Consider the following 56,335-nt stretch of genomic DNA (forward strand, 5'->3'; position numbering starts at 1 on the left):
AATTATTGATTGACTGACACTCACTCTTCGCGAGCAAGCCCGCTCCCACATTTTTGAGTTGGGTGAGGCCTTAAGGTCTGGGTTGTTGCGCAAACTGCTGGCCTTGCTGAACCGCCCACGCAACAACCTTCGCGGTGAGCCGGTCACTGGCCTGTCCAAACCCGGCCACCACCGCCGGCACCTGCACATCGCTCAGCGGCTGGCGCTCTTCAAAGCGGTGGCTGGCGAGAATCTTCTGGTCATAGCCGCGCACCAGCAACGCATCGACCCGCACCACGACGCTGGCCTGATTGCCCTGGTACTCGGTCTGAAACGCCTGCAAGCTGCCGCCCAGCTCCAGATCCGCAGCAAAGTTGCTGTCATCGGTACTGAGCAACGTCACCCGGCCATCACGCGTAAAACCATCGAGCAGCCGGTTGCGCACCAGCACCGGCGCCGGGTCGCTCCAGCGCGAAGCCTTGTAGCTGCTGATCACGTCCCCCTGAGGAATCACTGCGATGCCTGGACGATTCAGCGCCTCGCTGGCCTGCAATTTGTTCAGACGCAGCGACCAGTGCTGAGTCGCCAGCGAACTGAGCGAGGCGGGCGCCTGCGAGGCCGGCAAGCGGTAGACGTCCAGCGGCTCGGACTTGGGCAGGATCGAGCAGGCGCTGATCAGGGAAAGGCCAGCGAGGAGGAGGGCGAGGCGAGTCAGCTTCATGGCGTGAACTCCTTGTTCTTTTCACTGCCCAGCAGGTAACCGCTGGGGTTGGCCTCCAGACGTTGGGAAATGGCCCGCAGCGAGGTCAGGGTTTCACGCAGTTCGCGCACCGCCGGCGCCAGCCCGTTGAGGCCCTGCATGCCGCTGTCGAGGGAGTTCTGATTCTTGCTGAGCAAGCCGTTGATGGTGGCGCTGCTCTGTTCCAGCGACTTCATCGCCTGCTCGGCGCTGCCCAGAGCCTGTTTACCCTGATCGTTGAGCAGGCCGTTGGCGTTGCGCATCAGCAGCGATGTCTGTTCCAGCATGTTGCTGGCCTGTTTGCCGACGGTCGCCAGTTGCTGCATGGCCTGGCGCAGATCGGCGCGCTGATCGTTGATCGAACCGGTGGTCTGCTCCAGATGCGCCAGAGTCTGGCTCACCCGCTCGATGTTGTCGCTGGAGAACATCTGGTTGGCATTGTTGAGCAAAGTGCTGACCCCGCTCATCAGGTCGTTGCTGTCATTGAGCAGCCGCGAGATGGGCGAGGGCGAGGCGACGATGGTCGGCAGGTTGCCGTCCTTGCCGCGCAGTTTCGGACTCTCTGGCGTGCCACCGCTGAGCTGGATGATCGAAGTCCCGGTGATCCCTGCCAGGGCCAGTTTGGCCAAGGTGTCTTCCTTGACCGGCGTGTCGCCACCCAGGCGTATCCGCGCCAGCACCCGGCGCGGATCCTCGGGATCGAGCCGCAGGCTGACCACATCGCCAACCTTGATCCCGCTGTACTGCACCGGGCTGCCCCGGGACAGACCGCTGACCGCCTCGTTGAAGACGATTTCGTAGTCCTTGAACTCGGTGTCGACGCTGGACTTGGCCAGCCACAGACCGAAGAGCAGGGCGCCGGCCACCACAATCACCGTGAACAGGCCGATCAACACATGATGGGCTCGGGTTTCCATGTCAGACCTCGTTGAGCAGTTTGGCGGCGTCCAGCGCCGAGCGGCCGCGAGGGCCGTGGAAATATTCGTGAATCCACGCGTCATCGGTTTCCGAGACCACATCGATGGGACCCGCCACCAGCACTTTTTTCTGCGCCAGCACTGCCACCCGGTCGGTGATGGTGTAGAGCGTGTCGAGATCGTGGGTCACCAGAAACACGCTCAGGCCCAGCGCGTCGCGCAAGGTCAGGATCAATTGGTCGAACTGCGCCGCGCCAATCGGATCGAGGCCGGCGGTGGGTTCGTCGAGAAACAGGATGTCAGGGTCCAGCGCCAACGCCCGGGCCAGTGCCGCACGTTTGATCATGCCGCCGGACAGCGACGACGGGTATTTGTCCGCCGCCGACAGCGGCAGACCGGCCAGTGCCAGTTTTACCGCTGCCAGATGCTCAGCGTCTTCGCGGCTCAGGCCGGCGTGTTCGATCAGGGGCAGGGCGACGTTCTCGGTGACCGTCAGCGACGAAAACAGCGCGCCTTTCTGGAACAGCACACCGAAGCGCCGCTCGATCAGCGAACGCTCATGCTCTGGCAGGCTCGGCAGGTTCTGGCCGAACACTTTGACCATGCCTTCGCTGGGCCGGCGCAAGCCAACGATGCTGCGCAGCAGCACCGACTTGCCGCTACCGGAACCACCGACCACGGCCAGAATCTCGCCTTTGTACAAGTCCAGGTCGAGGTTCTCGTGCACGCTCTGGCTGCCGAAGCGATTGCACAAGCCACGGACTTCGATCACCGCCTCGGACGGCATGCGGGGTAGACGACTCACCAGCCCATCTCCATGAAGAACAGCGCGGCGACCGCATCGAGCACGATCACCACGAAGATCGATTGCACCACACTCGAGGTGGTGTGGGCGCCGACCGATTCGGCGCTGCCGCTGACCTTGAAACCTTCCAGACAGCCGATCGCGGCGATCAGGAACGCGAAGATCGGGGCTTTGACCAGGCCAACCAGGAAATGTTGAATCCCTATGTCGCTTTGCAGCAGCGACAGGAACATCGCCGGCGAGATATCCAGCGACACCGCGCAGACCACAGCACCACCGATGATCCCGCAGATCATCGCCAGAAAGGTCAGCATCGGCAGCGCCACGAGCAATGCCAGCACGCGAGGCACTACCAGCAACTCCATGGGGTCGAGGCCGAGGGTGCGGATGGCGTCGATTTCCTCGTTGGCCTTCATCGAGCCGATCTGCGCGGTAAAGGCACTGGCGGTGCGGCCGGCCATCAGGATCGCCGTGAGCAACACGCCGAATTCGCGCAGGAAGGCGAAGCCCACCAGATCCACGGTAAACACGCTGGCGCCGAAACTGGCCAGCACCGTCGCCCCGAGGAACGCCACCACCGCGCCCACCAGAAAGGTCAGCAACGCCACGATGGGCGCGGCGTCGAGGCCGGTCTGTTCGATGTGCGCGATCATCGGTGTGATCCGCCAGCGCTTGGGCCGGAACAGGCTTCGGGCGATGGTTTCGAGGATCAGGCCAACGAAGCCGAGCAATTGCAGGGTGTCTTGCCAGACCGTGTCGACGGCGCGACCGATGCGCGTCAGCAACTGCACGCTGACGCTGATTTCCGGCTCCTTGATCGGCACGCAAAAGTCGGTCAGCGAGCGATACACCGTTTGCAGCAACGCGCGGTCGGCGACAGAAATCGTGCAATCGGGGTGTTCGGCGGACTTGCCCAGACGCTCGGAGCCAAGCAGTTCCACCAGCAGCGACGCGCCAGCGGTGTCGAGGGCGCCGAGGCCGTTGAGGTCGATGGGGGTGCTGGCGTCGTACTGACCGCGGAGCGTTTCGCTCAGGTGCTTGAGCTCGGCGTAATGAGCAAGCGTCCAGTCCCCGGTAACCCGCAGACGGGCAGGGGTGATCGAAGTGTCCAGTCGGGCATTACCGGTCATCGAGCTGCTGGTCATAAGCTCCGTGCTTGTTCGGCTAAATTCGCGAACCTACGTAATAGCACGAACCGGATTACTTTTCTTTGGTCGGTGTGCTGTCCGTGACTTCGAAACGCAGAACGCCGATCACCTGGCCGTCTTCGGTCAGCACTCGCACCTGCCAGTCACCGACCGGGTTGCCAGGGAAAACCTGCTTGTGGGTCCACGCCCGGTAGCCTTCCTTGCGCCCGCCGTGGATGTCGAGGGCGATGCGGTCGACCTCTTTGCCGTTGAACTGCCACACGTGATAAATCCGCTCATCGAGCCCGCGCGGTGCGTTGATCGCGGTGTAGGCGTAGAGCCCGCCGCCACGGATCTGCTCGGCGCTGACTTGTTCGAGGCTCGCACCGGGGGTGCGGTCCTGCAGCTGGGTGCTGATCGCAACGTCAGTCATCCACAGCGTCGCCGGCGGCACCCATGAACGCAGGACCCAGCCTACGCCGCCGATACCGATGGTGATGCTGAGGATCGCCAGCGCGTTGCGCACGGTGCGGATCGGGAAGATCGACGCCAGGCTCGGGAACGACAGCACCACGGCCGTCCCCAGCGCCCATTTGAAGCTCTGCGACGTGGTCAGGTGCATGATCACCGGCAATGCGGTGAGCAGGGCGGCGAACAGGGTCAGGGTGTGCAGCGCGAGGAATGCCCAACGCCGGGGGGCCAGCCATTTGTAGTAGAGCGGATCGATGATCGAGATAAGCGCGGCGATGCACAGCAGACCGGTGAACACCAGTTGGCCGCTGTTCCAGGTGGTGGTGATGAAGAAGAACGGCAGGACGAAAAACAGGCTTTCCTGGTGGATCATCTGCGTCGCGTAACGCAGCAGCGGCTGGGGGATTTCCCGTTTGAAGACTCGCGTGAACAGCTCGGTCAGGCTGTTTTCCAGCATCAGCCAGATCCAGCTCAGCAGCATGATCGTGGTGATCCAGCTCGCCAGCCCCTGTTGCCGGTCGACCAGGATGAAACTGCCGACCCCGGAGATGAAACCACCGAGCGCAATGACCCCGGGGTAGCGCTTCATCAGTTCGAGAATGCGCTGGATCAGGAGGGTCAATTTGAGCATTTGGGCGGTTCACGACAGTCGAGGAAAAAAACCTCGACAGAGTACCGCCCGCCGGGGCCCGTGGCGAGGCTGTCGATCAGTCTGAATGCACGGATTGGCGTCTGTGCAGGCGCCAGCCGAGCAGGATCAGTAACACTGCGCCCAATCCACCGCCTACTAGCCACACCACTTGATCGTCACTGAGCAACGGCTTCTCGATCCGCAGGTATCCCGGTTGCATCAGCAACTCGCGCATGGCCTTGTTCGCCGCTTCCAGCGTCACCCCTTGCAGCTCAAGGGCGGGATCGGCGAAACGGCCATCCTCGTAGTCGCCCAGTGCGCTCCAGTAATAGTCGGCCATGCCGCTGTTACCCTGCACGGCCCAGGCCTGGTGGGCGATGGCCGCCTGTTTGATGCGGTTGAACGTGTCGGCGTCGAGGCCGTTTTTCAGCAGGTCGGCCTTGAGGTCTTCCAGGACTTGCTCGGCCTCGGCGATATCACCGCGATCCAGGTCAGCGTTCAGGCTCATGAAACCGACACCGCCGAACACTTCACGCTCGGCCCACGGCCCATAGGACAGACCATGGTTGAGGCGCAACTGGCGATAGAGCGCCCACTCCAGGTATTCCTTGAGCAGATCGAAGGTTTCATCGTATTGGTCGTCCAGCACGGGCTCCGGCACCAGCCAGTGCAACTTGGCACTGTTGCCGATGAAGCCGCGGGTCAGCGTGCGTTCATGGGCGGCGCTGGCGCGGATGTCCGGCAATGGCCGGTGTTCGCTTGGGTCGACCGCTTCCAGTGCGCCCCACGCCCGTTCCAGATAGGCAGGCAGCAGCTTGTCGAGGTCACCGACGACGATCAGGGTCATATTGTTCGGCGCGTACCAGGCCTTGCGTACCTTCTCCAGTTGTTCACGGGTCAGGCCATCGACCTCGGCCCGCTGCGGGCATTTCAGACCCAGTTCGACCGCCAGTTGATTGCTCGCGGAATGCCCCAGGTCCTGACGGTCGAGAAAGCGCCGCAGACGTGTGTAATGGCCGCCATCTTCGCGCTCGACCACCCGTTTGGCGGCATTGATCGCGTTGTCGTCGATGCGGGTCTGGGTCAGCAAGTCCAGCAGCAGGTCGAGGACCTTGCGCTGGTTTTTCGCCGGGGCTTCGATGACGAACGTGGTGTCGGCGTTGCTGGTGAACGCGTTCCAGTCGCCGCCAAGGGCCTGCATGCGCTCTTCGAGGCCACCCTCGCCGGTGGCGTCGATGCCGCTGAACAACAGGTGTTCGAGCAGGTGCGGCAGCTCTTTTTCATTGCAGTCGAAATCGTCGAGACCGACGCCCACCACCAGCCGGATCGCCACATGCCCGCGTTCGGTGCCGGGCTTGAGCAGCAATTGCAGGCCATTGGGCAGGGCATAGCCTTCGACCTGAAAGCGGTCCAGGGCGAGGGCGGGCAGGGAACCGAGCAACAGACAAGCGAACAACAGGCAACGCATAACGAGCTTCCATACAGCTGAATTGGAGATCCGTGTCGTCAGCCCGGCCGCGAGGCCGAACCTTGAGTTACTGACTGACCACAGCCCCAGACGTTCAAGGCGAATGCGTGATGTCCGCCATATCGTCGGTCTCGAGCGCGCCGGTATCGGAAGTTTCCAGCACCACATAGGCGCTGCTGCAAAACAGCGAGTTCAAGCGTTTCATGTCGGCAATCAACTCCAGGTGCAGCGAACTGGTCTCGATACTTTGCACGATCTTGCGTTGCAAACGGCTGACATGGGCATGGGCCAGGCGCCGCTCCTGCGCACGGAAGCGCCGTTTCTCGCGCAGCAACTGGCGCGCACTTTCCTTGTCACCGCTAAGGAACACCGACAGCCCCAGCCGCAGATTGGAGATCAATTGGCTGTGCAGCCCGGCCAGTTCTTCCAGCCCGTCCTCGGAAAACGAACGGCGCTGCGAGGTCTTTTGCTGCTGCACCTTGCGCAGCATGCGTTCGATCAGGTCGCTGGCGAGCTTGAGGTTGATCGCAAGCTCGATGATTTCCGCCCAGCGACGACTGTCCTGCTCGCCAAGATCCTCACGGGGCATTTGCGCCAGATACAGCTTGATCGCGCTGTACAGCGCTTCGACGTCGTCGGTCAGCTTGCGCATTTCCTGGGTGACGGCGGTCTGTTTGCCGCGCAGCACGTCGAGGGTTGCGTCGAGCATGTTGTCGATCAGGTCGCCCATGCGCAGGGTTTCCCGGGCGGCATTGGCCAGCGCCAGGCTCGGCGTGACCAGTGCTGTCAGATCGAGATGACGAGGTTTGGCAGTGCCGTTGATCTCCGGCCGCTCCGGCAACAGCCAGGCGCACAGCCGCGCCATCGGCGCGACGGTGGGAACCAGGATCAGACAGCGGGCAGTGTTGTAGAGCAGGTGGAAGCCGATGACCATTTCCTGCGGGCTGAAATCCAGGCTGTCGATCCAGTGCACCAGCGGGTCGAGCACCGGAATGATCAGCAGCAGGCCGATCAGCTTGTACAACAGGCTGCCCAGCGCCACTTGCCGGCCGGCGGCGTTCTGCATGCTGGTGCTCATGAACGCCAGCACGCCACTGCCGATGTTGGCGCCGATCACCAGTCCGATCGCCACCGGCAGACTGATCACATTGGCGCCGGCCAGCGTCGCGGTCAGCAGCACAGCGGCGAGGCTTGAGTAGGAAATCATCGCGAACAACGCGCCGACCAGGGCATCCAGGAGGAGGTCGCCGGTCAGCGAGGCGAAGATCACCTTCACGCCTTTGGCGTGAGTGATCGGTCCGGCGGCCTCGACGATCAATTGCAGCGCCAGAATGATCAGCCCCAACCCGATGGCCACACGGCCCATCTGCCCGAGCCGCGTCTGTTTGCGCGACAGGAAGAAAATCACCCCGAGGAAAATCAGCAGCGGCGACAGCCACGACAGATCGAATGTCAGTACCCGCGCCATCAGCGCGGTACCGACGTCGGCCCCGAGCATGGTCACCAGGGCCGGGGTCAGCGCCATCAGGCCTTGGCCGACGAAGGAGGTCACGAGCATGGCGGTGGCGTTGCTGCTTTGTACCATCGCGGTCACGAGGATGCCGGCGATGAAGGCCAGCCAGCGTCTGGACATGTTCTGGCCGATCACATGGCGCAGGTTGGTGCCGTACACCCGCAGGATGCCGGTTCGGACGATGTGCGTGCCCCAGATCAGCAGGGCCACGGCAGAAAGCAGATTGAGCAGGGTGAGCATGCAGACCCCCTGTAGTTGCAGCGCCCCAAAGGGGCAAGTTGACGATACCGCGCGATTTCTACGTGTTGTTCTTAAGCTGTAGTTGGCTAACGGTCCGGGCGCCAGCATTGCACAGCTAAAGTGCGGATTGAAACAAAAGTGTCATGAAAACAGCTTCATGCGGCCATGAAAAAAGGGCCCGGAGGCCCTTCGATCATCAGCGCAGCGTCCGGGTTACTGTCCCGGAATATCCTTGCGCAGTTTCACCGGATCCTGCTGTTGTTTCTTCTTGGCCATCGCGCCACGCAGCTTGATGTTGATCGCTTCGACTGCCAGCGAGAACGCCATGGCGAAGTAGACGTAGCCTTTCGGTACATGCACGTCGAACGCTTCGGCGATCAGCACGGTGCCGACCACCAGCAGGAACGACAGCGCGAGCATTTTCAGCGACGGGTGCTTGTCGATGAACTCGCTGATCTTGCCCGAGGCCGCCATCATCACCAGTACCGCCACGATGATCGCCGCGACCATCACAGGGACGTGGGAGACCATGCCGACGGCGGTGATCACCGAGTCCAGCGAGAACACGATGTCGATGATCGCGATCTGGATGATGGTGTAGAGGAAGTTGCCGCCCTTGCCGCCAGGCGTGTCGTCGCTTTCGTCTTCACCTTCCAGCGCGTGGTACATCTCCTGGGAGCTTTTCCACAGCAGGAACAGGCCACCGAAGAACAGGATCAGGTCACGCCCGGAAATGCCCTGGCCGAACACCACGAAAAGGTCGGCGGTCAGGCGCATGACCCAGGTGATCGACAGCAGCAACAGGATCCGCGTGATCATGGCCAGGCCAAGACCGAAGATCCGGGTGCGCTGCTGCATGTGTTTGGGCATGCGGCTGACCAGGATCGAAATCATGATGATGTTATCGATGCCCAGAACGATTTCCAGGGCGGTCAGGGTAAAGAAGGCAACCCAGATCTCAGGGTTGGTCAGCCATTCCATGTGTATTCCTTTGAGCGTGTGTTAAACCAGGACGCCAGCAAGCAGCTGGCGTTCTGGTGAGTTGATGCCGTTACAAAGTGCTGAACAGCGGGAAAGTCCCCAACAGCAAGGCTGCGACCAGTATGCACAGGCAGACCAGCACTGCCCACTTCAGGGTGAAACGCTGGTGATCGCCGAACTCGATCCCGGCCAGTGCCACCAGCAGATACGTCGACGGTACCAACGGGCTCAGCAGGTGGACCGGCTGGCCAACGATCGAAGCACGGGCCATTTCCACCGCGGTGATGCCGTAATGGCTGGCGGCTTCGGACAACACCGGCAACACGCCGTAGTAGAACGCGTCGTTCGACATGAAGAACGTGAACGGCATGCTCACCAGCGCCGTGATCACCGCCAGGTACGGGCCGAGGAAATCAGGGATTACTGCCAGCAGGCTTTTCGACATGGCATCGACCATGCCGGTGCCCGACAGGATACCGGTGAAGATGCCCGCCGCGAAGATCAGACTGACCACCGACAGCACGCTGCCGGCGTGGGCCGCGACGCGGTCCTTCTGCTGTTGCAGGCAAGGGTAGTTGACGATCATTGCAATACTGAACGCCACCATGAACAGCACCGGCAGCGGCAACAGGCCGGCGATCAGGGTGCACATCAGCGCCAGGGTCAGCAGGCCGTTGAACCAGATCAGCTTCGGACGACGGGCATCCGGGAACTGCGACACGCTGATTTCGCTGTGATCGATTTCGTCGCCGATCAGGTGCAGCTCACCCAGACGCGCACGTTCACGTTTGCCGTAGAAGTAGGCAATGATCAGGATCGCCACCACACCGGCAGCCATGGCCGGGATCATCGGTACAAAGATGTCCGACGGGTCCACGTGCAGCGCACTGGCGGCACGAGCGGTCGGGCCGCCCCATGGGGTCATGTTCATCACGCCACCGGCGAGGATGATCAGACCGGCCATGATCCGCGGGCTCATGCCGATACGGCTGTAGAGCGGCAGCATGGCGGCCACGCAGATCATGTAAGTGGTCGCGCCGTCACCATCGAGGGAAACGACGAGCGCCAGTACGGCGGTACCGACCGAAACTTTCAACGGGTCGCCCTTGACCAGTTTGAGGATCTTGCGCACGGCCGGGTCGAACAGGCCGGAGTCGATCATCAGGGCGAAATACAGAATGGCGAACATCAGCATCACGCCGGTCGGCGCAAGCTTGGTAATACCTTCGAGCATCATCGGGCCGATCTTCGGGGCGAAACCACCGAACAGGGCAAACAGGATCGGGATGATGATCAGAGCGATCAGCGCGGACAGGCGCTTGGTCATGATCAGGAACATGAACGTGATGACCATGGCGAAGCCAAGGAAAGTCAGCATGGGAATACTCCAGGCGTAGCGCGGCTAGGTAAGTGAGCGGATCGGGCAGGATCAGCGCAGAACGGGAAGCACGAGACGTACGGGCGGAGTTGCAGCGAGGAGGCGGGTTACAGAGGACATCAGAATCACCATTGTTGTTGTTAATTGGGCCTGACGTGCGAGCAATCACACGCGTTGGCCAACCGGTCTGTTGCCGGTAGTGGCGGCGATCCTAATCGGGGAACCTTTCAGCTACCTTTCGCCGCTGAAAGCTTCGGGCGAATGACCAACCGGCCGTCGGATGCGGCTAGAGTCAATGAACACGGGAACGGGAGGGCAGGGAGATGAATGAATTGCACGGCGGCGGCTGCCATTGCGGACATATCCGCTATCAGTTCAGCGGAGCGTTGCAGGACATCGCCCACTGTCATTGCTCGATTTGCCGGCGGGTCAGCGGTGGCATCGTCACCACCTGGATCACGGTGCCGGCGGTGAACTTCCAGTGGCTGGCCGGGACGCCTTCGCGCTATGACTCGTCGACCAGTTGTGCACGGTTCTTCTGTCCGAACTGCGGCGCACAACTGGCGCTGGTGACGGTGCTCAGCCCCGAGAGCATCGATCTGACCGTCGCCACCCTGGATCATCCGGAGCAGGCCGCCGCCGAGCGGCACATCTGGACCGACAGCCAGTTGCCGTGGCTGCATCTGGATGAACATTTGCCGGGCGAACCCGAAGAGACTCTTTAGGTTAAAAAATAGACAGATCCAGCGGCCGCATCGCGCCCATCCAGATCGCATGCTCGGTGTGATCCAGCAAGTCATCGCCCGTATCCGGATGCAGGAACACCACCAGCCCCTTGCGATTGAGCGCCAGCCACGGCAACACGTCGCCGATCAGTTCCGGGCCGAAGGCCAGTTGGCAGCTCCAGTCCGGGTGCGGGCCGACCGGGCGTTCATGCACGCGGCCCATTTTCAACGGGAACAGCACCGCTGCCTGCTCACACAGCGCACGCGCCTGTTCGATCGTGCTGGCGTCGTAATAAACGTGGGCGTGATAACCCTTGATCGTCTGCATCGCAAACCCTCTGAATCGGTTCGAACCCTCGGCGTTGGCCGTATGTCACACGCCATACAAGGGAAAACAAAAGGGATCTCAGCCATGAAAAATGCCGAAACCCCGGCGGTAAAAGTGGTGCTCTATGGTGCCATTAGTAGCCTGGGCAGTGCGTTGATGGCTGAATTGCTGCGCCGTCAGTATGAAGTCATCGCCATCCTCGACGACCTGACCGCCCTCGCGCCACGCCCGGGCCTGCGCACCAAGAGCGGCGACCTCTTCGATGCCGAACGGGTCAACCAGAGTGTGGCCGGCAGCTCGGCGGTCATTTGTCTGCTCGATGCACCGGGCCTGCCGTTCAGCAGTGAACATGTGGAAAAGTCCGTGGTGCTCGGGCCGGTAGAGCAGGTGCTGGCGGTGGATGCGCTGATCGAAGGCCTGCAAGCGGCGAACGTGTCGCGACTGTTTGTCGTGGGGGATTTCGCGCTGCTGGACGAGCCGGATCTGGATGATCGCCTGCAACGCCACGCCGCCGAGGAAATCCGCGAAGCCCTGCAAGGCAGCCCGTTGAGCTGGACGCTGGTCAACTCGCCGCGTGGAGTGGCGGGGCTGACCATCGAGCATTTCAGTCAGGTCAGCAGCAGTCTTGAGCCGGGGCTGGCCGAACCGCTGGAACGCCTGAGCCGGGTGGCCGTCGGGATGGCCGATGAGCTGCGGTTGAATCTGCATGTGGGCGAGCACGTAAGTTTTGTCGCGGCGTCGGACGCCTGATCACACCGCGATAGAAGGCAAATCCATTCCCGTCAGCGACTGAGCGCTGCTGGCCTGCTCGGCCATCAACCAATCGACAAACTGCTGAATCAACGCCCCTCGGCGTTTGCGCTGCGGCAGCACCACGTAATAACCGAGGCGGGAGAGGGTGGTTTCGGCAATTGGCCGGCACAACAAACCCTGGGCCAGCAAGTTATCCACAAGGTGACGCCAGCCAATCGCCACGCCCTGACCGCCAATCGCCGCTTGAATCAGCAAGGTGTAGTTATCGAAACGCAGCTGTCCCGGCGCGGGCGGCGTGTTGATACCAAGTTCGCGGAACAGGCCGCTCCAGTCGAACCAGTTGCTGCTGTTTTCCCCGCGCAGATGCAGCAGCGGAAACTCCAGCAAAGCCTGGGCAGGCAAGGGCAGAGAGCGATCCTTGAGCAACTGCGGGCTGCACACCGGGAACACTTCTTCGCTGAACAACCAGTGACTTTCGCCTTGTTTGAAGCGACCGTCGCCGAACAGTACGGCAACGTCGATATCCGGGCGCAGCATGTTGTGATTGCGCTCGCTGGTGACCAGGCTGACATCCACCTGCGGATTGGCTTCGTGAAAACGGTGCAGGCGCGGCATCAGCCAGTACGCCGCGAAAGCGAAATCGGTGGCGACCTGCAGTACTTCATGTTGCTGCTGCGCGCTGATCGCACTCAATCCTGCGTCGATATTCTGCAAACCTAAGGTAACTTGCTCGAAAAGGATCGAGCCGACCTCCGTCAGCTCAATGCCTCGGTAGATCCGGTCGAACAGCCGCGTCCCGAGCTGTTCCTCCAGCCGTTTGATCTGCTGGCTGATGGCCGGTTGAGTGGTGCCGAGTTCCACCGCCGCCGCAGTAAAACTGCGATGACGGGCCGCCGCTTCGAAGGCGCGCAGCAGATCCAGCGACAAATCACCGAGGGCTTCATACATAAGCTGTGCTTATCCTAGTCATTGTCCGGCGCGGGCTTTACCGGATATTGCGGGGAATCCATGCTCGATCGCAGCAATGTCGCATAAATATTCACTATGGAATGCCGCGATCACATGAAGCGCAAGAACATTCTCTTCATCATGGCCGATCAAATGGCCGCGCCAATGTTGCCGTTCTACGGCCCGTCGCCGATCAAACTGCCGAATCTCAGCCGCCTCGCCGAACAAGGCGTGGTGTTCGATGCCGCGTACTGCAACAGCCCGTTGTGCGCGCCTTCGCGTTTCACCCTGGTCAGCGGCCAGTTGCCGAGCAAGATCGGCGCCTATGACAACGCCGCCGATTTCCCCGCCGACATTCCCACCTACGCTCATTACCTGCGCCGCCTCGGTTACCGCACCGCGCTGTCGGGCAAGATGCATTTCTGCGGTCCCGATCAACTGCACGGTTACGAAGAGCGCCTGACCAGCGACATCTATCCGGCGGACTACGGCTGGGCAGTGAACTGGGATGAGCCCGATGTACGGCCGAGCTGGTATCACAACATGTCCTCGGTGTTGCAGGCCGGACCATGTGTGCGCACCAACCAGCTCGACTTCGACGAAGAGGTGGTGTTCAAGGCACAGCAATACCTGTTCGATCATATTCGCGAGGACGGCGACCAGCCGTTTTGCCTGACCGTGTCGATGACTCACCCTCACGACCCGTACACGATTCCCAAGGCGTTCTGGGATTTGTACGACGATGCGGATATCCCGCTTCCGACAACGCCGGATCAGCACTCACTCGATCCGCATTCCCAGCGGTTGCTCAAGGTCTACGACCTGTGGGACAAGCCGCTGCCTGTGGATAAGATTCGCGACGCGCGCCGGGCGTACTTCGGTGCGTGCAGCTACATCGACGCCAACGTCGGCAAACTCCTGCAAACCCTCGAAGATACCGGGCTGATCGATGACACCATCATCGTGTTCTCCGGCGACCACGGCGACATGCTTGGGGAAAAAGGCCTCTGGTACAAAATGCACTGGTTCGAGATGGCCGCGCGGGTGCCCCTGTTGATAAGTGCCCCCGGTCAGTTCAATGCAGGCCGTGTCAGCGCCGCCGTGTCCACCGCCGACCTGTTGCCAACTTTCGTGGAGCTGGCCGGTGGCAGCCTGGAACCCAATCTGCCGCTGGACGGCCGCTCGCTGGTGTCGCACCTGCAAGGGCGGGGCGGTCATGACGAAGTGTTCGGCGAATACATGGCCGAAGGCACCGTCAGCCCGCTGATGATGATCCGTCGTGGCGCCTTCAAATTTATCTACAGCGAAACCGACCCTTGCCTACTCTTCGATGTGGATAACGATCCACGGGAGCAGGAAGAACTCAGCAGCTCACCGCAACATCGCCAGCTGTTCGACGATTTTCTCGCCGAAGCGCGGACCAAGTGGGACATTCCGGCGATCCACCACGATGTTCTCGAAAGCCAGCGCCGCCGTCGTTTCGTTGCCCAAGCGCTGACTATCGGCAAGCTGAAGAGCTGGGATCACCAGCCGCTGGTGGACGCCAGTCAGCAATACATGCGCAACCACATCGACCTCGATGACCTGGAGCGCAAGGCCCGTTATCCACAACCCTGCCAAAACCAATAACGTTAAGGGGAAGTCCATGGTCAAGTTATCCACAATCGTGACGGTCAGCCTGCTGGCACTGGGCAGCGCATCCGCGTTCGCCGAGAGCTGCGACACGGTGAAAATGGCCGACCCCGGCTGGAGCGACATCGCCGCGACCAACGCCATCACCGGGTTTCTGCTGGATGGCATGGGCTACAAGGCCAAGGTCGACACCCTCGCGGTGCCAATCACCTTCGGCGGTTTGAAGGACGGCCAGGTCGACGTGTTCCTCGGCAACTGGATGCCGGCGCAGCAGGGCTTCTACGACAAGTTCGTCGCCACCGGGGACGTCACGCAACTGGCGAAGAACCTCGACGGCACCGAATTCACCCTGGCAGTACCGGATTATGTGTGGGACGCGGGTGTGCATAACTTTGCCGACCTGAACAGATTCGCCGACAAGTTCGAGAAGAAGATCTACGGCATCGGCTCTGGCGCGCCGGCGAACATCTCGCTGCAAGAAATCATCAAGAAAAACGACTTCGACCTGGGTCAGTGGAAGCTGATCGAGTCCAGTGAACAGGCGATGCTGGCCGAAGTCTCGCGGGCGGTGAAAAAGCAGAAATTCGTCACCTTCCTCGGCTGGACCCCGCACCCGATGAACGTTCAGCTGAAAATGCATTACCTCAAGGGCGGCGAGAAATACTTCGGCGACACCGGCAGTGTCTACACCCTGACCCGCAAGGGCTACGCCGAGGCCTGTCCGAATGTGGGTAAATTGCTGACCAATCTTTCGTTCACTCAGGAGATGGAGAACAGCATCATGGCTGAGGTGGTGAACAAGAAAGTCAGCAATGCGGATGCGGTGAAGGCTTGGATCAAGGCGAATCCGGGGGTTTTGGATAAGTGGCTTGACGGGGTGAAGACGGTGGATGGGAAGGATGCTTTGCCCGCTGTAAAAGCCAAGCTTTGATTGCGGTGTGCTGACGATTTGTGTTCGCTTTAGATCTTTCCCCCCTCACCCCAACCCTCTCCCCCCAAGGGGGCGAGGGGGAAAGGGAGCCGATCTTCAAGTTTTTCAGATCCTGAGTTCGACTCAGGAGTTGCAGGTCGATGTATTCAAACCAAACACCGCGGTCAGTCCCCTCTCCCTCCGGGAGAGGGTTAGGGTGAGGGGCTTTTCCTGACTGACACCCTGATACCCTCCACACACCAAAAACTCCAAACCGAGAGGATCCATGGCCCTCCCCAGCCGCCGCTCACTGTTCCCCTTCCTGACCTGGCTGCCCCGGCAAACCCGCGCCAGCGTCGGGCGGGACCTGGTCGTAGGCCTCAGCGGCGCGATTCTCGCCTTGCCCCAGTCAATTGCCTACGCGCTAATCGCCGGTCTCCCACCCGAGTACGGCCTCTATGCCGCGATCATTCCGGTGCTGATCGCCTGCCTGTGGGGCTCGTCGTGGCATCTGATCTGCGGGCCGACGGCAGCGATTTCGATTGTGCTGTTTGCCAGCGTCAGCCCACTGGCCGTGCCGGCATCGCAGGACTACATCACCCTGATCCTGCTGCTGACCTTCCTCGCGGGGATTTTCCAGTGGCTGCTCGGCCTGTTGCGTTTCGGCGCACTGGTGAATTTCGTCTCGCACTCGGTGGTGCTGGGCTTCACCCTCGGCGCGGCGGTGGTGATTGCCATCGGTCAGTTGCCGAACCTGCTGGGACTGGATCTGCCGGCCAAGGCGACGGCGCTGGCCAGCCTGATGGACTTGCTGCGTCATCTCGGGGCTGTGGATAAGCCGTCGCTGGCCCTTGGTGCAAGCACTGTGTTGATCGGTGCGCTGCTCAAACAATGGCTGCCACGTTGGCCGACGCTGTTGATGACACTGGTGCTCGGCAGCCTGGTGGTGTGGCTGTGGCCAGCGATGTTTGGCCATGTTCATCTGGTCAGCGCTTTTGTCGGGCGGCTGCCGCCGTTCAGCGGTCTGCCGCTGGATATGGATCTGGTCCTGCGCCTGCTGCCCAGCGCCGTGGCGGTGGGCATGCTCGGGCTGGTCACCAGCCTGTCGATTGCCCGTTCGATTGCTGCGCGCTCGCAGCAATTGCTCGATGCCAACCAGGAAGTCCGTGCTCAGGGGCTTTCGAACATTGTCGGGGCGTTCTTTTCGGGATCGTTGTCCGCCGGTTCGTTCACCCGTTCCGGGCTGAGTTATGAGGCCGGGGCCTGTTCGCCGCTGGCAGGGGTTTTCTCGGCTTTGTGGGTGGCGCTGTTTGCGATTTTCGGCGCTGGGTTGATTGCGCACATTCCAATCCCGGCCATGGCCGGCAGCATTCTGTTGATTGCCTGGGGGCTGGTGGATCATCGCGGCATTCGTGCATTGCTGCGGGTCAGCCGGGCCGAGTTCGTGGTGATGGGACTGACCTGCGTCGCCACCTTGCTGCTGGAATTGCAGACGGCGATTTACGCCGGTGTGCTGGCCTCGCTGTTTTTCTACCTCAAACGCACCTCGCAACCCAGGGTGCAGCATTGGCGTGATGGCGAGGACGATGTGCTACGGGTCGGCGGCTCGATCTTTTTCGGCGCCAGCCACTACCTGCAAGTGCGCCTGCAACGGATGCACGGCGCGCGGGTGGTGATCGAGGCGCAGCAGATCAACTTCATCGACTATTCCGGCGTGGAAATGCTCCATCAGGAAGCCCGGCGCCTGCTGCGCCAGGACCGCAGCCTGACCTTGCGTCAGGCGCGACCGCAGGTGGTGGAGGAATTGCGCAAACTCGAAGGGCCGGAGAAATGCCCGATCCGATTTGAGGATTGATCTGATATTCAGTGTCGACTTCCATCGCTGGCAAGCCAGCTCCCACCAGGATCAGCTGAATCCCTGTGGGAGCTGGCTTGCCAGCGATGCTTTTAAAGTGCCAGTTGGCGGCGTAGCTCAGCCAGCACTGGCGCCGTGTCGGGACGCACGCCACGCCACAGGAAAAACGCCTCGGCAGCCTGCTCCGCCAGCATCCCCAAGCCATCCATCACCACACCCGCGCCATGCTCAGTGGCCCAGCGACAGAACGCGGTCGGCTCCTTGCCGTACATCATGTCGTAGCACAGGGTCTTGCCCGGCTCGATCAGGCTTGGCGCAATCGGCGGCACGTCGCCGGTAAGGCTGGCAGAGGTGGCGTTGATGATCACGTCCACGGGCTCGCGCAACCAGTCGTAACCGCTGGCCGACACCGGCCCCAGATCACAGAACAATTCGGCCAGTAGCTCGGCCTTGTCTACCGTGCGGTTGGCGATGATCACCGAGGCCGGTTTCTCCGCCAGCAAGGGTTCCAGCGCACCGCGCACCGCGCCGCCCGCCCCCAGCAGCAGAATACGTTTGCCGGTGAGGCTGAACCCGGCGTTGACCGTCAGATCCCGCACCAGCCCGGCGCCGTCGGTGTTATCGCCGAGCAGGCTGCCATCGGCCAGTTTACTCAAAGTGTTCACCGCACCGGCACGCTGGGCGCGGGCGGTCAGGCTGTTGGCCAGGCGATAGGCATCTTCCTTGAACGGCACGGTCACGTTGGCGCCGCGACCGTCCTGGAAAAACGCCGTGGCGCAGCCGGAAAAGTCGTCGAGCGGCGCCAGCAGGGTGCTGTAGTCGAGGCTCTGTCCGGTCTGCTCGGCGAACAGTTTGTGAATCATCGGCGACTTGCTGTGGCCGATCGGGTTACCGAAAACGACGTAACGATCCATCAGAAATCCTCAGGCCTGGGCCAGCCAGTCGCGATCTTGCAGGAAGTAATCGGTCAGGCGCGCTTCTTCGCTGCCCGGCTCGGCTTTCCAGTCGTAGGCCCAGCGCACTTGCGGCGGCAGCGACATGAGGATCGACTCGGTGCGCCCACCCGATTGCAGGCCGAACAGGGTGCCACGGTCGTAAACCAGGTTGAACTCGACATAGCGGCCGCGACGGAATTCCTGGAACTCGCGCTGCTTGGCGGTGAACGCATCGTTCTTGCGACGCTGCACGATCGGCAGGTAGGCGTCGATGTACGCATCGCCAATGGCACGCATGAAGGCGAAGCTGGTGTCGAAGTCCCACTCGTTCAGGTCATCGAAGAACAGGCCGCCGATGCCCCGTGGTTCGTGGCGGTGCTTGATGTGGAAATAGCTGTCGCACCAGGCCTTGTAGCGTGGGTAAACGTCCGGGCCGAACGGCGCGCAGGCCTGCTCGGCGACGCGGTGCCAGTGGATGCAGTCTTCTTCGTTGCCGTAGTACGGGGTCAGGTCGAAGCCGCCACCGAACCACCAGACCGGCTCTTCACCTTCCTTTTCGGCGATAAAAAAGCGCACGTTGGCGTGGGACGTCGGCACATGCGGATTGTGCGGGTGGATCACCAGCGACACGCCAAGGGCTTCGAAACCGCGGCCGGCCAGTTCTGGTCGATGGGCACTGGCGGACGGTGGCAGGCCACTGCCGAAGACATGGGAAAAGTTGACGCCGCCCTTTTCGATCACCGTGCCGTTCTCGATCACCCGGGTGCGACCGCCACCGCCGGCCGGACGGTTCCAGGCGTCTTCGACGAAGCGCGTGCCGCCGTCTTCGGATTCCAGCGCCGCGCAGATGCGGTCTTGCAGGTCGAGCAGATAGGCCTTTACGGCGTCGGTGCGGGTCGTCATGGCTTCACCTTGGATCGGGCGGAACTGCGCGGCGCCCCGCGCAAATGGGCGCGTAGCATACCATCGCAGGCCGGCACGCCGCAGTTGACGAAGATCAAGCATGGGAGTTCGATAGGGGCCTTTCAGAACGTCCCAAGGAGTAGGCAGATGGCCAAGCGAATCCAGTTCCGCGCCCATGGCGGCCCCGAAGTGCTCGAGTATGTTGACTATCAACCTGCCGAACCGGGCCCGCAGCAGGTTCGCGTGAGCAACAAGGCCATCGGCCTGAACTTCATCGACACCTACTACCGCAGCGGACTGTATGCGCCACCGGCATTGCCGTCGGGCGTGGGGGCGGAAGGCGCGGGCATCGTCGAGGCGGTGGGCAGCGCCGTCACCCGGTTCAAGGTCGGTGACCGCGTGGCCTACGGCAGCGGCCCGCTGGGCGCCTACAGCGACGTGCATGTCTTGCCCGAGGCAAATCTGGTGCACCTGCCCGACGCCATCAGCTTCGAAACCGCCGCCGGGGTGATGCTCAAGGGCCTGACCGTGCAGTACCTGTTGCGCCAGACCTATGAACTGCAGGGCGGCGAAACCATTCTGTTCCACGCGGCGGCCGGCGGCGTCGGTTTGCTGGCCTGCCAATGGGCCAAGGCTCTGGGTGTAAAGCTGATCGGCACCGTCAGTTCGCAAGCGAAAGCCGAACTGGCCAAGGCCCATGGCGCCTGGGAAACCATCGATTACAGCCACGAAAACGTCGCCCAACGGGTGCTGGAGCTGACCGATGGGAAAAAAGTCCCGGTGGTGTACGACGGCGTCGGCAAGGACACTTGGCCGGCATCGCTGGACAGCGCAGCCCCTCGCGGCCTGGTGGTCAGCTTCGGCAATGCATCCGGCGCGGTGGACGGGGTGAACCTGGGGATTCTGGCAGCGAAAGGCTCGTTGTACGTGACTCGGCCAACGCTGGCGACCTACGCCAACAATGCCGAGAACCTGCAACGCATGGCAAATGAGCTGTTCGCGATGATCACCAGCGGCAAGCTGAAAGTGGATATCAGCCAGCGTTATTCGCTGGCTGAGGCGGCCAAGGCACAGACCGAGTTGTCGGCGCGGCGCACGACGGGTTCGACTGTTCTGTTGCCATAAAACCGATAGTGGCGGGGATCACGCTCCCCGCCACCAGGCTCTTCGGATTTCAGGCCGGGCGCACAACCTTGCCGGTCGCCAGATCACGAATAAGGCTCGGGTTCTTGCGCCCACCGAGCATTCCGCCCAGCACCAGATCGACCTGGCCCCGGAAATACTGCTCGACCCGCAACCGACTCTTCGCCGCCGGCCGTCCCTGTGGGTTGGCCGACGTCGAAATCAACGGCCCCACCAGCGAGCACAAATCACGCACCTGCGGATGATCGCTGACCCGCAGCGCCACGGTGTCATGCACTCCGGTCACCCACTCGGGCAACAGGTTCTGGTGCGGCACCAGCCAGGTGTTCGGCCCCGGCCAGGTACTGGCCATACGGTCGATCCAGTCCTGAGGGAAGTCCTCGAACAGGAAATCGAACTGACGGATGTTATCGGCGACCAGAATCAACCCCTTGTCCACCGAACGGTTCTTGATCGCCAACAGACGATCCACCGCTTCTTCATTCCACGGGTCGCACCCCAGCCCCCAGACGGCTTCGGTTGGATAGGCAATCACCGCCCCGGCGCGAATCTCTCGTGCGGCTTGTTGCACACGCCAACTGTTGACCATGAAAAACTCTCCGCAAACAGGTTTCGCGCAGTTTACCGATCTTCAATGTAAAACCTAGCTTACCCGCGCAAACCAGCGGCCGTTTTCGCACACCGCACGGCCCTCCATCTCCAGTTCGGTCAATGCCACCAGCACTTTGGGCAATCCCCAGCCACTGCTCTCGGCCAACCCCTCGCTGGTATGGGGTGCAGCGTGCAACAGCCGCAGCAATGGATTATCGGTACTCGGTGCGGTTGTGGACACCGGCAGGTGCTGCCAGCCACGCAGGGCTTCGAGGATGTGTTCGATGGTTTCCACCAGCACTGCGCCGTCGCGGATCAGTTGATGGCACCCACGCGCGCCGGGGTGGTGGATCGAGCCCGGAATCGCGTAGACCTCACGACCTTGCTCCGCCGCCAGCCGCGCGGTGATCAGCGACCCGCTGGCGACACTGGCCTCGACCACCAGCACGCCGAGGGACAAACCGCTGATGATCCGGTTACGCCTGGGGAAGTTGCTCGCTGTCGGCCCGGCGTCCAGTGGAAACTCCGAAATCACTGCACTGCCGGAGGCAATCATCGTGTCCGCCAGCCGTCGATTGCGCTGTGGATAAAATTTTTCCAGGCCTGTGCCCAACACGCCGACAGTTTGCCCGCCGACGTCGAGCGCGGCTTGATGCACGGCGGCATCGATGCCCAACGCCAGGCCACTGGTGATGACGAAACCGGCTCCGGCCAGACTGCGGGCAAACGCCGTGGCGGTGTCCATTCCCGGACGTGAAGCACGGCGACTGCCGACCATCGCCAGTTGCGGTTTTTCCAGAATCGGCGGGGCACCGGCAACAAACAGCAGCGGTGGCGGGTCGGCAATCTGCGCCAGCAAGGCCGGGTAATCCGGTTGGTCCCACATCAGCAAATGCTGGCCCGGGCGCTCTAGCCAGGCCAATGCGCGGCTCGCGCCATCGCGCACTTCAGGACAACGGCGAGCTTCGGCACTTGCCACCGGCAAACCCAGCGAACGCCACGCACTGGCCGGCGCACTGATGGCCTTGGAGGCCGAGCCGAACGCTTCGAGCAACCGGGAAAAACGTTTCGGGCCGATTTCCGGCAAGCGGTGCAGGCGCAAACGCGCTTCCAGTTCCGCCGGGGAAACCGGCATACAGACAGGCATCATCATGGATCATCCTTGATCGTTATAAGCCCCGAACCATTCGGAACAAGCTGTGGATAAGTCTGTTGGTAACTTGTGAAGCCAGCTAAGGATTTCGCACCTTGTCCAGCACCGCCAGCGAGCGCGATGCGTTCAGTACCAGGCCGTAACTGAGTTTGTCGTAGGTGCGGAACACCATCAGCAATCCGGCGCGTTCATCGGGGATTTTCAACGGCTGGCCAGTGATGCGGTCGCGCACGGTTTCGCCGTTTTTCATCACCACCAGCACGTTGCCTTCGGCCAGACCGTCGCGTTTGCCCTTGTTCAGGGTCACCACGTCCATCGCGCCGATCTGCGTCACGCCCCGTGGCACATCGATGATCAGGCCGTTGATGTCGGTAGTGGGGGCACTGGGCATGAAGGTCGAATTGATCGAGCGCTCTTCGCCGCTGAACAAACGGTCGCCGAGGCGTACTTCCTGGGTCGTGCGTTGCAGGGCGAGGGTGGCGACATCGCCCTCGGTGGCGACGATTTCACCGCCGCCGATGTCGTCGGCGTTGATCCCCAGGAACTCCTTGCTCTGCGGATCGGTGTAGACCTTGCCCTGGCGGAAGATGCCGTAGACCGGCTGGTTCGGGTCGAAATGGCCACGGGCGAAGATCCGGTCGCCGGTGCCGCTGAGCACCCGTTCGGCATCGCCGGCGACAATGTACGGCGCCTTGTCGAAGTCCTCGACCTTGTCGACGATGCGATTGCTCAGCAGAAAACTGTTGATGGATTTGAGCGGAATGCTAGGGATCGCTTCGGCCACCGGGCTGCTGCGGATCCGTGGCGACAGCTTGATGGTGCCGCGTGACTCCCCGCGATTGAGGGTCAGGCGGGGCTGGCCGTTGACGTAACTGAGCGTCAGCGTATCGCCCGGATAGATCAGGTTGGGGTTTTCGATCTGCGGATTGGCCCGCCACAGCTGCGGCCACTGCCAGGGTTCGCGCAAATATTTACCGGAAATGTCCCAGAGCGTATCCCCCGAAACCACCGTGTATTGCTGTGGAAAACCTTCCTTGAGTTGCACTTGCCCGTGCGCGGCGCCGGCCGAGGCCAGAAACAGCAGGGCGAGTAGTGATTTCCTCATGCGGTGAATCCCTTTATTATGTGCGTTCGCGTGAAACGCCAGAGCCCCCGTGGCTCGCTCCCTGCTCTATGCTGAAAAGCAAGGAGCTACGTTTCACAACGGTAGCCTGCATCTTCGGACCCGCCAGGCCATCGCCCGACTTTACCTCACACGTGCAGCAATCAAGCTTATGGCCATTTTGAACATCCTCGAATTTCCGGACCCGCGTCTGCGCACTATCGCCAAACCTGTGGCTGTAGTGGACGACGAAGTGCGTCAACTGGTCGATGACATGTTTGAAACAATGTATGAAGCGCCGGGCATCGGCCTTGCCGCGACCCAGGTCAACGTGCACAAACGTATCGTCGTGATGGACCTTTCCGAAGACCGCACCGAACCCCGGGTGTTCATCAACCCCGAGTTCGAATCGCTGACCGACGAAATGGAGCAATACCAGGAAGGCTGCCTCTCGGTGCCGGGTTTCTACGAAAACGTCGACCGCCCGCAGAAGGTCAGGATCAAGGCTCTGGACCGTGACGGCCAACCTTACGAACTGATCGCCGAAGGCCTGCTCGCCGTGTGCATCCAGCACGAATGCGACCACCTCAACGGCAAGTTGTTCGTCGACTACCTGTCCACGCTCAAACGCGACCGGATCAAGAAGAAACTGGAAAAGCAGCACCGCCAGAACGCTTGATGCCCCTCTCCAAAGGCTTGCTGCGGCAAGCCTTTTTCTTTTTATGAGACTCCCCCATGACTGAGCCACTGCGCATCGTTTTTGCCGGCACCCCGGAATTCGCCGCCGAACACCTCAAGGCCCTGCTGGACAGCCCTTACGAGATCGTCGCGGTCTACACCCAACCGGATCGTCCGGCCGGTCGCGGGCAAAAACTGATGCCGAGCCCGGTCAAACAGCTCGCCCTGGAAAACAATATCCAGGTGTTGCAGCCACCGACCCTGCGCAACGCCGACGCTCAGGCCGAGCTCGCGGCGCTGAAACCGGATTTGATGGTGGTGGTCGCCTATGGCCTGATCCTGCCGCAAGCGGTGCTGGATATTCCGCGCCTGGGCTGCATCAACAGCCACGCCTCGTTGCTGCCGCGCTGGCGCGGGGCGGCGCCGATCCAGCGCGCCGTGGAAGCGGGCGACGCCGAAAGCGGCGTGACCGTGATGCGCATGGAAGCGGGCCTCGATACCGGGCCGATGCTGCTCAAGGTCGTCACCCCGATCAGCGCCGAAGATACCGGCGGCAGCCTCCACGACCGTCTCGCCGAAATGGGCCCGCCAGCCGTCGTGCAAGCGATTGCCGGTCTGGCCGCCGGCACCCTGGAAGGCGAAGTGCAGAACGATGACCTCGCCACCTACGCGCACAAACTGAACAAGGACGAGGCGCGCATCGACTGGAGCCGTCCGGCCGTCGAGCTGGAACGTCTGGTCCGCGCCTTCAATCCATGGCCGATCACCCACAGCACGCTCAACGGCGAAGCCCTGAAAGTACTGGCGGCATCGCTTGCCGAAGGCAAAGGCGCACCGGGCACCATCCTCGGCGCCAGCAAGGACGGCCTGCTCGTCGCCTGTGGCGAACAGGCGCTGTGCCTGACCCGGCTGCAATTGCCTGGCGGCAAGGCGCTGAACTTCAGCGATCTGTTCAACAGCCGTCGTGAGAAATTCGCCACCGGCACCGTACTGGGTGCAGCGGTGGACGCGCAATGAACCCGCGTCTGGCCGCCGCCAAGGCACTCGCCGCCGTCCTGAGCGGCAAGGCTTCGCTCAACAGCTCCCTGCCGACGCAACTGGACAAGGTCGAGGATCGCGATCGCGGTTTCACTCAGGATCTGGCATTCGGCACCGCCCGTTGGCAGCCACGGCTGTCGGCACTGGCGGAAAAGCTGCTGCAGAAACCGTTCAAGGCCGCCGATGCTGATGTCGAGGCGCTGCTGCTGGTCGGTCTCTATCAACTGCTCTACACCCGCGTCCCGGCCCACGCCGCCATCGGGGAAACCGTGGGTTGCGCCGACAAGCTGAAAAAACCGTGGGCCAAAGCTCTGCTCAACGCTGTGCTGCGCAATGCCCAACGCGAAAGTGTGGCGATCTTCGCCGAACTGGAGCGCGATCCGGTGGTGCGCACCGCCCACCCGCGCTGGCTGCAAAAATCCCTGAAAGCCTTCTGGCCTGAACAGTGGGAAGCCATCTGCGAAGCCAACAATGCGCATCCGCCAATGATCCTGCGGGTCAACCGCCGCCATCACAGCCGTGACGCCTACCTCGGTCTGCTGACTGAAGCGGGCATCGCCGCGCAGCCGTGCACCTTCAGCCGCGACGGCATCATCCTCGACGCCGCCGCCGACGTGCGCAGCCTGCCGGGTTTCGCCGAGGGCTGGATCAGCGTGCAGGACGAAGCCGCGCAACTGGCCGCCGACCTGCTCGACCTCGCGCCGGGCCAACGGGTGCTGGATGCTTGCTGCGCGCCGGGCGGCAAGACCTGCCATATCCTCGAAGCCGAACCGGCGCTGGCCGGCGTGGTGGCGGTGGATCTGGAAGCCAAGCGCTTGGTGCGGGTGAAGGAAAACCTCGAACGTCTCGGCCTGAACGCCGAACTGATCGCCGCCGACGGTCGCGACACGGCAGCGTGGTGGGACGGCAAACCGTTCCAGCGCATCCTGCTCGACGCGCCGTGCTCGGCCACTGGCGTAATTCGCCGTCATCCGGACATCAAGCTGACCCGTCAGGCCGACGACATCGCCGCCCTCGCGCAACTGCAAGGCGAGTTGCTCGACGCGATGTGGAAAACCCTCGAAGTGGGCGGCATTCTGCTGTACGCCACCTGCTCGACCTTGCCGACCGAGAACACCGAAGTCATCGGCGCATTCCTTGAGCGTACACCGGGCGCCCGGGAACTGGATCTGGCCACGCAAGCCGGGATCAAGCAGCCCCATGGTCGCCAATTGCTGGCCCAGCAGGGTGGGCATGACGGGTTCTACTACGCCAAGCTGATCAAGATCGCTGCCGCGCGCGGCTAAACGGATTCAATGGAGTGACGGGTTGAAAATCATCATCCTCGGTGCGGGACAGGTCGGCGGTTCGCTGGCTGAACATCTGGCCAGCGAAGCCAACGACATCACCGTGGTCGACACCGATGGCGATCGCCTGCGCGACCTCGGCGACCGTCTCGATATCCGTACCGTGCAGGGTCGTGGCTCGCTGCCGACCGTGCTGCGTCAGGCCGGTGCCGACGATGCCGACATGCTGGTGGCGGTGACCAACAGCGACGAAACCAACATGGTCGCCTGTCAGGTCGCCCACACCCTGTTCCATACCCCGACCAAGATCGCCCGGGTACGCGAAGCGTCGTACCTGACTCGCGAAGAACAACTGTTCCAGAACGAAGCGATCCCGGTCGACGTGCTGATCAGCCCCGAGCAAGTGGTCACCAACTACATCAAGCGCCTGATCCAGCATCCGGGCGCCTTGCAGGTGATCGACTTCGCCGAGGGCCAGGCGCAACTGGTAGCGGTGCGCGCCTATTACGGCGGGCCGCTGGTAGGCCAGCAACTGCGCCAGTTGCGCGAGCACATGCCGAATGTGGAAACGCGGGTAGCGGCGATTTTCCGCCGTGACCGACCGATTCTTCCTCAGGGCGACACGGTGATCGAGGCCGACGACGAAGTCTTCTTCATCGCCGCCCGTGAGAACATTCGCGCCGTGATGAGCGAAATGCGCCGTCTCGACGAAACCTACAAGCGCATCGTCATCGCCGGCGGCGGGCAGATCGGCGAGCGGCTGGCCGAGGCCATCGAAAGCCGCTACCAGGTGAAGATCATCGAGATGAACCCGGCGCGCTGCCGATACCTCTCCGATACCCTCGACAGCACCGTGGTGCTGCAGGGCAGCGCGTCGGATCGCGACCTGTTGCTGGAAGAGAACATCGCCGACGCGGACATCTTCCTCGCGCTGACCAACGATGACGAAGCCAACATCATGTCGTCGCTGCTGGCCAAGCGCCTGGGCGCGAAGAAGGTGATGACGATCATCAACAACCCGGCCTACGTCGACCTGATCCAGGGCGGCGACATCGACATCGCCATCAGCCCGCAACTGGCGACCATCGGCACCTTGCTGGCCCACGTGCGGCGCGGCGATATCGTCAGCGTGCACTCGTTGCGCCGGGGCGCGGCCGAAGCCATCGAGGCTGTTGCCCATGGCGACTCGAAGTCGAGCAAGGTCATCGGCAAGGCCATCGAAAACATCGCCCTGCCGCCGGGCACCACCATCGGCGCGATCATCCGCGATGAAGAAGTGATCATCGCCCACGACGACACGGTGATCGCCGCCGGCGACCACGTGATTCTGTTCCTTGTGGATAAAAAGCACATTCGCGACGTGGAGAAGCTGTTCCACGTGGGACTGAGCTTCTTCTGAGCGACCAAGAGGCGAGACCGATGATCGAATCCCTGGAAAAAATGCTCGCCAAGGGTGTGGATAACTCGTTGCTGCGCTTCGGTCTGGGCAAGGGTTATCTGGATTTGGGTGAGAACGCGAAGGCGGCCGAGCATTTCCAGCGTTGCGTCGGCTTCGATCCGAAGTATTCGGCAGCGTGGAAATTGTTGGGAAAGGCGCAGTTGGCGCTGGGTGATCTGACTGCTGCGCGGCAGGCATGGGAGCAAGGTCTGGAAGCGGCCCGGGCCCATGGCGACAAGCAGGCGGAGAAGGAAATGACGGTGTTTTTGAAGAAGCTCGAACGGCAGAAGCCGTGACGACTGTGGATAACCTTGTCTGTCAGGTTATCCACAGATGAGTTCGCGGATCAGTACCAGCGCGCTTCGCCCGGCGGACGCTTCTTGAAGCGCTTCATGCTCCACATGTACTGGCTCGGATAGGCCGCCACATAACGCTCGACCACCTGACTCATCGCTGCGCAGGAGGTTTCGGTGTCGGTGCTGTACATCGCTTCCGGTGCGGCTTCCAGGATCACCTTATAACCGGAGCCGTCCGGCAGGCGCAGCGCATGCAGGAACACCCCGACGGCCTTGCCACCGGCGAGCATGTTCGGCACAAACTTGCTGGTCAGGGCCTGAGTCGCGAAGAACGGCACGAAGATCCCGGCGGATTCGGCCGGTTCCGGGTCTGCGGGGATCCCCACCTGACCACCCTTACGCACTTCCTTGATGACACTGAGGATGCCTTCCTTGGTCGACGCCGCTACGCGGTTGCCCAATTGCACCCGTTGCTTGCGCAGCAATTCATCCACAGCCTTGAGCTTGGGCGGGCGGTAGAAAATGATCGGTTTGCACTGGCTGCAATAGAAGTGGTTGAGCACTTCCCAGTTGCCCAGGTGGCTGGTGATGCCGACCACGCCTTTGCCCGAGGCCAGCGCATCCTTGAGGATGTCGAGGCCTTCGACTTCGCGCACCAGGTCAATGGAACGCTGGGCCGGCCAGATCCAGGCGCAGGCGCTTTCGGTCAGGGACTTGCCGATGTCTTTCAGGCTCTGGCCCACAAGACGTTCACGTTCGGCCGGGTCCATCTGTGGAAAACATTTGGCCAGGTTGATCCGCACCACATCGCGGGAACGGTTGGGGGTTTTCCACATGATCCAGCCAATCGCCGAACCCACGGCCTGCACGGCCCGCCACGGAAGCAAGGCAAACAGCCGCAGAGCGCCAACCAGCATGGCGCCTTTAAACTTTTCCACAGGTCACTCCTGATCTTGTGCTGTGCGCGAGGCGGCCATTCTAACCGCCGTTGACGAGCTGCGCGTAGCGGTCGCAGTCCTGAGTGTGGTCCATGACCATGCCCGAGGCCTGCATCAATGCGTAGCAAATGGTCGGGCCGACGAAAGTGAAACCGGCCTTTTTCAGACCTTTGCTCATGGCCACGGCTTGTGGAGTGATGGCCGGGACTTCGCTGCGATCCTTGAAATGATTGATCACCGGCCGGTTATCCACAAACGACCAGAGGAAGGCCACCGGATCTTCCAGCGCCAGCCAGGCCTGGGCGTTGCGTCGGGCGGCATTGAGCTTGAGGCGGTTGCGGATGATCCCCGGATCGAGCATCAATTCGTCGATTTCAGCGTCGCTCATCTGCGCCACGCGCTGTACGTCGAAGCCGAACAGCACCTCGCGATATCGCTCGCGTTTGCGCAGCACGGTGATCCACGAAAGCCCGGCCTGGAACCCTTCGAGCAAAAGCAACTCGAACAATCCCTGCGCATCGCGTAGCGGCGTGCCCCACTCCTGATCGTGGTAAGCCATGTACAGCGGATCTTCGTTGCACCAAAAGCAGCGTGGCATAAGGCTCCAGGGGGTGGAGGTGCGACTGAATCGGGTATACTCCCGCTCTTTAAATCGCAGCCCAAGAAACAGGTGAATTTCGTGAGCCAGCCTACGCCAGCCGTGCGTACCTTCCAAGACTTGATCCTCGCGCTCCAGCAATACTGGGCCGAGCAAGGTTGTGTGGTACTTCAGCCCTACGATATGGAAGTAGGCGCCGGCACTTTCCACACCGCGACATTCCTGCGTGCCATCGGCCCGGAAACCTGGAACGCCGCTTACGTACAGCCAAGCCGCCGTCCGACTGACGGCCGTTACGGCGAAAACCCGAACCGTCTGCAGCACTACTACCAGTTCCAGGTAGTCCTGAAGCCGAACCCGGACAACTTTCAGGAACTGTACCTGGGCTCCCTCAAGCATGTCGGCCTGGACCCGCTGGTCCACGACATCCGCTTCGTCGAAGACAACTGGGAATCGCCGACCCTCGGCGCCTGGGGTCTGGGCTGGGAAGTCTGGCTCAACGGCATGGAAGTGACCCAGTTCACTTACTTCCAGCAGGCGGGCGGCATCGAGTGCTACCCGGTGACCGGCGAGATCACCTACGGTCTCGAGCGTCTGGCCATGTACCTGCAGGGCGTGGACTCGGTCTACGACCTGGTCTGGGCTGACGGTCCGTTCGGCAAAGTGACCTACGGCGACGTGTTCCACCAGAACGAAGTGGAGCAGTCCACCTACAACTTCGAACACGCCAACGTCGACAAGCTGTTCGAACTGTTCGACTTCTATGAAAGCGAAGCCAAGCGCCTGATCGAACTCGACCAGCCGCTGCCGTTGCCGAGCTATGAAATGGTCCTGAAGGCCTCGCACACCTTCAACCTGCTGGATGCACGCCGGGCGATCTCGGTGACTGCGCGTCAGCAATACATTCTGCGCGTTCGCACCCTGGCGCGTTCCGTCGCCCAAGCCTACCTGCTGGCTCGCGCCAAGCTGGGCTTCCCGATGGCAACCCCGGACCTGCGTGACGAAGTACTGGCCAAGCTGGAGGCTGCACAATGAGTGCTCAAGATTTTCTGGTTGAACTGGGCACCGAAGAACTGCCACCCAAAGCCCTGAACACCCTGGCCGAAGCGTTCCTCGCCGGTATCGACAAGGGCCTGCAGGCTGCCGGCCTGAACTACGAGACCAAAACCGTCTACGCCGCGCCGCGTCGTCTGGCCGTGCTGATCACCGCGCTGGCCACCCAGCAGCCGGATCGCAGCATCAACCTCGACGGCCCGCCACGTCAGGCCGCGTTCGATGCCGAAGGCAACCCGACTCAAGCAGCACTGGGCTTCGCCAAGAAGTGCGGCGTCGAGCTGAGCGAAATCGACCAGAGCGGTCCGAAACTGCGCTACAGCCAGAACATCGCCGGCAAGCCGACCGCCAGCCTGCTGCCGACCATCGTCGAAGACTCGCTGAACGACCTGCCGATCCCGAAACGCATGCGTTGGGGTGCGCGCAAGGAAGAGTTCGTACGTCCGACCCAGTGGTTGGTCATGCTGCTCGGCGACCAGGTCATCGACTGCACGATCCTCGCGCAGAAGGCTGGCCGTGAATCCCGTGGCCATCGTTTCCACCACCCGGAAAGCGTGCGCATCGGTTCGCCGTCGAGCTATCTGGCCGACCTGCGTGCCGCTTACGTACTGGCCGACGCCAACGAGCGTCGCGAAATCATCAGCAAGCGCACCGAAGAGCTGGCGACCCGTCAGGAAGGCACCGCAATCGTGCCGCCGGCGCTGCTCGACGAAGTGACCGCGCTGGTCGAATGGCCGGTGCCGCTGGTGTGCTCGTTCGAGGAACGTTTCCTCGACGTGCCGCAGGAAGCGCTGATCACCACCATGCAGGACAACCAGAAGTACTTCTGCCTGCTGGATGCCGACGGCAAGTTGCTGCCACGTTTCATCACCGTGGCCAACATCGAATCCAAAGACCCGCAGCAGATCGTCGCCGGTAACGAGAAGGTGGTGCGTCCACGCCTGACCGATGCCGAGTTCTTCTTCAAGCAAGACAAGAAGCAGAAGCTCGAAGCGTTCAACGATCGCCTGCAGAACGTGGTGTTCCAGGAAAAACTCGGCAGCGTCTACGACAAGGCCGAGCGTGTATCGAAACTGGCCGCGTACATCGCAGCACGCATCGGCGGCAACGCTTCGTGGGCTGCCCGCGCAGGCCTGCTGTCCAAGTGCGACCTGGCCACCGAAATGGTCGGCGAGTTCCCGGAGATGCAAGGTGTCGCCGGTTACTACTACGCCCTCAATGACGGCGAGCCGGAAGATGTCGCCCTGGCGCTGAACGAGCAGTACATGCCACGCGGTGCCGGCGCTGAACTGCCTGCCACCCTGACCGGTGCGGCCGTGGCCATCGCCGACAAGCTCGACACCCTGGTCGGCATCTTCGGCATCGGCATGCTGCCGACCGGCAGCAAAGACCCGTATGCCCTGCGCCGTGCGGCACTGGGCGTGCTACGGATCCTGATCGAGAAACAACTGGATCTGGACCTGAACGACGCCGTGGCGTTCGCCGTGAATGCGTTCGGTGCCAAGGTCAAGGCTGCCGGCCTGAACGACGCGGTGCTGGAGTTCATCTTCGACCGTCTGCGTGCCCGTTACGAAGACGAAGGCGTGGATGTTGCCACTTACCTGTCGGTACGTGCCCTGAAGCCGGGTTCAGCGCTGGACTTCGACCAGCGTGTGCAAGCGGTTCAGGCCTTCCGCAAACTGCCGGAAGCGGCGGCGCTGGCGGCAGTGAACAAGCGTGTGTCGAACCTGCTGAGCAAAGTGGAAGGCTCCGTGCCAACCGACGTTCAGGCCAAGTACTTCGACAACGCCAACGAGTTCTCGCTGTACTCGGCTATCCAGCAGGCTGACCAGGCTGTACAACCAATGGCCGCGGCACGTCAGTACAACGAATCGCTGGCACGCCTGGCTGCACTGCGCGAACCGGTAGACGCGTTCTTCGACGCGGTGATGGTGAATGCCGAAGACGCCAATGTGCGGGCCAACCGCTACGCGCTGCTGGCGCGTCTGCGTGGCCTGTTCCTGGGCGTTGCCGACATTTCGCTGCTGGGTTGAGGGATTGCTGTTGAAACTGCTGATTCTCGATCGGGACGGAGTGATCAATTACGACTCCGACGCTTACATCAAGTCGGTGGAGGAGTGGATTCCGCTGCCCGGCTCGATCGAAGCGATTGCGCAGTTGAGCAAGGCCGGCTGGACGGTGGCGGTCGCCACCAACCAGTCGGGCATTGCTCGCGGCTACTACGACCTCGCCACTCTCGATGCCATGCATGCGCGCCTGCGCACGCTGGTGGCGGAGCAGGGCGGTGAAATCGGGCTGATCGTGTATTGCCCGCATGGGCCGGACGAGGGTTGCGACTGTCGCAAGCCGAAACCGGGGATGTTGAAAACCATCGCGCAGCATTACAACGTGGCGCTGACGAATGTCTGGTTCGTCGGCGACAGCCTTGGTGACCTGGAGGCCGCCAAAGCCGTCGATTCACAGCCCGTTTTGGTAAAGACCGGGAAAGGCGAAAAGACTCAGGCCAAGACCTTGCCGGTCGGCACCCTGATTTTTGACGATCTGGCGGCGATTGCCGCGGAACTTATCCACAACTAGAGTACTTCTGAAGTTCCTGACCAGGGATTGATCGGGAGTGCGCTTGAACAGTCGGGCATCGCCCCGTAACGGTAAACGTCACTATGTCGATACTGCGGGCCATCAGAATTTTTCTCTTTTACCTGCTGCTGGGCACCACCTCCCTGCTGTGGTGCAGCTTGAGTTTTTTTATCGCGCCCTTTCTGCCATTCAAGGCGCGTTATCGTTTTATCAACGTGTACTGGTGCCGTTGCGCCTTGTGGTTGACCAAGGTGTTCCTCGGTATCCGTTACGAAGTCAAAGGCGCGGAAAACGTGCCTGACCGGCCCTGCGTGATTCAATCGAACCACCAGAGCACCTGGGAGACGTTCTTTCTCTCCGCTTATTTCTCGCCCTTGAGCCAGGTGCTCAAGCGTGAATTGCTGTACGTGCCGTTCTTTGGCTGGGCGATGGCCATGCTGCGGCCGATCGCGATTGACCGCGACAACCCGAAAGCTGCGCTCAAGCAAGTAGCGGCCAAGGGTGATGAACTGCTCAAGGACAATGTCTGGGTGCTGATCTTCCCTGAAGGGACTCGTGTTCCCCATGGCACTATCGGCAAGTTCTCCCGCAGTGGCAGCGCATTGGCAGTGAATGCGGCGCTTCCGGTGCTGCCGATTGCACACAATGCCGGCAAGTTCTGGCCGAAAATCGGTTGGGGTAAAAAGCAGGGTGTGATCACCGTTGTCATCGGTGAACCGATGTATGCCGAAGGTTCCGGCCCCCGCGCAATCGCCGATCTGAATGACCGGGTGCAGGCATGGAACGAGCAGGCTCAACGGGAAATGGGCTCGTTGCCACCGGCACCACAAGCCCCGGCAGCCAGCGATCAAGTGACTGTCTGATTTTTGTGGATAACCTGTGCACGGTTTGTTGGCAATATTCCGAAAACAGCAATTAAGTTACTGATTTTTATATATATTTCTGAAACTGATAAAACACCGTAAAAGGTGCATAAGTTTTTTTCGGAAGTAAGAAAACCGGCTGATATAGCCGGTTTTTTTATGCCTGCTCTTCGGCGATCAGCGGCAGCTCAAGGCGGAATGTGGTGCCCTGATCGATAACACTCAGGCATTCGATCCGCCCGCCGTGGTGATCCACCACGGCTTTGACCATCGACAGCCCCAATCCCACGCCATCGATGCCTTTGGCCGAAGAAAAACGCCGGTATTGAGTGAACAGATCGGGCAGTTCTTCAGCCGCAATGCCTTTGCCCTGATCGCTCAGTTCACAGTGCAGCCAGTCATCGTGGCAGCGAACGCGCAACCGGACCGTGGACCCGTCCGGACTGTACTTGATCGCGTTTTCCAACAGATTGAACAGCGCCCGGGTCAGCAGGCCCTGGTCTGCCAGCACCAGACGTTCCTGGGATTGTTCATCCATATCGTTCAGCAGCTCGATACGCTTCTGCTGGACAATGGGCAGTGCCTGGTCCAGGACGTCCATCACCAGCATCGCAAACAGACTCGGCTGGAACTGATAGGCCTCGGATTCGGCCCGGGCCAGTAAAACGAAACCATCGGTCAACTCCAGCGCCCGACGCACCTGGCGTTCAATCTGCTCGAACAGTGGTGAATCCGTCCCGGCCTGATGCCGGTGGACGTCGAGCAGGGCGAGGATCGCTGAATGTGGCGCTCGCAGGTCATGGGACAAAAAGCGCAACAACACGCCGCGCTGCTCTTCGGCGGCGCGCTCGGCGCTCAGGTCGGTCAGACTCAGCAGCCAACCTATCGGAGTGTCACCGTCCACCGGCAACAACGCGGCACGTTCCAGGCGCAGGCTGCGTTCCTTGTGGTCCCGGAATTCCACTAGAGGTAGGTCGGACAAAAGTGGGCGCAACGCTGTGGATAAATCCGGATAGCCAATACCCGCCAAGTGATCGAGGACTTCATCACCGACCAGATCACTGCCGAACAAGTCACGCGCCTTGCGGTTACCCAACAGGATCTGACCTTTAGGATCACTGATCAGGGTCGCGACCGGCAAGTACTCCAGGCCATCGGCGATGAAACGGCGGGTGTCACGCGTGCGGCTCATGGCCTGTTCAAGCGCCATAATCTGTCCTTGCAACCGGTCGCCACTGGCAAATTGTGTGCGGCGACGTTCGGGGAACACCTTTGGTTCATCGTCCAGCCGGGACAACTCCCAGCCGAAGTAGGTCAGCACGACACTCAGACGTCGCCAGTTCCAGATCAGATAACCGAACAGCATGCCCAGCACTGCCGGCGTAGGGGACCACCAACGCTGAATTTCCGCCAGGCCGGCGCTGGTCAGCAGCACGCCGACCATGCCGATCAGTGTGAGCCAGAGCGCCAGACGTGGTCGCCAAAGCAATAACCCCAGCACGATGGCCACCAGCGCAGCAGACAGCACTGCGCCGCTGACAGGCGCCGGATCATGCAGATTGATCTGCGCACGCCACGACAACAATGCAGTCAGCGGCAACAGCACTAGACTTATCCACACCCACTCGCGCACCAGTTGCCGAAACAGGCGTTGAACCTGACTTTGCACACGGCTTTCGTGGCGGCGTCGGTTAATCATGGAAAACAGGGCAGGGCGGGTTGAATGGTTTCATAGACGACAGGTCTGAGGACGTAGACCCGAAGAATCATAGCGGCTCGACCCATGGTGTGCCGCTTACTTTCACTGCTTTGGTCGAACCGCCGGTGTCGACCACCTATTACCCAAGCGACAAGGAATCCCGCGTATGCGCGTTGCGATACTGGACGATGAACCCGCCGAACTGCGTCGGGTCGAGCAGACCCTGCAACAAATGGCCGAGGCCGGCGAACAGCCCTGGTCGTTGCACAGTTTCGAACGCGGAGAAGACCTGCTGCGGCAATTGCGCCGGGAAACCTTCGACCTGTTGATCCTCGACTGGCAACTGCCCGACCTCACCGGGCTGGCGCTGCTGCGCTGGACCCGCGAGCACATGGATGCGCCACCGGCGGCAATCATGTTGACCAGCCGTGACGGCGAAAGCGATATCGTCCAGGCACTGAATGCCGGGGCCGACGATTATGTCAGCAAGCCTTTTCGTCCTAACGAGTTGAAGGCTCGAGTCACCGCCGTATTGCGCCGGCACAGCCATCAGCGCCCGACCGTGGCCAACGTTCTGCGCTTCAACGATCTGGTGTTCGACGACGCCGAACTGACCGTTACCCGTGAGGGAAAACCGATCATGATGACTGAGCGCGAGTATCGCCTCGCGCATTGCCTGTTCAGCAACCTGGGCCGGCCGTTGTCGCGGGACTATCTATACGAACGGTTCTGGCCCCATGAAGAGATGGCCTCGTCACGACCGCTGGATACCCACATCTATCGCCTGCGCAACAAGCTCGGGCTGACGGCGGATCGGGGTTGGCAGTTGCTGACGATTTATGGGTATGGGTATCGGTTGGAGAGTGTGGCGGCTGGAGAGTGAATCGCAGGCAATAAAAAAAGGCCAACGCTTGTGCGTTGGCCTTTTTTTGCGCCGACCGGGATGTAGGTTCACAGAATAATTGCTTCAAGACCTCCAGCAAACGCTGGTAGAGAATCATTTATTTGGTGAGTCCACTGGCCGGAATTCACTTAATAAATGAGAAAAGCCTACATGTTTCACACAATAACTGGTTGCACGTGAAACAGGGCGCGGGAGGTGATGCCGCGAGAGGCGCGTGGCGCCTGCTAGGCTGTTCTGTCAATCAGAGTTGTGCGCAATGACTGGGTCAACCTCCAGATACTCGTGGCTGCCGTCGCCCCAATCTCCCCCTTTTTCTTTCTGTAGGTAGCCTACAGAAAGTTCTTGCGGTTCGTGCAGAGGCCGGCTATAAATACCTCTCCTTAGGTAACCTGCCTACACAAAGAGAGTACAGCGAGATGAACACCACCCATTACGATCCAAAAGCAGTTGGCGATGCCATCGATAACATCACCGCAGGTTTAGAGCGCGTGATGACTGGATTTGCCAACCTGAAAACGCTCTTGGCGCCTGTCCCCGATGCTTCCGATATCCCTGAGCTCGATCCTCGCAATCCCGCCAATAAGTTCGAGAGCGGCAAGCTGACCGATCGTGGTATTGAGGTGTGCTACCGGCTTTTTGACGCCGGAAAGAGTCGGTATGCCGTTGGTGCGGAAATGGAGATCAGCTTCGGTGCAGCAACCCATCGCTTTGAAGCGTGGAAGAAGGCAGGTGGCCTCGATCGCGAGAAGCTTCCCCTGAACTGAGTAATGACGAAATGACCAGCGCTACCTCCCAGGGCCAACTGGTCATTGTTTCCCGAGAGGTTAGATGCCATGCCAGTCAGAGGGCTCAGTCACCCTCGACCCACTTCCGGCACGGCCTCCGCTCCGACAGCGGGCGCGTCACGCCAAAGCACGATTTCAGGTGATTCAGGTAAATCGAAATCACATTGCTTCATCAGATCAACCAACCTGTATCGCTTGTGATCAACCGAAGACCTAGCGGAGGCTACCTGCTCTGAGTGCTGATCGTGATTTTGACGGTACCGAGCCATTCGCTACTCCTATTGCTGAGCGGTAAGCGTATCACTGGTTCAGGTAGCTTCCTGCTCGCTCATCCAATTCTAATGGGCTAGCCGCAGAAAGATTACTTGGCTCAAAAAATCTAGAACCACGTCTCCCAAAACTCACGCTCGATCGTCATATGGGGGAAATGTACTTTCCACCTGTGGAGAAACGGAGATTTTCCATATAGCTTTCGAGCCCCGTTCTGACGCATGCGTAGTCATTTGGCGCAGCCCGCCCAAAAATGATGCTCAATGCAGTGTCAACCTCAGGTCTCGCTCGGATTTTTTCCGACACAACGGCGAGGCCCACACATTCCAAAATGAGAAACAGCGCTTCCTCAAGGCAAATCATACGGGCCCAAAGCGCATCGATCACAGGCTCACCGTCAACCTGGGCGAGAGCGACGAATGCTCTCTTGTCGCCACTAATTACTGAATCCTCTTCGGCTTCATGCAGCGCAGCAAACAACGCGGCTTCTCCAGAATCCAAATCAGGTCGATTCAAGCCGAGTATGGGATTCGCAGTATCAGCTACCACGATTACTTCCGATGCAGCGGCGATCAATTGGTTGGCGAGTTCAAACGCTTCAACCGAGCCCAATCTGGATAAAGCGGAAGCCGGGTTGGCCAACTTGAGTTGGAATCGAAGCTGAGGGAGGACAGCGAATCCTTCAAGCCCGCATCCCAGAGCCATAGCCAGCTCATTTAGCAGATGGTATTGGCAGATTTTGCGGGCCACGTCGCTGTCGAGTAAGTACAAGAAATACTTACCCCCCAAATCCTTGGATGAACAAAACATGTTCCTGGTTTTCTTCGCTCAGCGATTCTAAGACCGTGTTAGCCCTGAATTTTTGCTCCACAAGCTCAATGGCACCAATCGGGTTGGGCATAAAGTTGAGCGCTTGGTTGGCTCTGGCCCAGTCATCATGCTCCTTGGCGTAAGAAAGAATCAGATGACCCGGATCAATCGCATGTGCTCGACCAACCGACATCGCGCTCGATGCGAGCGTCGCAGCAGAATCTGGACGACCCATTTCACGTACGGGGTTGGGGTGCCCGTTTCTCAATAAAGCGAGAGCAAATGCATCAGCCTCACGCTCTTCGCCATCCTTTCGAACCACCTGGCTGCCCAGGAGGGTATCGGTAACACCAGAAATGTCCTCATCAATAAGGACACCATTATCCTCAAGGTGGCCGCATAGAATGTGAGCCAACTCGTGGGCCAAAACAAAGAGCTGCCTGGAGTGCTGAGCGGTATTGAAGCCCAAAATGATTGCAGGCCGACCGTCTACGTTCACCGTCATTCCGGTTATACGTTTTGTGTTTTTTGGCATTCCTTTTAAAAACAGAACTGGAATCCCACAGAACCAACATAAGTCCAAAAGCCCCTCAAAATCGACAAAGGTTTTTTTCGACTCAGACAGCACCAGCGCACGAATAGCCAATGGATCTGCTTGTGGCGGTTCATACGGTGTAGACGTGCAGAAAATTGCTAGCCTCGCTAGAGCTATGCCCAAGCTGGCAGCTATGTTCAATTCTTCTTCATGGGTGTCACTACGCCGTTTGTAGCGCGCCTGTGGCGCTGCCATTTGGATCTCCAGCGCTCCGTCTTGACCAAACTGAACGTTCAGACCCAGCCGCTGCTTCAAGATCATCGCGAACTGGAAAGCGCCCGCACTCGTTTTGAAAAGACTGTTATCCCACCAATCAGGTAACAGTTTCTCTACATAGGGACGTGGGTATCCAGCTGCTTTCAAGCTATCAAACGCAGATTTCACCGTTATTGGAGTCGTAGCCTCACGCATTGCATCCTCCTATAACGCATTTTTCGACAATCATTTTCCCATACTCGCTCGACGATGGGCGAAAAGCAGGTCCGCTAAGCGACGAGCGTGTTCTTCACTCCCGTCCCAGATAACACCTAGGGCATCCATCAGGACCTGGGAAGTTGCAGGATTGACGGGATCAACCACAATTGAAACATTCGCATAAATGCATAGCTGACGGATGGTTTTCGTCAGTCTCTTGGGTTGACCGAGCAGATTGCGATAGATCTGAGACTGAGAAATTCCTGTGAGCTTAGCTATGCCGGCACTGGATGTCACACCTTGGTCAGCAAAGAATTTCTGAAGCTCTGAGACTACCTGCGCTGTAGGTTTATGCATATTCATGCAACAATATTAGCATATTGGCATAAACCTGAAGATGCTCAGGTATCAATCAAAAGTCGCTAATTGGGTTATGCTGACCCGCTTTTTTGGCGCCCTGCCAAATCCTGGGACATGAAATGCGCGAAGCCGAGATAAAACGAGCTCTGGCACTGCACCTCAATAATTTGCCGGAAAATCTTCCTGGTTCATTCCTTGAAGAGGTTGAGTTAAGCGGCGGTGAGATACGTGCCGATCTCGTGCACGTGATGGATATGCACTGCTATGAAATCAAAAGCGAAGCGGACACCCTCAAACGTTTGATTGGTCAGGGAGCTCGTTACGCACGAGTTTTCGATCGAGTTACGCTGGTAACGGCAGAACGACATTTGAAGAAAGCCCTGCCGATTCTTCCCTCTTGGTGGGGAATTCTCGTCCTACCGGACGAAACCACAGACAAATTCAAACAAATCCGCTCAGCCAAACCCAACAAGCGACACGAACCTGATGTACTCGCCACACTGCTCAAGCGTGATGAGGCTCTTCACCTCCTCGATAGACTTGGACAGCTACGGGGATGGAAAAGTAAAAGCCTTTACCAGATTCAAGCCCATATCGCCCAGATCCTGAGCCTTGATGAATTACGGCAACATGTTCGAGAGTATCTTCTTAAGCGGGTCGGCCTTTCTCAATCTATCCACTGCCGAGAAGAGCTGATCGTCGAGCTCGAAAACCTCACAACGGATCTGAGCCCTGCCGATCTGTACGAAAAAGCCCGCACTCTTTCTATCTAAAAGGAGGGGACCTCCCTCCTTCGATATGTAAAGAACTCACCCTCTGCGCGGAAAGCTTCCGGCAGGCACGAGTCAGCAATCAGACCACAGCGCAGTCTTAGCACTCGGGGAATGCGCTCAACGTATTGATCTTCCCGCCGTGTATGCCAGGTCAGTACTGCTCCTTGACCACTACCGCAATGTGATGACTCCAACCTTCCGTGATGTGGTAATGACCACAGCGTTTCTTGGTAAGCAGTACAGTGGGGTCTGCGCGCTCAGCCAAGAGCTCGTCACCAAATGAATATGTCGGTCCTTTAAAATCAGCCGCATAAGCGTTGACCATGATTTCAGAAATAGCGACAGAGTCCGTTTTTTTCTTACCGTCGGCACGGAGAATGAGCCAGTCATTATTCCGCGTATAACGGATTGCCACTCGTGCGCCTCGTCGCGTTAACGCCTCCTCAGTCCAAACGGGAGAAAGAACTCCGTAATCGCTGAAGCCGATTTTTATGCCAGGAGCAGCGGCATTGAGGTCACTCCAGAACGACCAATCTCGCCGGTTAAAAACACCAACCCCTGTTTTTACCGCCGCTAGGCTTTCAGGGTAGGCGCCTGATGCAACATGGATGCTGGTGAAGCCTAGCTGTTGAAACTGCGACAACTCGGTGGAAAACCGTTGAGTATCTGCATTTGTCCATGTTTGCGGAGCGACACCGAGATCGATGATCAAACTCATCCGCAATCCATGAGCAGCTAGGGCGTTGTATGCCGAAGTAACATTGGCCAGGTGATCAGCGGTGATTGATAGCGCAGCTACCCGTAAGCGCAGTGCAGCTTCACCAAAAGAGGCTGCCAGAGTCTGGAGTGGTACACCGAGCCCTGGTACATCATAAGGATTGAACACAGGAATGATCGGGAGGCCAAGCCCGTTTGCCGAGGCCAGAAAGTCATGAAACTCACGCTTTCGGTTCGCCGTTAAAACTCCTTTAGGATCGGCATAATCGACCATCGCCGAACTGCCCCACGTGCCATGAAATGCGCCCATGAGATTAATGTGTTGGGCAGAATCCCTGACTTCTACGCAAGGAAGCACGTGTCTCGCTATGTCGGCAGCTACTTTTTTTAGCGCCTTCTGTTCGTAGGATTGCCATTTAATGATGGGAATATACGGGGGATGGTCAGGGAAATTTATCGCCATGCTATTACCGCTCCTTGGTGCACCTTGGTGGCAAAGGAATATCACGGCGCGCTAAACATTGCCATCGTCTGATCGTCTATTACTCGCCCCCCCCCCCCCCCAAAAAAATCTAATTCTTGTGGTGGTCGAATTGCGCTGCGAATCAATCACGACGGCAAGAGCCCCCTATAGCCCATTTTGTCGCTGGCAAGCGGCGTCACCCTCTTTTTGGTTTACGTCACCGAAGGCCCGTTTAAGAGTGTGTTTTTTTCAAAGCAGACCATGATCTAGCCTGCCAAGATGCGATTCTGAATAGTCTGCACCTAACGTAGCGACACAGTTATTCGCATTTTTCGTTGTAGGTAGGCACCAGCAGGCTACAAGACACAACAGTAGAAAACTGCACATCACGCTCAGCAGGCACGATGCTCCGAAAAGCTCCAGCACAAAAGCTGCAGCAATGGGGCCACAAGCTTGGGCAACATGTAGGCGCTTATGTGGAATTGCCCCAACTTCAGTAAGTAAATACTCAGCACAGAGGGCCATAGCCTTGAAGGCTAGCTGGGTCAACGATTTCTCGGCGGCTGGGTCAATTTCTCCTCACTGCCAGCAGATAGGGCTCAATACTTTCCGCGCTAGATGCTCCGAGCTCCCAGGTTGGTCCGGCTAAAACTAAACGGGCCAGCCAGAAAGGCCAGCCCGTTTTGCTGTATGCCGCCTAAATCAGGCGGCCTTTTTCTTTACTACGAAATCAATTTCCAGATCTGCGCTGGTCAACATATTCACCAGAGCATCCAGGGAAAATTTGTCGATCTTCCCGTTCAGCAACTCACTCAAACGCGGTTGTGTCACGTGCAGTTGTCGTGCCGCGTCCTTCTGCGGCAGGTCCCAAGCTTTGATGGTCTTGGTCAATACTCGCATAAGCTTGGAGCGCAGCCGAAGGTTCTCGGCTTCTTCTGGCGAATCAACCAACGCATCCCACACGGAGGTAGAGCGTTCGTTTGCCATTTTTTAATCCTCTGTTTTACGTTATTGCATTTAGAAAAGTATCGAGTACGGACTGAGCCTAGACCTTTACCCCTTGCCACGAGTGAAAGGGGTTGGGGCTCCCCCCCCGGTTGCCGCCAGGGGGTATCGCAGTCCATCAGTCCAGCGACTTGTACCGGGCTTTCGCCAAGTCAATATCACACTTTTCCGTCTTTTCAGTGGTTTTGCGAAACGCATGCAGAACGTAGATTGCATCCGGCCGGTTCACCACATAAAACACGCGAAAAGCCCCGTCTTTACATTTGATACGGATTTCACGCGTTCCCGCACCTACGGAATCCATCGGCTTCCAGTCTGTAGGGTCTTCTTCATCCTGGATTAGTTCCAGCTGATAGCCGGCCCGTTGTTTTGCCACCGTAGGAAAATCCCGAAGATCCTCCTTACTGCTACCAACCCATTTGATAGGTTTCTGCTGCTTTTGTTCGTCCTGCATGGTTTGAACTCCTTACTCGATTCGAATTGCGTGCGCTGATAGCGGCCATGGTGTTTCCCTCACTGGTTTTGGATGTAGTTGACGTACCCACTTGCCTATCTGTGGCTTGTACGTGGGGTTTGCGACGCTCAACGAAGAGAAGGATATATCGATACCGAGATAACGTCAAGCAAATGACAGTAAATTATCTCGATTTCGATATGTGACAGAAAATTTTCATTCGGAGACTGAAGATATAGGGCGGGAGGCTGGTGAGATGAGGCTATTAGCGGATGGCCTATAGTTCGAGAGACATGAAAGGGCGTTTGTAGGCGCTGGTGCGTAGTTTCCCCACCTGCTGTGGCAAAACTACCCCAACATAAATACGCAAATACCCAGCATAGAGGCCATAGTTTTGAAGGCTACCTAGGTCAACGATTTCTAGGCAGCTGGGTCACCTCCTTATCAGCGCCAATAGATCAGCTTCCCTCAGAGCGCAAATCGTATCCGGGACTCACGGCGTTGTGCCGGTGGCAATGCCTCTCCCAGTTTCACGGCGGCCAGTAGCTGATCAACCCCAATATGTACGGCATCGGCTTGCACGTTGGACGGCTTGAAATTCGCTACATTATCGAGACCTTGCCGGTGCGCCTGAATGATTTTCACGTCCTGACGAATAACGATATGGGTGTACAGATGAATGAACGGACGCAACAGGCGCAATACCCAGCGGGGTAGTCGGAAGCGGTAGGCGATGTAGGTATAGACGCGTGAATGTCGTGAGTCTAAGGGTGTGATCTGGCTGATAATGAAGAACGCCGAACAGTCGCCCCAGCGGTAGTCGCAGCGCGTGACGTTGGGCGCAAAAAAACGATCCGTGTGTACCAAGGGCTCGCCGTCGGGGTTACAGAGCCAGTTCATAAAACCGATCTTGTCGCCGTCATCATGATAGGTCACTTCAATGCTCTGCGCTTTACACGCGAGCGTGGCCTCCATTGTTCGCCCCGTGCTGGATCTGAAGATGCCTTCGTGCACAAACACGGTATGCGGTACGTCCATGAAGTTCTGTACGAGGCTGCCGACATCAGCCTCGAACGTGTTGATCATGAAATAAGACTGCCAAGGTTTTTCGCCGTAGACCGGTAGCTTGAACACAGGTTTTTCCTGCGGGTTGCCCGTGCCGGTGTAGACCCAGACCAGCCCGTCCTGTTCTTGTACTGCAAAGTGACGTTGGCGATAGCGATACGCGGGGGACGCCGAAGAACATGACTTTTCGCCGACGCTAGGGATATGCACCACCTGCCCTTGAGCGTCGTAGCGCCAGCCGTGGTAAGGACACACGAGGCAATCGTCGGCAATCTTGCCCGCCGACAGGCGCGTTCCGCGGTGCACACACTGATCGAGCAGCGCCGCCGCCCGGCCGTCACGCTGGCGAAAAAGCACTAGGTTCAAGCCCAGAATCTTCGCCCGGTAAGGTTTGTTTTTGTGCAGTTCTTTCTGTGTGCACGCCACATACCATTGTTCGAGGGTGCCATCATCCGGCGTCTCAAGAAGATCGTTCAAAGGTGCCGACATGAGCTTTCCGTCAGAGCGAGAAGGGCTTCGGCTGTCTCCAGCCGATTGATAAGTGAACGCGGCTTGAAGTCGCCCGCGCGGATGCCGCTTAACTCCGCCGCCTGCTGCAATACATGCGCGAGCCGATCAGCGCCGCCGTCGAGCAGGCGCACCTGCACAGGTCCCAGTTGCCCGAGTCGGCGTGCCTGGCAGTAATGAAAGGCCTCGGACAGTGCCGCCTCGATCGTCAGTATCAAGGCACTGGCATCAAGCTGGCGGGATGTCGCTACCAGCGCCGTGTAATGCGGTGGCGAAGCGTAGGCATTGGGGATCAGGCAGGCGGCGCCTTTTGTCGCCAGGCAACGGTCGAACAGGTTCTGCACGATTTGCTCATCGAGCTTTTCCCCGACCAGATCACTGGTTCCCGTGGCACGTCCCACGAACTCGACCCGTGGCGTGGCCCCCGACATGCCGACGACGCGGACCCGATCGCCTAATGCATAGCGGTACAAGCCGCCACCGGTCGTCAGCAGGACCTGCGCCGTTTCTCCCAGGCGTAACGAATGAGCATGACGCAGGGCGCCGTCTTCGCAGAGAAATTCCAGATAATGGCTGCCGACCGCCAACGGGCACCCAGGCCCGTCGCCAAATGGAATGCTCACGACGCCTTCGGTGGCAAAAAGACTTTTCGGCAGCCACTGCGTTTGCGGAAAACGCACGGCCAGTTGCGTGAAGTAGTGGCGGCTGGGACCCTCCATCCAGCAACTGACGGCGGCCAGTCGTGGCCATAATTCGGTGCATACTCCCTGGGATCTCGCTCGACGCAATGCTGACTGGCGCGACGCGGGAAGCGCAGCCTCCAGCCATGCAAACGTCTGCACATGTTCGGGGGTTTCGCCGTCGAACAGTGGCTGCAACAGGCTGGTCAGGAAGGTCGGGCTCCACACACTGATAAAGCTCAGATCGGCATCAGCCAGCAAGACCAGGAGGGTCTGTCGGCGCCATTGCGACAACGCATCGCTGAACTCGGGAATCAACAAAGTCCCTGCCAGACCGGTCAGATGACTACCGTGCAAATACTCCAGATCACTGGCCGACCCGATGCGAATGCCATTGGGTCCCGCCACTGGCATTTGCAAGGGCGGCGACATTGACCAATAGCTTGATCCGTGGCTGATTCCGGGCACCTGACGATGCATGTCGGCGAGCCAAACGGTCAGCGCGCTGTGCATTTCTGCGAGGAAGGCGCGCGTATAGGGAATCGCTTTTTGCAGCGCGCTATTTCCACTCGTACGCTCGAAGAACAGCGGCGGGGAGGAGGTCAGAATCGCTTCGGATTCATTTTGCGCGCGTTCGATCCAGGGCTGCAGTTGCACGTAAGTGTGGATCGGGACGTTGTCGTGAAACTGCGTCGAGTCACGCAGCCGAGCAAAGTGGTGATCGCGGCCGAATGCGCAATCACGGTTGGCTTCGAGCAATCGCTGCAATGCCAGCTCTTGAGTCGATTGCGGTTGCTCAAGTTGCGCGTGCCATTGATCGAGTGTGGGCTTGGCGCGTTCCAGGAAGGTCTGCCACAGCGCGCGTTTGACATCCATGTTAGCGCTCATCAGAAGTAGGTCTTGTCCAGTTGCGTCAAATCATCGGGTAATCGCTGGGGTGGCAGAAAAACCTGCAGCCAGCCATACCAGAGCGGCCGCGTTTCTTTCAGATTGGAGGCTTCATGCATCTGCTGCCAATGCATGGCCGAGTGCCGATGATGGGTCAGGTTGTAGTTGAAGTTCAAAAACGCCCAGCGAACCAGACGCGGAGCCCTCATGTTATAGGCGCCTTCGACGACATCCAGCGGCGTGCGCATGTGGTACACCCACTGCAGCGACGACCAGGAAAATGCAAAAGCGAGGTAGGCGATGAGCACAACCTGCCATCTCCATCCCAGCATGAGTCCGATCGATAACCACGCGACGACGCCGGCAATGACTTCCAGGCGGATGCGTTTGAAGTCGGCGCTGGAGAAATCCTTGAAGGCCGCAGCATAGGTATTGACCTCTGCAGTCCGAGACCACTTGTCCGTGATGCGGGCCGGCAGCAACGGTAATAAAAGGCTGCCGACAAACGCCGCCAGCCAGATACCGCCGAGCACCGCAAAGTAGTACTCGATGCGCTTGCGCCAAAGCGACTCATCCGCGACCGCGAAGTCGGCCAGCTCTGCGCGTGTGCGATTGCGCACATGGTGTCCCAGATGGTTGATATGGATCAGCGTAGCCGAGGCGCCAAAAAGGGTAGAAGCCCACCACATGACGAAGTAGTTGAGTGATTTGCGACTGTGGGCCAAGCCATGAAAGGACTCGTGCATCATCGAGAAAACACCTTGCATGACGAGGCAGAACGGAACAAGCACCAGCCATTTGAGCCAACCCGCATCAGTGTGGGAAAGCCAAGTCAGGGTTGTGCCCCAAAATAGCGTCTGTAGCGCCAGAACACACAGATTTCCCACGTCGAAACGACGCGTTTGCGAAATGTCACTGGAACTGCGCATATGGGCTCCTTGAGAACGGTCGAGTCAAAAAAGTATACCGCCCTGACCGCTTCACTCACGATCAATTGCTGAGGCGTCGGGGCAACGAGGAACCGCAGAAAACTTTATGTCGTATCTAAAACGCCTTTTAACCAGACGCTCGGCGGCAATATCCGGTGGCACCGACATCCCCCGGCGCAACCTGCGTTTTGCAATCGATGAGCAGATTCCACGCTATTGGTATCGTGGCTGGCCGCACGTGACGCGCTTTTTCGATGGTCTGTCGATCATGTTTCCACTCGGCGAAAAACTCTTCATCGACAGTGTCGTGCACTTTCGAAAAGCGATCGAAAAAGATCCGGCGCTGGCCGAAGCCGTTGACGCGTTCGTTTATCAGGAAGCTTCGCATATTCGCGAACATCGTTCGTATAACCAGCTACTCGCGGCACAAGGTGCACCTGTCGATGCCCTCGAACAATTGCTGTTGCGCCGTCAGGAGGTGGGCAACAAGTTTTCGCCGGCGATGCGTCTGGCCATGACGGCCAGCCTGGAACACTTCACCGCGATTCTGTCCGATCAACTCCTGCGCAATCCTGCGGTCCTCAAAGGTGCCGATGGAAAGATGGCCATGCTATGGCGCTGGCATGCGATCGAAGAAACCGAACACAAGGCTGTCGCCTACGATGTGCTGGGCGTGGTGGTCAGCAATCCGCTCTGGCGATACCTGATGCGATGCGGGGTCATGCTGATCATGACCGGCTACTTTGCAGTCGATGTCATGTACTTCATTCATCGACTTGCCGGCAATGACGGGCAACGCCGCAACGGGCGCGAGTGGCTGCGTTTGCTCGGCTGGTTATTCGTAAATCCCGGCCCGCTGACCCGTGTGTTTCCGAGATGGCTGGCTTGGTTCATTCCGGGGTTTCATCCCAACCATCTCGACACCCGTGAAGCGCTGGAAGCGGCGCGGGAAACGCTGGACGAATACGCTGGGCGCACACTATGAGGCGACTTTCGGCGATAACAGAGGTCTGGGGGCCTGAGGGGTTCGACGACTGGCCGCTGCATTTTCCGAAAACCGAATTCGCAGCGCCCGAGGCACGGCTGGACTGGACGGAACAATTTGTCGCGTCCTGGCACAAACCCATACTCAGCCTTCCCCCAGGCACGTTGGTGGTACTGGTTGCCGGACTGTTTTCCGAATGGTTGCCCGGCTGTTTTCAGGATTGTGCAAGGACGTTGCGGCGCTTGGGCTATCCAGTTCTGCGCATGCCTGTACGTTCATCTCGGGGCGTCATGGCGCAAGGTCGGCATATCTGCAAGTTGCTGGCGGCCGAACTCAGGCAGGGGCAACGATTTGTCGTGTTGGCGCACAGCAAGGGTGGCCTCGACGCGCTCGCGGCATTGGCACAGGACAAGGCATTGAGCGAGGCATGCGATGGCGTGGGGCTGGTGCAACCGCCGACAGGTCCGTCAACCGTCATGGACGACGTGTTGGCTGGCGGCGCAGGGCAGTCGAGCATCAACTACCCGTTCGATCACGTTCGCCGGGTGCTGGCGAAAACCCCTTGGGTGGCCGATGGCGCGCGGGATATCAGCAGTCTGCGCGACCCGCACATTACCCACCTGCTCAAAAACCAGCCCGCCGCCGTACAGTGCGTGCACGTCGTCAGTTGGAGCGCGGCTCCCAGTTCGCGCCTCGATACCCATCATGCCCGCCTCAATGCCCGGAGACCCGGTTGGGCTCATGACGGACAGTTTTACCTCGAGCATCAACGCATAGAGGGCATGCCGCAGATCTGTCTGCCCCGGCTCGATCATGGTCAGCCGGTGCTGGGCGGCAGTGGTTTTGATGCCACACGTTTCTGGCTGACGCTGTTGGCTGTCGTGCACGGACGCGTTCAAACGAGATAGATTTCGAAGCCCGGGATGCGCTCGGCGTCCTGCGCATTCAATGCCTCGGCATCCCCCACACAGGGCGCCGTGTACAAATCCATTGGAATGGACACGGCGCGATAGCGCGTCATAGCCATCCAGAGCGGGTCATGGTCATACAGACACAATTGCATCAACGCGTACTGACCGCGAACACGCATCCACGCCGCATCCAGCAATGCCGCAAAGATCTGCGGGTCGCGATGTCGTACGTGCAAGTGAGTCAGGTAAACGTCGCGCAATGCCTCGCCGGGCGCAGCAATGGCAGGGCGCCCCAACAGCGGCGCACAGGTGTTAAACGCGAGGCGAAGGGCCTGGTGCGCCAAGGACAATGTTTCAAGTACCACCCGTTTGATCCGCCCAGCATCCCAAGGCGCGACACAGCCCAGTAGATTGTCTTGGGCGTCCAGTGCCAGCAGAAATGACGAGAGGCCGAAGTCCGGCCAGGTGTTCAAGCGCCGCGCAAACTGCTCTTCACTGAAAATGGCGCCGAAGGGCTGACCGGCCGATTCACGGTCGAGAAACGAACGCAGCGCATCGGCGTGGCACGGCTGTGCTTGTACGATGCGCACGTTGTCCAGTGTCCGCGGAGTGCTTCGCCAACCACGCTGGGCATACACGGCTACGTTGCTGTAACCACGCCAGTGGGCAAGCTTGAGTGGATTGGCGCGCCTTCCACCCAGCAACGACTGTGTGGCGAGACGGTTGTCGCGGATGACACAGCAATACGCGTGCTGGACGCCCGTTTCATTGGCCAGCGCTTCGAGTCGGACTTTGACCTCGGCCATCCACGACACCGACAGACGCCTATCGGGTACCAGCCGCAGATCCCCCAAATAGGCCACGGGCTGAATGCCACCCTGAAGATAACCCTCGCGCACCACCAGGCTGGCAATGCCCTTCAGATCACCGATCTCGTTCTCGGCTAGCCAGGTGCGATGATCCAAGGCATGACAATGGTGCAGCGCAAAATAGTCAGGCCCGCGATCAAAACGCATTGGCAAGCCGCCCTGCATGGCCCGCTGCGCCTGAAAGTCGAGCAGTTGCCGATTGTCCGCAGCGCTAGCCTGGCGGATCAGCATGGTTGCGCGGCGGCGAAAAGACGCAGCGCCATCGGCCGCAGGTTGTCGGGGTGCAATTCACACAGACAGACCAGCTCATCGCCCGACGCGTAATGAGGATTTTTCTGCAGAAAATAGGCAACGTTTTCCAGGCGCAGGTGAGGGGCAGGGACTTGTGCCAGTTCCTTAGTCAACCGACCTTGCGGCACTTTGAAAGACAGCACGCCCGTTGCCGGATCATAGGCTTCGCCGAAACGCTCCACTGCGAGATAATCCGCCAACGCCTGCACTGCAGGATCCGTCGCCACGCCGGCGCGGGGGGCATAGTTCAACGCCATGGCGCCCAGATAACGGTAGGTGCGGTGACCCTTGCAGATCAGAAACCAGTACAACGGCACGTCCGGCTGCTCCTGCCAGATCTCACCGGCCAGGCGCATCCACGCGAATGCCAGTTGTTGGCTACCCCAGTATTCGCGGTCAATGATGGTGTCGCCGGAAAAAATTACTCTGACCGGTTGGCCTAACCACGTGCGCTCATACCGTTTGAGGGTGGTGAAACCGACGATGGTTTCATCTGCGCAACGCAATACGATGCAGTGCGTCTTGTCCTGGAAATCCTGATCGAATCGCGGGCGAGAAGTATCGCAGTAGGATGCGGAATAAATCTCGAACATCCGATCGATTTCATGTGGATGCAGATCGCGGCATTCAACGGGCGTTGCGCTCAAACGCATGGAGATCCTCGGCATCGCAAGCAAGATGTTTGGAGTTTGGCGAGTTGCAAGGGTCAATGCAACGTAGACTTCCTTTCGTCGCTGCCATTTTCTGACGGTGCAAACCTTGAATAACCGAGCAGAAATCGCCGTTCATGGCGGTATGGAAAATTGAGTTTGTTCTGACCCATCAGGCGCCTTATTCATGTCATCCACGTTTGTCAGTCATCACCTTGATACCTCGATCGTGACGCGGCCCTTCGTTTGGCTGTTGATCTACACCGTCGTGACGGGCGCACTGTACTTTCTCGTCACACACGTCCCGATGGGCGCGGTACGGGTGATTCAACCGACGGGGTTTGATGCGCACATTGCTCGACTGCCTTACACCTTGCCGCTGTACCTGAGCTATGTATTGATCATGCCGGTGCTGGTGCTGCTGGGACGGCGCCACGAATGGCTGTTGCCCGCATTTTTTGCGGCGGCCGTGGCTTCCGGAACCTGCCTGCTGAGCCACTTGTTCTGGCCGACCATGGTCGAGCGTGCGGACAGCGCGTCTCAGTGGCTCAATTGGTTCTACCGGATCGACTCACCGTTGGCCGCCTCGCCCAGCGGGCATATCGCATTGCCGGTGTCCATCAGCGTTGTCCTCGGTTATCTGCGCATCCGTGCGGCATGGCTCTTCAGTCTGTGGAGCGTGGTGCTGGGGATTACCGTGTTGACGACTGGCCAGCACGTGTTGCTCGACGTGGTGTATGGCGCCGCGATTGGCGGCGTAGTGGGCTTGGTCACAGTAATGCTGAAGCGTTTGATGGTGGATCTGCGCACCATGGCAGCGATCCTGCTGGAATGGCTGTGCATCGTCGTGACGTTGCGCATCGCGCTGTACGTGGGGGACTGGCGACTGTATGGCGTGGCCTTCGTGGTAATTGCCGCGCGCCAACATGCGCTGTTCATTCTGTACCACGACGCAACGCACTATCACTTGACTCGTCATCGCACGCTCAACGACTTTCTGATCAACCTGGCGATCGGGGTGCCAGGAATGGTCCCGGTGGAATTCTATCGGCCCCTGCACCTCGAACATCATCAACAGACCGGAACCGCGAACGACCCGGAGCGGCGTTTCCTGTATAGCCGGCAGCCTTGGGATTTTCGCCCGCTAAGCGGGAGGTTATTGCTGCGGCAATTGCTCGGGGATCTGTTCTTGATCAACACGCTGCGCAACCTGCGCGCCTATAAGGCGGCGGGCGGAGAATCACCGAAGATGACCCGGCCCGCATTGGCTGCCGGTGTGATCTGGCTGGTCCTTTTATCTTTCATTTTTTGGCAAACGTCCGCCCAGACGCTGTTGCTGATGGTGTTTTTCTGGTTTGTGCCACTGGCCACGCTGGGCACCCTGCTGCAGAAAATCCGCAGCATTGCCGAGCACAGTGGCGGACCTGACGTCACCCCTGGTTGGCGGGAATGGACATATGCATGGAAAGTCGGGTGCGCAGGGCGGTTTTTCATTTGGCCCTATCACATCAATCTGCACCTGCATCATCACCGCAGTGCCAACCATCCCTGGCATGTTCTCCCGCGTCTGGTGACGGCGGATGAAACGTTGCTGGACTCACGGACGCTGCCCTCGCTGCTCTGGTCGGGGATGAACAAGAACCGTTGACCCAGTCTACTTCCCGGGCAGCACCGTTGGCGTAAAGAACGCCCCACGTTTTTAACTTGCAGCTTCACCCTTAGGATTGCTGGCAATCAGGCTGGCGCCGCACGCGGTTTTCATCCCATGAAGCGCTACCGCGATGCCGCCGACGTCCAGCAGGGCGCTGCCCTGCGTAATAGGGAAAACCCCTTTGCACTGCGGGCAAACCACCTTATGACCAACACCGGACATTGGTTTGCCGTTCAGGTCCGTCTGGTTGAAAGCTTCAAGAACGGTGCCACCATGACTGGTGGAATCGCCGAGCCGAATGATGTCCATGTTCAGCAGGCCTCTTAGAGATCGTCCATCCAGTTGGTTTTCGGTTTCTGGTCGGCGAGGAATTCTTCCAGCGTATGATCCTGCTCGATGACCGGCATTTTTGGCGCCGAATGCACTGAAGGTGGAGCTGGTGGTTCCTCGGTACTGGCGGTTTGAGGCATCAGGTTGACGCCGAAATGATCGTTGCCTGAGGGCTTTTTGCCGGGGGTTGGCGAGGTCACAGCAATGATTGTTGCCAGCTCCGGACGGCGCATAGGCATGACCACACTGGTGTCCGCATTCAGGTAGCTGGCCATCGTTGCCAGGGTGAGGCCGACAAACGGAGACGCCGAGCCAGTGTCCCCCAAGCGCTGGGTCAAATCGTAGCTTTCGCGCGAATCAAGCAAGTCTAGCGGACTGTGCGCGGCGGAGAGTGCCGGCAGCAGTTCAGCTAACGGTGTGGTGTTCAAGCCACCATCAAAGAAAACCCGAGCCGGTTTCTGCGTGAGGCCGTCGGTGGCCTCTTTCCAGCCTGCAGCCAACTTGACGGTCAGTGCATCGCGTTTGAGGCGTTCGCCATTGTCTGGCCGCAGTAATGACACAGTGACCGGCCGATGCAGCTTCGCCAGCACTGGCTGCGCATCCCACTGCTCGAACGCGCGCTGGGTCCAAGGCTGAGGAATGAACGTTGATGGCTGAAACTCAACCGCAGGTTTCCTCGCGCCCCAGCCGGTGAACTCCGGGTCGATTTTGTTCTCATTGACCTTGGCAAACTGCGCGTAGTAACGCAACCATTCGACGCGCTCAGGGCGACCGATAACCATGGCGACCATGGCGTCGGTGAGTTCGCCCGGCTTGCGTGGACCTGGCCCACCAATCAGTGGCGCCTTTTTAGCCGACAGGGCGAACGACATGCTGAACCCTTCTACGTTGTAGACCAATACAGCGGGTAGATCGGGATTCTGTTCGAACAAATTGAATAGCTTTTCCACCAGTCCTTCCGGGGTATCACTGCAAACAACGCCATCTTGCAGATTGCGCACGCGATGCCAGTGCAAGCCCGCTTCCGTGCGGTAACTATTGACCATTCCCGAGAGCATTTCCCGGGTTCTTTCCGGGGAATAACGCAGGTTCGGTGTATCGGGACTCCAGCCCCGAACGACTGTGATGGTCGGGATTGGCCACTTCTCCATGAAGTCGCGCAAGCCCAGTTCTAAAGCATCGGCCTTGCGCTTGTCATAGGCCATGTCTTTGGCATCGCCATCCACCGGATATTTTTTCGGGTCAGTAGGAAGGATACTCCCCACGTGGAGGGCTTCGGTCTGTTTTGCATTCTGCTCTTGCAAGGCTTTCCAAGCTTGACCCTGACGGAATACGTCGAGGCTCAAGCCAATGGCAAGCACATCCAGCGTGTCCAGATGGGGCGAGGTGGTTGGAGCACGATAACGAGCATCAACAGGCATAGTGGCGGCCTCCTTGGCCGAGATGTAGGCAGTCACAGATGATGCCGGACTAGCAAAGCAACGGCTGACCGTCGATATATGTTCAGCCGCTTGAACCAGTGGGCTGGTCAGGAGCAGGCCCGTGAAAAAAAGATACAACGCATCAAAGCGCATCAAGCAATACCACCAAATCGGATCGGTTCGCCTTTTCTGAGCTCAGTCCGGGTTTGGGTGGCCACGAGGCTCGGCATATTATCGCTGATGGCCGGCAAAGTACCGGTCTTGCGATACGCCACTGTAGAGTCAATCAGCTCGCGGTTCTTACCATCCTCTTGTTGATAGTGCTGATCCACGGAGTCGTCTGGATCATCATTCTCGGCCTGGAATTGCGCGTTTGCGCCGCCATCGGTCTTTTTCCAGTCCATGCGCCAATCCGCCACTCGACATAGATACGCGTAGAAGGACGCGTCATCGACACATTCGCCGGCGCCGATCGCCACGTCATAAGCCAGAACCTGTCGACTGTGCTCAGGGTTGTTAGGTATGGATGAGTGGAAAGACAGAGCTTCCGAATACTCCTCACCTTGCAAACGTAGGCGCGCCTCATAGGGAGTTTCCCCGCGAGTGATGAGGACCATGCCGTTGCCTTGAGCGCGAGCGACAAAAACATGGGCGCACTGTGAGGCCTCTTTACCCTCATTAAAAGCCTTTTCGACGCTCTGGATGTCTTGTCCGTATTTGAAAGCCAACCCTTCCTCCATCGTCTCCTGACGGCTGCGGCGGGGGTTTTTCGGCTCCCAACCACCGTTGGCGACGCCAATGGAGGCATCGATAGGGTCCAGTTTGTCCTTCATCTGGTAAACCCCACTCTTGGAGCCTTCCCCCGGGGCGGTCATAACGCCATCATTAGAAAAGTTCACGTCACCTGGCACTGGCAGTTGTGGAGCGGTCAAGACTACGCTGGCGCCTTTGTCCAAACTGCCATTGGGGATCCGGTCCATGAAGCCCAGGCCGGTGTCTTCCCAGGGTTGCTCGCTATCCTGGCGTAACAGGTAGACATAGGGAGGAACGTGTTTGCCAACAAGTTCTTTCTCGTTATTACGTTTACGCACGGTAAATACGCGTTGATGGAAACGTTGTGGAAGGATCTTTCGTGCGGGCTGACCATCGACTTCCTCGCCGATCCCCTGCCAACCAATACCCTGAACGTTCCTGAGGCCAACCGTCTGATCCTGAGGAGTAAAATAGAGAAAAGTGCAGCCTCGGTTGTCACGCTCGTTGAAGGTGATTTTTTCCCCGCGGATGGTGGTTTGACATGCTGTCGTGCCCGTCCAGCCTGGCCCACCAATCGCTCCGTAACCCTGCTTGTTCTTGAGGGACACGCTTGACATTGCTGGCACTGGATTAGGACTGCCCGCTATGAATTGCAAAATACCGTTGAGCGTAGCGATACGCGCGCCGGTGGTCTGTTGCCCGCCCAACTTCTGAACTTTGTCCATATTCGGCTGGAAGAGGCTGTAGGGTGAGTTGAGCATGACCACGCCATCAGCGGGCTTAGCGTTATCTTCCTTAAGGAACGCATGGGCCAGCAGTGTGAGCAGGGTGCCTTGACTGTGGCCAACTACGTTGATCGTATCGTTCGGATGACGTTTGTGGATGATCTTGATCAACATGGCTAGGCGCATGGCTGCCAGCACCATATAGCGCCGCCCGGCGGCAGAGAACAGCGGGTGGGTCATCGTGCCACCGATTTTGTTCAGGGAAATAAAACCGAGCAGCATGCCGTTGAATCCCTTACCCCACATATCCGGCAGATTGGTGGTGGCATTAGCAAACTGGCCGCCTTCCTTGGTACCGGCCTTGTCCAGGCGGTTGCCGTCTCGGTCTAGCCACTGACCGTGCTTCTCATCTTTTTGAATGAACGCCTCTTCCTCGCGA

At 59.4% G+C, this 56,335-nt stretch carries 53 protein-coding genes (1 of these 53 cut by a window edge); 21 read left to right on the forward strand and 32 right to left on the reverse strand.

Features of this window, described 5'->3' with window-relative positions:
• Nucleotides 1–70: 70 nt before the first annotated feature.
• The 9 genes from ACW9HX_RS19090 to ACW9HX_RS19130 all read right to left on the reverse strand — a co-directional run bounded on the left by ACW9HX_RS19090 (nt 71) and on the right by ACW9HX_RS19130 (nt 10,249).
• The gene (locus ACW9HX_RS19090; RefSeq protein WP_457381791.1) at nt 71–700 is read right to left on the reverse strand and encodes an ABC-type transport auxiliary lipoprotein family protein; all 630 of its coding nucleotides are present in this window, start codon (nt 698–700) and stop codon (nt 71–73) included.
• Entirely contained in the window at nt 697–1,635 is a 939-nt protein-coding gene (locus ACW9HX_RS19095) for an MlaD family protein (protein ID WP_457381792.1), read from the reverse strand. Before ACW9HX_RS19095 ends, ACW9HX_RS19090 begins: the two co-directional genes overlap by 4 nt.
• 1 nt (nt 1,636) lies before the next feature.
• A complete protein-coding gene (locus tag ACW9HX_RS19100) occupies nt 1,637–2,422 on the reverse strand; it encodes an ABC transporter ATP-binding protein (RefSeq protein WP_457381835.1) in 786 nt (261 codons plus the stop codon).
• A gap of 14 nt (nt 2,423–2,436) precedes the next feature.
• On the reverse strand, nt 2,437–3,585 hold the full coding sequence (locus ACW9HX_RS19105; RefSeq protein WP_249484363.1) for an ABC transporter permease: 1,149 nt from the start codon (nt 3,583–3,585) through the stop codon (nt 2,437–2,439).
• 55 nt (nt 3,586–3,640) lie between these two features.
• Nucleotides 3,641–4,669: a DUF5924 family protein gene (locus ACW9HX_RS19110; protein WP_457381793.1), complete on the reverse strand. Its 1,029-nt coding sequence runs from the start codon at nt 4,667–4,669 to the stop codon at nt 3,641–3,643.
• Between the two features lie 76 nt (nt 4,670–4,745).
• A complete protein-coding gene (locus ACW9HX_RS19115) occupies nt 4,746–6,137 on the reverse strand; it encodes a M16 family metallopeptidase (RefSeq protein ID WP_457381794.1) in 1,392 nt (463 codons plus the stop codon).
• A gap of 94 nt (nt 6,138–6,231) precedes the next feature.
• Nucleotides 6,232–7,890, reverse strand: coding sequence for a Na/Pi cotransporter family protein (locus tag ACW9HX_RS19120; RefSeq protein ID WP_457381795.1), 1,659 nt, complete (start codon nt 7,888–7,890; stop codon nt 6,232–6,234).
• A 213-nt stretch (nt 7,891–8,103) separates the two neighbouring features.
• Nucleotides 8,104–8,871 (reverse strand): TerC family protein, encoded by a 768-nt coding sequence (locus tag ACW9HX_RS19125; RefSeq protein ID WP_457381796.1) that lies wholly within the window; start codon nt 8,869–8,871, stop codon nt 8,104–8,106.
• A 70-nt stretch (nt 8,872–8,941) separates the two neighbouring features.
• Nucleotides 8,942–10,249: a CitMHS family transporter gene (locus tag ACW9HX_RS19130; RefSeq protein ID WP_096822403.1), complete on the reverse strand. Its 1,308-nt coding sequence runs from the start codon at nt 10,247–10,249 to the stop codon at nt 8,942–8,944.
• 323 nt (nt 10,250–10,572) lie between these two features.
• Between ACW9HX_RS19130 and ACW9HX_RS19135 the strand changes: the two genes are divergently transcribed.
• Entirely contained in the window at nt 10,573–10,974 is a 402-nt protein-coding gene (locus ACW9HX_RS19135) for a GFA family protein (protein ID WP_457381797.1), read from the forward strand.
• Nucleotide 10,975: 1 nt separating this feature from the next.
• Here ACW9HX_RS19135 and ACW9HX_RS19140 read toward each other — a convergent pair whose 3' ends face one another.
• On the reverse strand, nt 10,976–11,302 hold the full coding sequence (locus ACW9HX_RS19140; protein WP_457381798.1) for a DOPA 4,5-dioxygenase family protein: 327 nt from the start codon (nt 11,300–11,302) through the stop codon (nt 10,976–10,978).
• An 84-nt stretch (nt 11,303–11,386) separates the two neighbouring features.
• On the opposite strand from ACW9HX_RS19140, the gene ACW9HX_RS19145 reads away from it, so the two are divergent.
• Nucleotides 11,387–12,052, forward strand: a complete 666-nt coding sequence (locus tag ACW9HX_RS19145) for an NAD(P)-dependent oxidoreductase (RefSeq protein ID WP_457381799.1) — start codon at nt 11,387–11,389, stop codon at nt 12,050–12,052.
• Here the strand turns inward: ACW9HX_RS19145 and ACW9HX_RS19150 are convergent, their stop codons facing one another.
• On the reverse strand, nt 12,053–13,003 hold the full coding sequence (locus tag ACW9HX_RS19150; RefSeq protein WP_457381800.1) for a choline sulfate utilization transcriptional regulator: 951 nt from the start codon (nt 13,001–13,003) through the stop codon (nt 12,053–12,055). It abuts the gene before it with no gap.
• A 114-nt stretch (nt 13,004–13,117) separates the two neighbouring features.
• Between ACW9HX_RS19150 and betC the strand changes: the two genes are divergently transcribed.
• From betC to ACW9HX_RS19165, 3 genes are all read left to right on the forward strand, one after another.
• A complete protein-coding gene (gene betC, locus ACW9HX_RS19155) occupies nt 13,118–14,632 on the forward strand; it encodes a choline-sulfatase (RefSeq protein ID WP_457381801.1) in 1,515 nt (504 codons plus the stop codon).
• A 16-nt stretch (nt 14,633–14,648) separates the two neighbouring features.
• Nucleotides 14,649–15,566: a choline ABC transporter substrate-binding protein gene (gene choX / locus ACW9HX_RS19160; protein WP_457381802.1), complete on the forward strand. Its 918-nt coding sequence runs from the start codon at nt 14,649–14,651 to the stop codon at nt 15,564–15,566.
• A 265-nt stretch (nt 15,567–15,831) separates the two neighbouring features.
• Nucleotides 15,832–17,400 (forward strand): SulP family inorganic anion transporter, encoded by a 1,569-nt coding sequence (locus ACW9HX_RS19165; RefSeq protein WP_457381803.1) that lies wholly within the window; start codon nt 15,832–15,834, stop codon nt 17,398–17,400.
• A 92-nt stretch (nt 17,401–17,492) separates the two neighbouring features.
• Here ACW9HX_RS19165 and aroE read toward each other — a convergent pair whose 3' ends face one another.
• Both aroE and hemF read right to left on the reverse strand, forming a co-directional pair.
• A complete protein-coding gene (aroE, locus tag ACW9HX_RS19170; protein ID WP_457381804.1) occupies nt 17,493–18,314 on the reverse strand; it encodes a shikimate dehydrogenase in 822 nt (273 codons plus the stop codon).
• A gap of 9 nt (nt 18,315–18,323) precedes the next feature.
• Nucleotides 18,324–19,238, reverse strand: coding sequence for an oxygen-dependent coproporphyrinogen oxidase (gene hemF, locus ACW9HX_RS19175; RefSeq protein ID WP_457381805.1), 915 nt, complete (start codon nt 19,236–19,238; stop codon nt 18,324–18,326).
• Between the two features lie 147 nt (nt 19,239–19,385).
• Between hemF and ACW9HX_RS19180 the strand changes: the two genes are divergently transcribed.
• A complete protein-coding gene (locus ACW9HX_RS19180) occupies nt 19,386–20,363 on the forward strand; it encodes an NADPH:quinone reductase (protein WP_457381806.1) in 978 nt (325 codons plus the stop codon).
• A 49-nt stretch (nt 20,364–20,412) separates the two neighbouring features.
• Here the strand turns inward: ACW9HX_RS19180 and ACW9HX_RS19185 are convergent, their stop codons facing one another.
• The 3 genes from ACW9HX_RS19185 to ACW9HX_RS19195 all read right to left on the reverse strand — a co-directional run bounded on the left by ACW9HX_RS19185 (nt 20,413) and on the right by ACW9HX_RS19195 (nt 23,230).
• Nucleotides 20,413–20,970, reverse strand: a complete 558-nt coding sequence (locus ACW9HX_RS19185; RefSeq protein ID WP_065260146.1) for an L-threonylcarbamoyladenylate synthase — start codon at nt 20,968–20,970, stop codon at nt 20,413–20,415.
• 54 nt (nt 20,971–21,024) lie between these two features.
• The gene (dprA, locus tag ACW9HX_RS19190; RefSeq protein WP_457381836.1) at nt 21,025–22,122 is read right to left on the reverse strand and encodes a DNA-processing protein DprA; all 1,098 of its coding nucleotides are present in this window, start codon (nt 22,120–22,122) and stop codon (nt 21,025–21,027) included.
• 82 nt (nt 22,123–22,204) lie between these two features.
• Entirely contained in the window at nt 22,205–23,230 is a 1,026-nt protein-coding gene (locus tag ACW9HX_RS19195) for a LysM peptidoglycan-binding domain-containing protein (protein ID WP_457381807.1), read from the reverse strand.
• A gap of 169 nt (nt 23,231–23,399) precedes the next feature.
• Between ACW9HX_RS19195 and def the strand changes: the two genes are divergently transcribed.
• From def to ACW9HX_RS19220, 5 genes are read left to right on the forward strand one after another with little or no spacing between them, the layout of a single operon-like run.
• Nucleotides 23,400–23,906, forward strand: a complete 507-nt coding sequence (gene def / locus ACW9HX_RS19200) for a peptide deformylase (RefSeq protein WP_266202004.1) — start codon at nt 23,400–23,402, stop codon at nt 23,904–23,906.
• A gap of 56 nt (nt 23,907–23,962) precedes the next feature.
• On the forward strand, nt 23,963–24,922 hold the full coding sequence (gene fmt / locus ACW9HX_RS19205) for a methionyl-tRNA formyltransferase (RefSeq protein WP_457381808.1): 960 nt from the start codon (nt 23,963–23,965) through the stop codon (nt 24,920–24,922).
• Nucleotides 24,919–26,229, forward strand: coding sequence for a 16S rRNA (cytosine(967)-C(5))-methyltransferase RsmB (gene rsmB, locus ACW9HX_RS19210; protein WP_457381809.1), 1,311 nt, complete (start codon nt 24,919–24,921; stop codon nt 26,227–26,229). Before fmt ends, rsmB begins: the two co-directional genes overlap by 4 nt.
• 22 nt (nt 26,230–26,251) lie before the next feature.
• Complete coding sequence (gene trkA, locus ACW9HX_RS19215) at nt 26,252–27,628, forward strand: Trk system potassium transporter TrkA (RefSeq protein WP_085713086.1); 1,377 nt, start codon at nt 26,252–26,254, stop codon at nt 27,626–27,628.
• A gap of 20 nt (nt 27,629–27,648) precedes the next feature.
• Nucleotides 27,649–27,963, forward strand: coding sequence for a tetratricopeptide repeat protein (locus tag ACW9HX_RS19220; protein ID WP_457381810.1), 315 nt, complete (start codon nt 27,649–27,651; stop codon nt 27,961–27,963).
• A 50-nt stretch (nt 27,964–28,013) separates the two neighbouring features.
• Here ACW9HX_RS19220 and ACW9HX_RS19225 read toward each other — a convergent pair whose 3' ends face one another.
• Nucleotides 28,014–28,901, reverse strand: a complete 888-nt coding sequence (locus tag ACW9HX_RS19225) for a lysophospholipid acyltransferase (RefSeq protein WP_085713088.1) — start codon at nt 28,899–28,901, stop codon at nt 28,014–28,016.
• A gap of 40 nt (nt 28,902–28,941) precedes the next feature.
• Nucleotides 28,942–29,499, reverse strand: a complete 558-nt coding sequence (tag, locus tag ACW9HX_RS19230) for a DNA-3-methyladenine glycosylase I (protein WP_064592405.1) — start codon at nt 29,497–29,499, stop codon at nt 28,942–28,944.
• A gap of 81 nt (nt 29,500–29,580) precedes the next feature.
• Here tag and glyQ point away from each other — a divergent pair, with 81 nt between their 5' ends.
• The 4 genes from glyQ to ACW9HX_RS19250 all read left to right on the forward strand — a co-directional run bounded on the left by glyQ (nt 29,581) and on the right by ACW9HX_RS19250 (nt 33,992).
• Nucleotides 29,581–30,534: a glycine--tRNA ligase subunit alpha gene (glyQ, locus tag ACW9HX_RS19235; RefSeq protein ID WP_003187265.1), complete on the forward strand. Its 954-nt coding sequence runs from the start codon at nt 29,581–29,583 to the stop codon at nt 30,532–30,534.
• A complete protein-coding gene (gene glyS, locus ACW9HX_RS19240; protein WP_457381811.1) occupies nt 30,531–32,585 on the forward strand; it encodes a glycine--tRNA ligase subunit beta in 2,055 nt (684 codons plus the stop codon). Before glyQ ends, glyS begins: the two co-directional genes overlap by 4 nt.
• A gap of 4 nt (nt 32,586–32,589) precedes the next feature.
• The gene (gene gmhB / locus ACW9HX_RS19245) at nt 32,590–33,129 is read left to right on the forward strand and encodes a D-glycero-beta-D-manno-heptose 1,7-bisphosphate 7-phosphatase (protein WP_457381812.1); all 540 of its coding nucleotides are present in this window, start codon (nt 32,590–32,592) and stop codon (nt 33,127–33,129) included.
• A gap of 83 nt (nt 33,130–33,212) precedes the next feature.
• Nucleotides 33,213–33,992 carry a lysophospholipid acyltransferase family protein gene (locus ACW9HX_RS19250; RefSeq protein ID WP_457381813.1) on the forward strand — a complete coding sequence of 260 codons (780 nt, stop codon included), beginning with the start codon at nt 33,213–33,215 and terminating at the stop codon, nt 33,990–33,992.
• Between the two features lie 157 nt (nt 33,993–34,149).
• On the opposite strand, the gene ACW9HX_RS19255 is transcribed toward ACW9HX_RS19250, so the two are convergent.
• Nucleotides 34,150–35,691, reverse strand: coding sequence for an ATP-binding protein (locus ACW9HX_RS19255; RefSeq protein ID WP_457381814.1), 1,542 nt, complete (start codon nt 35,689–35,691; stop codon nt 34,150–34,152).
• A gap of 166 nt (nt 35,692–35,857) precedes the next feature.
• Here ACW9HX_RS19255 and ACW9HX_RS19260 point away from each other — a divergent pair, with 166 nt between their 5' ends.
• Together ACW9HX_RS19260 and ACW9HX_RS19265 are read left to right on the forward strand one after the other, a co-directional pair.
• Nucleotides 35,858–36,574, forward strand: a complete 717-nt coding sequence (locus ACW9HX_RS19260; RefSeq protein ID WP_457381815.1) for a response regulator transcription factor — start codon at nt 35,858–35,860, stop codon at nt 36,572–36,574.
• A 437-nt stretch (nt 36,575–37,011) separates the two neighbouring features.
• The gene (locus ACW9HX_RS19265; protein WP_106111362.1) at nt 37,012–37,359 is read left to right on the forward strand and encodes a hypothetical protein; all 348 of its coding nucleotides are present in this window, start codon (nt 37,012–37,014) and stop codon (nt 37,357–37,359) included.
• A gap of 435 nt (nt 37,360–37,794) precedes the next feature.
• Here the strand turns inward: ACW9HX_RS19265 and ACW9HX_RS19270 are convergent, their stop codons facing one another.
• Both ACW9HX_RS19270 and ACW9HX_RS19275 read right to left on the reverse strand, forming a co-directional pair.
• Nucleotides 37,795–38,421, reverse strand: a complete 627-nt coding sequence (locus ACW9HX_RS19270) for a hypothetical protein (RefSeq protein WP_457381816.1) — start codon at nt 38,419–38,421, stop codon at nt 37,795–37,797.
• Between the two features lie 7 nt (nt 38,422–38,428).
• A complete protein-coding gene (locus ACW9HX_RS19275; protein WP_457381817.1) occupies nt 38,429–39,466 on the reverse strand; it encodes an ImmA/IrrE family metallo-endopeptidase in 1,038 nt (345 codons plus the stop codon).
• A 482-nt stretch (nt 39,467–39,948) separates the two neighbouring features.
• Here ACW9HX_RS19275 and ACW9HX_RS19280 point away from each other — a divergent pair, with 482 nt between their 5' ends.
• Complete coding sequence (locus tag ACW9HX_RS19280) at nt 39,949–40,602, forward strand: sce7726 family protein (protein WP_457381818.1); 654 nt, start codon at nt 39,949–39,951, stop codon at nt 40,600–40,602.
• Nucleotides 40,603–40,753: 151 nt separating this feature from the next.
• On the opposite strand, the gene ACW9HX_RS19285 is transcribed toward ACW9HX_RS19280, so the two are convergent.
• From ACW9HX_RS19285 to ACW9HX_RS19310, 6 genes are all read right to left on the reverse strand, one after another.
• Nucleotides 40,754–41,782, reverse strand: coding sequence for a beta family protein (locus ACW9HX_RS19285; RefSeq protein WP_457381819.1), 1,029 nt, complete (start codon nt 41,780–41,782; stop codon nt 40,754–40,756).
• Nucleotides 41,783–42,484: 702 nt separating this feature from the next.
• Nucleotides 42,485–42,769, reverse strand: coding sequence for a helix-turn-helix domain-containing protein (locus ACW9HX_RS19290; RefSeq protein ID WP_457381820.1), 285 nt, complete (start codon nt 42,767–42,769; stop codon nt 42,485–42,487).
• A 136-nt stretch (nt 42,770–42,905) separates the two neighbouring features.
• Entirely contained in the window at nt 42,906–43,241 is a 336-nt protein-coding gene (locus tag ACW9HX_RS19295; protein ID WP_457381821.1) for a type II toxin-antitoxin system RelE/ParE family toxin, read from the reverse strand.
• Between the two features lie 468 nt (nt 43,242–43,709).
• Complete coding sequence (locus ACW9HX_RS19300; protein WP_457381822.1) at nt 43,710–44,795, reverse strand: Rieske 2Fe-2S domain-containing protein; 1,086 nt, start codon at nt 44,793–44,795, stop codon at nt 43,710–43,712.
• The gene (locus tag ACW9HX_RS19305) at nt 44,780–46,381 is read right to left on the reverse strand and encodes a GH3 family domain-containing protein (protein ID WP_457381823.1); all 1,602 of its coding nucleotides are present in this window, start codon (nt 46,379–46,381) and stop codon (nt 44,780–44,782) included. The genes ACW9HX_RS19300 and ACW9HX_RS19305 overlap by 16 nt, the downstream gene beginning before the upstream one ends.
• Complete coding sequence (locus ACW9HX_RS19310; RefSeq protein WP_457381824.1) at nt 46,381–47,310, reverse strand: fatty acid desaturase family protein; 930 nt, start codon at nt 47,308–47,310, stop codon at nt 46,381–46,383. Before ACW9HX_RS19310 ends, ACW9HX_RS19305 begins: the two co-directional genes overlap by 1 nt.
• Nucleotides 47,311–47,416: 106 nt before the next feature.
• Between ACW9HX_RS19310 and ACW9HX_RS19315 the strand changes: the two genes are divergently transcribed.
• Both ACW9HX_RS19315 and ACW9HX_RS19320 read left to right on the forward strand, forming a co-directional pair.
• Nucleotides 47,417–48,295 carry a metal-dependent hydrolase gene (locus ACW9HX_RS19315; RefSeq protein WP_457381825.1) on the forward strand — a complete coding sequence of 293 codons (879 nt, stop codon included), beginning with the start codon at nt 47,417–47,419 and terminating at the stop codon, nt 48,293–48,295.
• Entirely contained in the window at nt 48,292–49,203 is a 912-nt protein-coding gene (locus tag ACW9HX_RS19320) for a hypothetical protein (RefSeq protein ID WP_457381826.1), read from the forward strand. Before ACW9HX_RS19315 ends, ACW9HX_RS19320 begins: the two co-directional genes overlap by 4 nt.
• Here the strand turns inward: ACW9HX_RS19320 and ACW9HX_RS19325 are convergent.
• Both ACW9HX_RS19325 and ACW9HX_RS19330 read right to left on the reverse strand, forming a co-directional pair.
• Entirely contained in the window at nt 49,191–50,306 is a 1,116-nt protein-coding gene (locus ACW9HX_RS19325) for a hypothetical protein (protein ID WP_457381827.1), read from the reverse strand. The genes ACW9HX_RS19320 and ACW9HX_RS19325 overlap by 13 nt on opposite strands.
• On the reverse strand, nt 50,300–50,959 hold the full coding sequence (locus tag ACW9HX_RS19330) for a hypothetical protein (protein WP_457381837.1): 660 nt from the start codon (nt 50,957–50,959) through the stop codon (nt 50,300–50,302). The genes ACW9HX_RS19325 and ACW9HX_RS19330 overlap by 7 nt, the downstream gene beginning before the upstream one ends.
• A 244-nt stretch (nt 50,960–51,203) precedes the next feature.
• Here ACW9HX_RS19330 and ACW9HX_RS19335 point away from each other — a divergent pair, with 244 nt between their 5' ends.
• A complete protein-coding gene (locus tag ACW9HX_RS19335) occupies nt 51,204–52,664 on the forward strand; it encodes a fatty acid desaturase (protein WP_457381828.1) in 1,461 nt (486 codons plus the stop codon).
• A 51-nt stretch (nt 52,665–52,715) separates the two neighbouring features.
• Here the strand turns inward: ACW9HX_RS19335 and ACW9HX_RS19340 are convergent, their stop codons facing one another.
• The 3 genes in view from ACW9HX_RS19340 to ACW9HX_RS19350 are tightly spaced (at most 14 nt apart) and all read right to left on the reverse strand, a layout consistent with a single transcriptional unit that may run on beyond the window.
• Nucleotides 52,716–52,976: a PAAR domain-containing protein gene (locus tag ACW9HX_RS19340; RefSeq protein ID WP_457381829.1), complete on the reverse strand. Its 261-nt coding sequence runs from the start codon at nt 52,974–52,976 to the stop codon at nt 52,716–52,718.
• A 14-nt stretch (nt 52,977–52,990) separates the two neighbouring features.
• Complete coding sequence (locus tag ACW9HX_RS19345; RefSeq protein ID WP_457381830.1) at nt 52,991–54,571, reverse strand: type VI lipase adapter Tla3 domain-containing protein; 1,581 nt, start codon at nt 54,569–54,571, stop codon at nt 52,991–52,993.
• Nucleotides 54,571–56,335: the 3' portion of a T6SS effector phospholipase Tle3 domain-containing protein gene (locus ACW9HX_RS19350; protein WP_457381831.1), read on the reverse strand. It continues 380 nt past the right edge of the window; 1,765 of the gene's 2,145 nt are visible here — the last part of the coding sequence; its start codon lies beyond the right edge, outside the window; the stop codon is at nt 54,571–54,573. Before ACW9HX_RS19350 ends, ACW9HX_RS19345 begins: the two co-directional genes overlap by 1 nt.

Source organism: Pseudomonas sp. SDO52101_S400, assembly GCF_054071635.1.

Excerpts from the sequence above, each read along its gene's own strand:
- ACW9HX_RS19345 (WP_457381830.1), bottom strand. The coding sequence starts at position 54,571 with ATGCGCTTTGATGCGTTGTATCTTTTTTTCACGGGCCTGCTCCTGACC.
- hemF (WP_457381805.1), bottom strand. The coding sequence starts at position 19,238 with ATGACGACCCGCACCGACGCCGTAAAGGCCTATCTGCTCGACCTGCAA.
- ACW9HX_RS19180 (WP_457381806.1), top strand. The coding sequence starts at position 19,386 with ATGGCCAAGCGAATCCAGTTCCGCGCCCATGGCGGCCCCGAAGTGCTC.
- ACW9HX_RS19150 (WP_457381800.1), bottom strand. The coding sequence starts at position 13,003 with ATGTATGAAGCCCTCGGTGATTTGTCGCTGGATCTGCTGCGCGCCTTC.
- ACW9HX_RS19095 (WP_457381792.1), bottom strand. The coding sequence starts at position 1,635 with ATGGAAACCCGAGCCCATCATGTGTTGATCGGCCTGTTCACGGTGATT.
- ACW9HX_RS19110 (WP_457381793.1), bottom strand. The coding sequence starts at position 4,669 with ATGCTCAAATTGACCCTCCTGATCCAGCGCATTCTCGAACTGATGAAG.
- ACW9HX_RS19300 (WP_457381822.1), bottom strand. The coding sequence starts at position 44,795 with ATGTCGGCACCTTTGAACGATCTTCTTGAGACGCCGGATGATGGCACC.
- ACW9HX_RS19250 (WP_457381813.1), top strand. The coding sequence starts at position 33,213 with ATGTCGATACTGCGGGCCATCAGAATTTTTCTCTTTTACCTGCTGCTG.
- ACW9HX_RS19140 (WP_457381798.1), bottom strand. The coding sequence starts at position 11,302 with ATGCAGACGATCAAGGGTTATCACGCCCACGTTTATTACGACGCCAGC.
- aroE (WP_457381804.1), bottom strand. The coding sequence starts at position 18,314 with ATGGATCGTTACGTCGTTTTCGGTAACCCGATCGGCCACAGCAAGTCG.
- ACW9HX_RS19255 (WP_457381814.1), bottom strand. The coding sequence starts at position 35,691 with ATGATTAACCGACGCCGCCACGAAAGCCGTGTGCAAAGTCAGGTTCAA.
- ACW9HX_RS19275 (WP_457381817.1), bottom strand. The coding sequence starts at position 39,466 with ATGCGTGAGGCTACGACTCCAATAACGGTGAAATCTGCGTTTGATAGC.
- ACW9HX_RS19280 (WP_457381818.1), top strand. The coding sequence starts at position 39,949 with ATGCGCGAAGCCGAGATAAAACGAGCTCTGGCACTGCACCTCAATAAT.
- ACW9HX_RS19090 (WP_457381791.1), bottom strand. The coding sequence starts at position 700 with ATGAAGCTGACTCGCCTCGCCCTCCTCCTCGCTGGCCTTTCCCTGATC.
- ACW9HX_RS19330 (WP_457381837.1), bottom strand. The coding sequence starts at position 50,959 with ATGTTCGAGATTTATTCCGCATCCTACTGCGATACTTCTCGCCCGCGA.
- ACW9HX_RS19295 (WP_457381821.1), bottom strand. The coding sequence starts at position 43,241 with ATGCAGGACGAACAAAAGCAGCAGAAACCTATCAAATGGGTTGGTAGC.
- ACW9HX_RS19315 (WP_457381825.1), top strand. The coding sequence starts at position 47,417 with ATGTCGTATCTAAAACGCCTTTTAACCAGACGCTCGGCGGCAATATCC.
- ACW9HX_RS19260 (WP_457381815.1), top strand. The coding sequence starts at position 35,858 with ATGCGCGTTGCGATACTGGACGATGAACCCGCCGAACTGCGTCGGGTC.
- ACW9HX_RS19135 (WP_457381797.1), top strand. The coding sequence starts at position 10,573 with ATGAATGAATTGCACGGCGGCGGCTGCCATTGCGGACATATCCGCTAT.
- ACW9HX_RS19310 (WP_457381824.1), bottom strand. The coding sequence starts at position 47,310 with ATGCGCAGTTCCAGTGACATTTCGCAAACGCGTCGTTTCGACGTGGGA.
- dprA (WP_457381836.1), bottom strand. The coding sequence starts at position 22,122 with ATGATGCCTGTCTGTATGCCGGTTTCCCCGGCGGAACTGGAAGCGCGT.
- glyS (WP_457381811.1), top strand. The coding sequence starts at position 30,531 with ATGAGTGCTCAAGATTTTCTGGTTGAACTGGGCACCGAAGAACTGCCA.
- rsmB (WP_457381809.1), top strand. The coding sequence starts at position 24,919 with ATGAACCCGCGTCTGGCCGCCGCCAAGGCACTCGCCGCCGTCCTGAGC.
- ACW9HX_RS19320 (WP_457381826.1), top strand. The coding sequence starts at position 48,292 with ATGAGGCGACTTTCGGCGATAACAGAGGTCTGGGGGCCTGAGGGGTTC.
- ACW9HX_RS19185 (WP_065260146.1), bottom strand. The coding sequence starts at position 20,970 with ATGGTCAACAGTTGGCGTGTGCAACAAGCCGCACGAGAGATTCGCGCC.
- ACW9HX_RS19195 (WP_457381807.1), bottom strand. The coding sequence starts at position 23,230 with ATGAGGAAATCACTACTCGCCCTGCTGTTTCTGGCCTCGGCCGGCGCC.
- ACW9HX_RS19340 (WP_457381829.1), bottom strand. The coding sequence starts at position 52,976 with ATGGACATCATTCGGCTCGGCGATTCCACCAGTCATGGTGGCACCGTT.
- ACW9HX_RS19290 (WP_457381820.1), bottom strand. The coding sequence starts at position 42,769 with ATGGCAAACGAACGCTCTACCTCCGTGTGGGATGCGTTGGTTGATTCG.
- ACW9HX_RS19285 (WP_457381819.1), bottom strand. The coding sequence starts at position 41,782 with ATGGCGATAAATTTCCCTGACCATCCCCCGTATATTCCCATCATTAAA.
- choX (WP_457381802.1), top strand. The coding sequence starts at position 14,649 with ATGGTCAAGTTATCCACAATCGTGACGGTCAGCCTGCTGGCACTGGGC.
- ACW9HX_RS19100 (WP_457381835.1), bottom strand. The coding sequence starts at position 2,422 with ATGCCGTCCGAGGCGGTGATCGAAGTCCGTGGCTTGTGCAATCGCTTC.
- ACW9HX_RS19305 (WP_457381823.1), bottom strand. The coding sequence starts at position 46,381 with ATGAGCGCTAACATGGATGTCAAACGCGCGCTGTGGCAGACCTTCCTG.
- fmt (WP_457381808.1), top strand. The coding sequence starts at position 23,963 with ATGACTGAGCCACTGCGCATCGTTTTTGCCGGCACCCCGGAATTCGCC.
- ACW9HX_RS19130 (WP_096822403.1), bottom strand. The coding sequence starts at position 10,249 with ATGCTGACTTTCCTTGGCTTCGCCATGGTCATCACGTTCATGTTCCTG.
- ACW9HX_RS19145 (WP_457381799.1), top strand. The coding sequence starts at position 11,387 with ATGAAAAATGCCGAAACCCCGGCGGTAAAAGTGGTGCTCTATGGTGCC.
- ACW9HX_RS19165 (WP_457381803.1), top strand. The coding sequence starts at position 15,832 with ATGGCCCTCCCCAGCCGCCGCTCACTGTTCCCCTTCCTGACCTGGCTG.
- ACW9HX_RS19220 (WP_457381810.1), top strand. The coding sequence starts at position 27,649 with ATGATCGAATCCCTGGAAAAAATGCTCGCCAAGGGTGTGGATAACTCG.
- tag (WP_064592405.1), bottom strand. The coding sequence starts at position 29,499 with ATGCCACGCTGCTTTTGGTGCAACGAAGATCCGCTGTACATGGCTTAC.
- ACW9HX_RS19265 (WP_106111362.1), top strand. The coding sequence starts at position 37,012 with ATGAACACCACCCATTACGATCCAAAAGCAGTTGGCGATGCCATCGAT.
- ACW9HX_RS19125 (WP_457381796.1), bottom strand. The coding sequence starts at position 8,871 with ATGGAATGGCTGACCAACCCTGAGATCTGGGTTGCCTTCTTTACCCTG.
- ACW9HX_RS19105 (WP_249484363.1), bottom strand. The coding sequence starts at position 3,585 with ATGACCAGCAGCTCGATGACCGGTAATGCCCGACTGGACACTTCGATC.
- def (WP_266202004.1), top strand. The coding sequence starts at position 23,400 with ATGGCCATTTTGAACATCCTCGAATTTCCGGACCCGCGTCTGCGCACT.
- ACW9HX_RS19120 (WP_457381795.1), bottom strand. The coding sequence starts at position 7,890 with ATGCTCACCCTGCTCAATCTGCTTTCTGCCGTGGCCCTGCTGATCTGG.
- ACW9HX_RS19325 (WP_457381827.1), bottom strand. The coding sequence starts at position 50,306 with ATGCTGATCCGCCAGGCTAGCGCTGCGGACAATCGGCAACTGCTCGAC.
- ACW9HX_RS19115 (WP_457381794.1), bottom strand. The coding sequence starts at position 6,137 with ATGCGTTGCCTGTTGTTCGCTTGTCTGTTGCTCGGTTCCCTGCCCGCC.
- betC (WP_457381801.1), top strand. The coding sequence starts at position 13,118 with ATGAAGCGCAAGAACATTCTCTTCATCATGGCCGATCAAATGGCCGCG.
- ACW9HX_RS19335 (WP_457381828.1), top strand. The coding sequence starts at position 51,204 with ATGTCATCCACGTTTGTCAGTCATCACCTTGATACCTCGATCGTGACG.